This window comes from Paraburkholderia sp. BGA-UO-ETr-F12 (genome assembly GCF_059567945.1).
The window spans coordinates 287072-335418 of sequence record NZ_JCAQOZ010000051.1; the positions used below are offsets into that span (position 1 = coordinate 287072).

General features: G+C 61.8%; 37 protein-coding genes (1 of these 37 cut by a window edge). 26 read left to right on the plus strand and 11 right to left on the minus strand.

Annotation, left to right across the window (positions count from 1 at the left end; translation table 11 throughout):
- The 3 genes from xylG to AC57B6_RS23345 form a co-directional block, all read left to right on the plus strand.
- A protein-coding gene (gene xylG / locus AC57B6_RS23335; RefSeq protein WP_454808204.1) for a D-xylose ABC transporter ATP-binding protein crosses the window boundary here: on the plus strand, positions 1–163 show its end. It extends 1397 nt beyond the left edge of the window; the window shows 163 of its 1560 coding nt (coding positions 1398–1560); its start codon lies off the left edge, out of view; its stop codon occupies positions 161–163.
- Positions 160–1359 (plus strand): sugar ABC transporter permease, encoded by a 1200-nt coding sequence (locus tag AC57B6_RS23340; protein ID WP_028196210.1) that lies wholly within the window; start codon positions 160–162, stop codon positions 1357–1359. Before xylG ends, AC57B6_RS23340 begins: the two co-directional genes overlap by 4 nt.
- A 337-nt stretch (positions 1360–1696) precedes the next feature.
- Entirely contained in the window at positions 1697–3469 is a 1773-nt protein-coding gene (locus tag AC57B6_RS23345) for a tetratricopeptide repeat protein (protein WP_496422181.1), read from the plus strand.
- A 197-nt stretch (positions 3470–3666) separates the two neighbouring features.
- Here AC57B6_RS23345 and AC57B6_RS23350 read toward each other — a convergent pair whose 3' ends face one another.
- The 8 genes from AC57B6_RS23350 to AC57B6_RS23385 form a co-directional block, all read right to left on the minus strand.
- The gene (locus AC57B6_RS23350) at positions 3667–5190 is read right to left on the minus strand and encodes an efflux transporter outer membrane subunit (RefSeq protein ID WP_030102135.1); all 1524 of its coding nucleotides are present in this window, start codon (positions 5188–5190) and stop codon (positions 3667–3669) included.
- A complete protein-coding gene (locus AC57B6_RS23355; protein WP_496422182.1) occupies positions 5187–6200 on the minus strand; it encodes an efflux RND transporter periplasmic adaptor subunit in 1014 nt (337 codons plus the stop codon). The genes AC57B6_RS23350 and AC57B6_RS23355 overlap by 4 nt, the downstream gene beginning before the upstream one ends.
- Positions 6197–6406: a DUF1656 domain-containing protein gene (locus tag AC57B6_RS23360; protein ID WP_030102133.1), complete on the minus strand. Its 210-nt coding sequence runs from the start codon at positions 6404–6406 to the stop codon at positions 6197–6199. The genes AC57B6_RS23355 and AC57B6_RS23360 overlap by 4 nt, the downstream gene beginning before the upstream one ends.
- A 43-nt stretch (positions 6407–6449) precedes the next feature.
- Positions 6450–8552: an FUSC family protein gene (locus tag AC57B6_RS23365; protein ID WP_028196214.1), complete on the minus strand. Its 2103-nt coding sequence runs from the start codon at positions 8550–8552 to the stop codon at positions 6450–6452.
- 6 nt (positions 8553–8558) lie between these two features.
- The gene (locus AC57B6_RS23370) at positions 8559–9020 is read right to left on the minus strand and encodes a MarR family winged helix-turn-helix transcriptional regulator (RefSeq protein WP_030102131.1); all 462 of its coding nucleotides are present in this window, start codon (positions 9018–9020) and stop codon (positions 8559–8561) included.
- Positions 9021–9147: 127 nt separating this feature from the next.
- A complete protein-coding gene (locus AC57B6_RS23375) occupies positions 9148–10806 on the minus strand; it encodes an ATP-binding protein (protein ID WP_216751809.1) in 1659 nt (552 codons plus the stop codon).
- Between the two features lie 4 nt (positions 10807–10810).
- Positions 10811–12328, minus strand: a complete 1518-nt coding sequence (locus tag AC57B6_RS23380) for an ATPase domain-containing protein (protein ID WP_028196216.1) — start codon at positions 12326–12328, stop codon at positions 10811–10813.
- 151 nt (positions 12329–12479) lie between these two features.
- Positions 12480–13388: a LysR family transcriptional regulator gene (locus AC57B6_RS23385; protein WP_106352159.1), complete on the minus strand. Its 909-nt coding sequence runs from the start codon at positions 13386–13388 to the stop codon at positions 12480–12482.
- A 201-nt stretch (positions 13389–13589) separates the two neighbouring features.
- On the opposite strand from AC57B6_RS23385, the gene AC57B6_RS23390 reads away from it, so the two are divergent.
- The 5 genes from AC57B6_RS23390 (at position 13590) to AC57B6_RS23410 (ending at position 18771) form a co-directional block, all read left to right on the plus strand.
- Positions 13590–14645: a porin gene (locus AC57B6_RS23390; RefSeq protein WP_144192968.1), complete on the plus strand. Its 1056-nt coding sequence runs from the start codon at positions 13590–13592 to the stop codon at positions 14643–14645.
- A gap of 84 nt (positions 14646–14729) precedes the next feature.
- The gene (locus AC57B6_RS23395; RefSeq protein ID WP_496422183.1) at positions 14730–15806 is read left to right on the plus strand and encodes an alpha/beta hydrolase; all 1077 of its coding nucleotides are present in this window, start codon (positions 14730–14732) and stop codon (positions 15804–15806) included.
- The gene (locus AC57B6_RS23400) at positions 15803–17164 is read left to right on the plus strand and encodes an MFS transporter (protein ID WP_496422184.1); all 1362 of its coding nucleotides are present in this window, start codon (positions 15803–15805) and stop codon (positions 17162–17164) included. Before AC57B6_RS23395 ends, AC57B6_RS23400 begins: the two co-directional genes overlap by 4 nt.
- Before the next feature lie 42 nt (positions 17165–17206).
- Positions 17207–18223, plus strand: a complete 1017-nt coding sequence (locus tag AC57B6_RS23405) for an alpha/beta hydrolase (protein ID WP_496422185.1) — start codon at positions 17207–17209, stop codon at positions 18221–18223.
- A gap of 107 nt (positions 18224–18330) precedes the next feature.
- On the plus strand, positions 18331–18771 hold the full coding sequence (locus AC57B6_RS23410) for a hypothetical protein (protein WP_028196222.1): 441 nt from the start codon (positions 18331–18333) through the stop codon (positions 18769–18771).
- 61 nt (positions 18772–18832) lie between these two features.
- Here the strand turns inward: AC57B6_RS23410 and AC57B6_RS23415 are convergent, their stop codons facing one another.
- Positions 18833–19498 (minus strand): histidine phosphatase family protein, encoded by a 666-nt coding sequence (locus tag AC57B6_RS23415; RefSeq protein ID WP_496422186.1) that lies wholly within the window; start codon positions 19496–19498, stop codon positions 18833–18835.
- Positions 19499–19735: 237 nt separating this feature from the next.
- Here AC57B6_RS23415 and AC57B6_RS23420 point away from each other — a divergent pair, with 237 nt between their 5' ends.
- The 8 genes from AC57B6_RS23420 (at position 19736) to AC57B6_RS23455 (ending at position 27745) form a co-directional block, all read left to right on the plus strand.
- Positions 19736–19957, plus strand: a complete 222-nt coding sequence (locus tag AC57B6_RS23420; protein ID WP_028196224.1) for a CbtB domain-containing protein — start codon at positions 19736–19738, stop codon at positions 19955–19957.
- 11 nt (positions 19958–19968) lie between these two features.
- Positions 19969–20715 (plus strand): CbtA family protein, encoded by a 747-nt coding sequence (locus AC57B6_RS23425; RefSeq protein ID WP_030102122.1) that lies wholly within the window; start codon positions 19969–19971, stop codon positions 20713–20715.
- A gap of 224 nt (positions 20716–20939) precedes the next feature.
- The gene (locus AC57B6_RS23430) at positions 20940–22127 is read left to right on the plus strand and encodes an ABC transporter substrate-binding protein (protein WP_106352153.1); all 1188 of its coding nucleotides are present in this window, start codon (positions 20940–20942) and stop codon (positions 22125–22127) included.
- Positions 22128–22176: 49 nt separating this feature from the next.
- Positions 22177–22992, plus strand: coding sequence for a VOC family protein (locus AC57B6_RS23435; RefSeq protein WP_496422187.1), 816 nt, complete (start codon positions 22177–22179; stop codon positions 22990–22992).
- A 326-nt stretch (positions 22993–23318) separates the two neighbouring features.
- Positions 23319–25778 (plus strand): DUF6531 domain-containing protein, encoded by a 2460-nt coding sequence (locus AC57B6_RS23440; RefSeq protein ID WP_496422188.1) that lies wholly within the window; start codon positions 23319–23321, stop codon positions 25776–25778.
- Positions 25775–26290, plus strand: coding sequence for a hypothetical protein (locus AC57B6_RS23445; RefSeq protein WP_028196229.1), 516 nt, complete (start codon positions 25775–25777; stop codon positions 26288–26290). The genes AC57B6_RS23440 and AC57B6_RS23445 overlap by 4 nt, the downstream gene beginning before the upstream one ends.
- Positions 26291–26481: 191 nt before the next feature.
- Entirely contained in the window at positions 26482–26997 is a 516-nt protein-coding gene (locus tag AC57B6_RS23450; RefSeq protein WP_252889700.1) for a hypothetical protein, read from the plus strand.
- A 169-nt stretch (positions 26998–27166) separates the two neighbouring features.
- Positions 27167–27745 (plus strand): hypothetical protein, encoded by a 579-nt coding sequence (locus tag AC57B6_RS23455; protein ID WP_496422189.1) that lies wholly within the window; start codon positions 27167–27169, stop codon positions 27743–27745.
- A 222-nt stretch (positions 27746–27967) separates the two neighbouring features.
- Here AC57B6_RS23455 and AC57B6_RS23460 read toward each other — a convergent pair whose 3' ends face one another.
- Positions 27968–28780, minus strand: coding sequence for a 2OG-Fe(II) oxygenase (locus AC57B6_RS23460; RefSeq protein WP_496422190.1), 813 nt, complete (start codon positions 28778–28780; stop codon positions 27968–27970).
- Between the two features lie 179 nt (positions 28781–28959).
- Here AC57B6_RS23460 and AC57B6_RS23465 point away from each other — a divergent pair, with 179 nt between their 5' ends.
- The 10 genes from AC57B6_RS23465 (at position 28960) to AC57B6_RS23510 (ending at position 45444) form a co-directional block, all read left to right on the plus strand.
- Entirely contained in the window at positions 28960–29805 is an 846-nt protein-coding gene (locus AC57B6_RS23465) for an HTD2 family dehydratase (protein WP_030102116.1), read from the plus strand.
- Positions 29806–30039: 234 nt separating this feature from the next.
- Positions 30040–31539: an L-piperidine-6-carboxylate dehydrogenase gene (gene amaB, locus AC57B6_RS23470; RefSeq protein ID WP_106352148.1), complete on the plus strand. Its 1500-nt coding sequence runs from the start codon at positions 30040–30042 to the stop codon at positions 31537–31539.
- Between the two features lie 31 nt (positions 31540–31570).
- Entirely contained in the window at positions 31571–32743 is a 1173-nt protein-coding gene (locus AC57B6_RS23475) for an NAD(P)/FAD-dependent oxidoreductase (RefSeq protein WP_496422191.1), read from the plus strand.
- Positions 32744–32876: 133 nt separating this feature from the next.
- A complete protein-coding gene (locus AC57B6_RS23480; RefSeq protein WP_496422192.1) occupies positions 32877–34073 on the plus strand; it encodes an aminotransferase-like domain-containing protein in 1197 nt (398 codons plus the stop codon).
- A gap of 489 nt (positions 34074–34562) precedes the next feature.
- Positions 34563–36353: a DUF2138 domain-containing protein gene (locus tag AC57B6_RS23485; RefSeq protein WP_496422193.1), complete on the plus strand. Its 1791-nt coding sequence runs from the start codon at positions 34563–34565 to the stop codon at positions 36351–36353.
- Entirely contained in the window at positions 36354–37142 is a 789-nt protein-coding gene (locus tag AC57B6_RS23490) for a DUF1175 domain-containing protein (protein ID WP_496422194.1), read from the plus strand.
- On the plus strand, positions 37139–41923 hold the full coding sequence (locus AC57B6_RS23495; protein ID WP_496422195.1) for an alpha-2-macroglobulin family protein: 4785 nt from the start codon (positions 37139–37141) through the stop codon (positions 41921–41923). Before AC57B6_RS23490 ends, AC57B6_RS23495 begins: the two co-directional genes overlap by 4 nt.
- Positions 41924–41934: 11 nt before the next feature.
- Complete coding sequence (locus AC57B6_RS23500; protein WP_496422196.1) at positions 41935–43737, plus strand: DUF2300 domain-containing protein; 1803 nt, start codon at positions 41935–41937, stop codon at positions 43735–43737.
- A 107-nt stretch (positions 43738–43844) separates the two neighbouring features.
- Positions 43845–44624, plus strand: coding sequence for a YfaP family protein (locus tag AC57B6_RS23505; RefSeq protein WP_144192983.1), 780 nt, complete (start codon positions 43845–43847; stop codon positions 44622–44624).
- 22 nt (positions 44625–44646) lie between these two features.
- Positions 44647–45444: a YfaP family protein gene (locus AC57B6_RS23510; RefSeq protein ID WP_025647986.1), complete on the plus strand. Its 798-nt coding sequence runs from the start codon at positions 44647–44649 to the stop codon at positions 45442–45444.
- 68 nt (positions 45445–45512) lie between these two features.
- Here AC57B6_RS23510 and rpoD read toward each other — a convergent pair whose 3' ends face one another.
- Positions 45513–47510: an RNA polymerase sigma factor RpoD gene (rpoD, locus tag AC57B6_RS23515; RefSeq protein ID WP_025647988.1), complete on the minus strand. Its 1998-nt coding sequence runs from the start codon at positions 47508–47510 to the stop codon at positions 45513–45515.
- Between the last annotated feature and the right edge of the window lie 837 nt (positions 47511–48347).

Below are 48347 nucleotides of genomic sequence, written 5' to 3' on the forward strand. Positions count from 1 at the left end.
ATTGCCCGAAGTGCTCGGTATCAGCGATCGCGTGCTGGTGATCGGCGAAGGCGAATTGCGCGGCGACTTCGTCAACGACGGCCTCACGCAAGAGGACATTCTCAGCGCCGCGATTCGTCCTGTGCAGCGATCCACGAACCCAACCGCAGCGAGTGCCGCATGACTCCCGACGTTACTTCCCAACCTGCAGAAGGCGCCGCGCCACGTGGCGCGTTCGGTGGTACGCAACGCGTTCAGCAACTGTTCGCACGTTACAAGATTCTCGCGTTGCTGATTGCCGTGGCCGTGATCTGGATTTTCTTTTCCTTTCTGACACACGGCGCGTTCGTGACGCCGCGCAATCTGTCGAATCTGCTGCGGCAGATGTCGATTACCGGCATGCTCGCGTGCGGCATGGTGTTCGTGATCATCGCGGGCGAGATCGATCTGTCGGTCGGCTCCTTGCTGGGTCTGCTTGGCGGCGTCGCGGCCATTCTCGATGTGAACCGGCACTGGCCGATCGGCGTGACCGTGCCGCTGGTGATGCTGCTAGGTGTGCTCGTCGGCATGTTCAACGGCTGGTGGTCGACCTACCGGCGTGTGCCTTCGTTCATTGTCGGTCTGGGCGGCATGCTCGCGTATCGCGGCATTCTGCTCGGTGTCACGGGTGGCTCGACGATTGCACCCGTCTCAGACGGCTTCGTATTTATCGGCCAGGGATATCTGCCGCGTCTTGCGGGCGATACGCTGGCGGTTGTGCTGTTCGTGGTGCTGGCCTTTTTGACGGTGCGGCAACGAAGCAACCGTGAGCGGTATAAATTGCGCGTGGTGCCGATCTGGCAAGACGTCGTGAAGGTGGTCGGCGCGGGCGTGATTCTGGCCGCGTTTGTCGCCACGCTCGATCGTTACGGCGGAATTCCGGTGCCGGTGCTGCTGTTGCTCGCGTTGTTGGGAATTTTCACGTGGATCGCGACGCAGACCGTTTTCGGGCGGCGCATCTATGCAGTGGGTTCCAATCTGGAAGCAACCCGGCTCTCCGGTGTGAATACGAACCGTGTGAAGCTGGCGATCTTCGCGCTGATGGGGCTGATGTGCGCGTTCGCCGGCATCGTCAATACGGCGCGGCTGGCGGCGGGCTCGCCGTCGGCAGGATCGATGGGCGAACTCGATGCGATCGCCGCATGCTTTATCGGCGGAACGTCGATGCGCGGCGGTTCTGGAACGGTGTATGGCGCGCTGATCGGCGCGCTGGTGATGGCCAGCCTGGATAACGGCATGTCGATGCTCGACGTCGACGCTTACTGGCAGATGATCGTGAAAGGCAGCATTCTGGTGCTGGCTGTGTGGATCGATGTCGTGTCGGGGTCGAATCGGCGGTAAGGTATCCGTAGGATAGTCGCGAAAATAGCAAAGGCGTTTCGGAGTTCGAAGCCGTGGCCGATGGTCGATTCGCGGTGACAAAGCGGAAGCACATCGGCCGTCGTAGGCGTTGGCTGAGATCTCCAATAAAAAAATAGAAACGTCTGATTGCTCATACCGGTTGCACTGTTTAGGCTTCTTGCAACCGGCGATTGATGAACGCAATGCGCCGGCTGGTGGCGTCGGAAGGTTATGCATAACGTAAACGTCGACGGCAATCGACGAACGAACCTAACCTGCCCGAACTAGAACTTTGTCCACTCCTCGATCACGGGTCTCCCCAGACCTCGAAGCCTATATGGCACGTGGCGACGCGTACTTCGCCGGGAAGCGTCTGCCGGAAGCAATCGATGCCTATAAGGAAGTGCTGGCGCTGGAGCCGCAGCACGTGAATGCGCTCCATCGTGCAGGACTTGCATCTTTCCTCGACAACCAGATGGTGCAAGCTGGCGAATTTCTGAGCCGGGCATTGCTGGTGGCTCCGGAGCGCGCAGATATTTGGGAGCAACGTGGATTGCTTGCGGCTTTGGCGGAAGACTGGATAGCGGCTGAAGCGTTTTATCATCGCGCGCATAGTCTGACGGGCAGCACCGCCACTCTTCACCGGAATCTCGGTGATTGTCTACGATCGTCGTTGCGGCTCGCCGAGGCAAAGGCTCACTACATCAAGGCGCTTGAACTTGAACCGGGATTGCACCACGCCGCTCGCGCGCTGGCAGAGATCTGCACGGAGCTGGGGCAGTTCGCTGACGCCGCGAACTATTGGACTCGCGCATGGGCGCTCGATTCAACCAGCTTGGCCGATGGGCTCGCCTTGATTCTGGCGCTGTCGAAGATTGGCCGTCGTAGCGATATTGAGCCGGTGGTCGAAGCAATGCGCTGCGCGTTCGCATCGAATGCCGACGCCCTTAAAGAACTGTCGTACACGTTGAACTGCGCCCGCTGTTTCGGCGAGGCGATCAGCATAGCCAAACAGGGACTCGCCGCCGATCCGAAGAATGAGCAGTTGCATCTCAATGCGATGTACGGCTTTGACGCCCTCGTGGACCTTCCCGGATTGCGGTCGCAGTGTATCGAGGCGGTAAGGAATCTTCCGGACAATGCCTTGATGCAATACGTCCTGGCGACTTTGGAACTCAAGTTCGGTGAGTTCGAGCAGGGCTGGAAACGATGGAAATGGCACAAAAGAACGCCGTATTTCCGCGACTCGGTGCGCCCGGATTTCCCCGAATGGAATGGGGAGGCCGTTGCCGGCTGCAAGTTTCTCCTCGTCAAGGAACTGGGACTTGGAGATCAAATCCAGTTTCTTCGTATGGCGCATTGGCTGCATCGGCAAGGAGCCACCGTGGATGTGTGGGTTGACGCTCCGTTGAACGAGGTCGCTCGTAGCGCAAGCGGCGTTCATGCGGTATGGACCGAGCTGCCGCCAGGGCCTTACGACTACTTCTGCCACATGATGAGGATGCCGGAGTATATGAAGCTGGCTTTGCCGATGCTTCCTCTGGCCATGCCCTATATCGCCGCTACGCCAGAAAAAATTCATCGGTGGCAGGCGTATCTTTACGACGGCGCGCGGGACAAGTTGTGCGCGAAGAACCGGCGCGTCGGACTGGTATGGGCGGGCGATCCCAACCATCCGTTCGATCATCGGCGATCAGTCAAACTGGACACGCTAAGGCCCTTGCTCGGGCAGTCCGGCGTAACCTGGTATTCGGTGCAAAAAGGTTATCTTGAACGCGAGAGCGAGGATCTGGCGAACGAGTTCGACTTACACACGCTGGGCCCCGACATCAACGATTTTGCCGATACGCTGGCTATTCTTCAGACGCTCGACCTGCTCATTACGGTTGATACGTCAGTCGCTCATCTTGCCGGCGCGGCGGGACTTCCTGTCTGGGTACTGCTGCCTGCCCATTCGGATTGGCGGTGGATGCTCGATAGAGCGGACAGTCCATGGTATCCGTCGATGCGGTTATTCCGGCAACGCAAACTCGGCGAGTGGGGTCCAGTCGTTGAGGAGGTACGGCAGGCGTTGGGCGCCTGGTGCGATACGTCCGCAATCCAGGCGTGAGCCAATCCGGCTCAATTCGCCAACATCTCCACAACCGCAACCACCACCGTGAAAACGCCAATGCAGCCGCCCAACGTGGCTGCGCCTTGCATGAAGTTCGACATACGTGCCCCGTAACGAGTAGTTGAAGGCTTATATTTAACCTCAATTGAAAGGTAAAAGAAAGCTTGTCAAAAATAGCGATTTACCCGGATAGGTCAGGGTAGTGTCGGCGCGGCGGCCTTGGCCGGTACCACGGCACCCGGCGTTGCAGCGTCCGACCCGGCTCCCGGCACCGTACGCGCATCCGTTTCCCATCCGCCGCCGAGTGCGAGGAACAGGTTGACCTGATCGACCGCCACCTGACCTTCGGCTGCCGCCACCTGAGACCTCGTTGAAGTCAGTGTGCGCGTCGCATCCAGATCCGAAATGAACGACTCGCGTCCGGCGAGATACAGTCGATGCGTTTCATCCGCCGACTGGGCCGCCGACTTCAGCGCGGCACGCAACGCGTCGGCGCGGGTGGCGTCGGACGCATAGGTCGCGAGGCTGGTTTCGGTTTCGCGCAACGCGGTCAGCACGACGCCATCGAATTTCGCCAGCGCGACGTTGCTCGACGCTTCCGCTTCGCGCACGCGGCCGCGCGCGCCATTCGTCGGGAAGGTCCAACTGATCAGCGGACCGAACGCCCAGCGCGCCGTCGGCGAGGTGCCGAGGTCTTCCAGAACCCCCGTCAAACCTGCCGATGCGCCGATGCTCACACTCGGATACAACGCGCCCGTCGCGACGCCGATCCGCGCCGTCGAAGCGGCCAGTTGACGCTCGGCCTCGCGCACGTCCGGACGGCGTTTGAGCAGCGCGGCGCCGTCGCCGATCGGAATCGGCTGACGGATCTGCGGCAGCGTGTTGCAGGCGAGCACGGCCGGCGGCAGATCGGACGGTGCGCGCGCGAGCAGTGCGGCGAGCCGGTATTGGGCAATCTGGCGGCGCGCCGTGTAGCGGGGAATATCCGCTGCGAGCGTATCGACCTGGGTCTGGTTACGCGTCACATCGGGCTGATTGCCGCGGCCCGCGTCGCGCAATCGGCGCGACACGTCCGCGCGCTGCTTCTGCAGTGCCAGCGACTGCTGCGCGATCTTGAGTTCCTCGGCGGCCGAGCATTGGTCGACGTAAGAGCGCACCACATCCGCGACCACGCTGATCCGTGCGAGATCGCCGGCTGCCTGCACGGCTTCCGTGTCTGCCGACGCCGCTTCGACGCCGCGCCGCAGCTTGCCGAACAGGTCGATTTCGTACGAAATGCTGATGCCGATGTCGCCTTCATTCACGACCGGCAGCTTCTCGGTCAGCAGATACTGCTCGGCCGACTCCTGCGCGCGTTGGATGGCTGCCGAGGTCTTGCCGGAAAAGCCGCCTTGCGCTTGTGCTACGCCCAGCGCTTCACGCGACCGTGCGAGGTTCGCCGCGGCGACACGCAAGTCGGTATTCGATTTCAGCGCTTCGTCGACGAGGCTGTTCAGCACCGGATCGTCATAGAGCTTCCACCAGATAGCGGGGACGGTCTGCCGCGTGGTCAGCCTGGCATCGGCGCCCTCGATCGGCGCATTGGCAAGCGGGGCGTTGACCAGTGCCTGCTTCGGCAACGCGTAATTGGGGCCGACGTTCATGCAGCCACTGAGCGCGACGGCTAATGGCAGCAGCGGCAGCAGCGGTAATAAGGGCAGCGTGCGCGACGGCTTCATTGCGATGCGCCCGACGTGACGGCTGCGGACGCCGGTTGAGTAGCAGATGCAGCAGATGCAGCAGGCGTAGCGGACGCAGCAGGCGTAGCCGAAGCATCCACCGCACCCGAAGCGCCCGTAGCCGGGCGCCGCTTGCCGCTCAGCGACAGATCGAGCACCGACACCGTTGCCGTGCGTCCGGCGATCAGGCGGAAATCGGCGGGGACTTCGTCCAGCGCAACCCGCACGGGAATCCGTTGCGCGAGCCGCACCCAACTGAACGCCGGGTTCACGTTCGGCAGCAGGTTCGAGCCTTGCGTGCGGTCGCGATCCTCAATCCCCGCGACGATGCTTTGCACGTGACCGCGCAGCACGTTCGGCTCGCCCATTACCTGAATATCGACCGGCTGGCCGATGTCGATACCGCGCAGCTTGGTCTCTTCAAAGTAACCGTCGACGCGGAACGAATGCATATCCACGACCGACAGCACCGGCCGGCCCGCGGAGACGAATTCGCCGGCGCGCGGCGCGCGGTCGTTCAGATAGCCGTCGACCGGACTCACGATCGTGGTGCGTTGCAAATTCAGTTTGGCGGTGTCGATCGCGACGTTCGCATCGGCGAGTGCGGCCTCCGCCGTCTCGACCCGCGAGCGGCTTTCTTCGGCGACTTCCGCAGCAACGAGATTGCCGAGCTTGCGGTTACGGGCGTCTTCGCGGCGCGCCTGATCGAGGGTGGCGCGGCGCTGTTCCGCGGTGGCCTGCGCCTGGCGCAGCGCGAGCGCATAGCGGGCCTGGTCGATGATGAACAGCACCTGACCTTGCTTGACCAACTGGTTGTCGGCTACCTCGACCGATGAGATCAGCCCCGAGATATCCGGCGCGACCTGGATCACGTCGGCGCGCACGTGCCCGTCGCGGGTCCACGGTGCGAACATGTAATAGGCGACCAGTTTCCACAGCACGAAGGCCGCGACCACGACGACGATCAGGGTCAGCAGAATCTGACCGACGGAGAACCAGGTTTTTTTCACGTTATTAGTCTGTGCGAAACGACGACGACAAGGCCCAGCACCAGCACATAGATGCCGAGATCGAAGATGGAACGGTGCCAGACGAAGCGGTAAAAGCCGACGCGCGCCAGCACCGTGCGGATCGCCAGGTTGATCAGATAGGCGACGAACATCAGCACCAGCACGGCCGGCACGAACACGCCGAAGATATCGATTTCACCGATCATCGCGGGAGCTGGCCAGGGGTTGAATGGGGGCGGGACGGGCGCATTAGGCAGCGGCCTCCGGTTCGGGCGGCGTGGGTGTGATTAGCGTGGCCGGAAACAGCGAAAGACGCAAGCCGACCAGTGCGTGCAAGGCCTCGCGCAAATGGCGCGCCGAGGTTTGCGAGGTCGGGCTCGGCGCGCTGGCATTGGCGAGACCTTGTGCCGTGACGCGCGTCACCGCGGCGTCGATCAATGAGCGCAGACTCTCCGGTACCGGTTGGCGTACCCGTTGGTCCACGCACATTTCGAAGTACTGGCGCACGTCGTCGAGGACGAGATCGATCGCGCCTGGCGCTTCTCCGCCGAGCTTGCGGGTCAGGCGGCGCAGATCGAGCGCGTTGAAGGCAATCCGCAGATCGCGAAAGCTCTCGATCGACGGATGGCGATGGTCGTCCGTGGCCGCAAGGCGCGGGATCAACTGCATCAGGCGGTCGAGCATGCGCGCGGCGAGGTTGCGCGGGTCTTCGATGGGTCGGGTTGACGCCGTCAGCGCCACGTCGGCCCAGCTCGAGCGCAACAGCCGCGAGGCCGCGAGTTCGGCGCCGAACGGCCGAGTCACGCGGGTCCACAGGTAGGCATACAGCAAGCCTGCGAGGCCCGCGAGATTGCTGTTCAGGAAGATCAGGAAGTTGGCCGAGTAAGCGTCCTGAATGCTGATGAAGGTGGCGGTGTTGACGGCCACCAGCACCGTCACCATGTTGAACGCCGGACGCGGAATCAAGGTGCCCACCAGAATGAACGGCGCGGCGAACATAATGACCAGCATCGGGAAGTCGTGCACGTGCGGCAGCACGGCGAACAGATAGATGCCGGCGGCCACCACGCTGATCGCCGTGGCCACGAAGAACCTGAACACCATCGGCGCGGGTTCGTCGAGCGCGGCGAAGAAGCAGCAGGCGACCGCCGCCAGCGTCACGGCACTGGCGCCGTCCGCCCAGCCCGAACTGATCCACAGACTGCACGCAATGACCACTGCGGCGCCGGCTGACGCTGTCGAAAACAGCATGATGCCGCGATCGAAGAAGCGCTCGGTGCCCCCCAGCCGCCAATGCCGGAAACGTGGCCGCCATGAGCCTTCTTCGCGCGTGATGATGATGCGCAGCGAGCGGCAGTCCTGCCAGACGTCGATCACCTGTTTCATACGCCACAGCGCGTTCGACAGCAGCGCGCCGTCCCAGGCCGCGAGTGCGGCAGGCGGCGGTTGCATGGCGGCGATGCGCTCGCGCAACGCGTTGGCGGTCGCGTCGGGGTGATAGCCCCCGCTGGCGGCGGGCAGCGGCGTGTTGAACCATTTGATGACGTCGTTGAGCAGCGCTTCGAGACCCTCTGGCCAGGTTTGCCGCCCGCTGTTGTAGAGCGCGACCAGCGGATCGGCCAGCGCCGACATCATCGGCAGCAGCAACTGCATGCGCCCGCGCAACTCATGGGCGCGGGCGAGGATATCCGGCCGCGTGTGGTCGTAGGCAAGCTGGCTCAGGAGCAGTTCGAGACCGTTGATCGTGGCGGCGATCCGTTGGCGGGCTCCTGAAATCGCCGCGCCGGCGATGCGCCCGGACAGCGTTTCGGTCGCATAGAACGCGGCGTCGCGAAACCACGCATCGGTCCGCTCGATAATAGTCGGGGCGAGCCGGCTGGGAAACAGCGAACTGCCGACAATGCTCGCGCACACAATGCCAAGCGTGATCTCTTCGGTGCGGCTGATCGCCAGATCGAACACGCCGCCGGGATCCGTCACCGAAGGCAGCGCGATGATCGGCATGGTGTAGGCCGCCAGCATGAACACGTAACTGCGCGCGGTGCGGTCGGCCACCGCCAGATACAGCAGCGTGCCGGTCCACAACGCGACGATCACGCTGAATAGATACGGCGATTCGACGAACGGCGGTACCAGCAGCACGGCGGCCGACGCGCCGAGCGCGGTGCCGAGCGCACGATAGAGCGCTTTGGAGCGGGTCGCGCCGACAAACGGATTCGATACGATGTAGACGGTGGCCATCGCCCAGTACGGCCGTGGCAACTCGAGCGCGAGACCGATGTAGAGCGCGATCATCGCTGCGGCAAACGTTTTGACGGAGAACAGCCAGTCGCGGACGGAAGGGTAGACCATGAGCCGTTACTCGGAGTCTCTGGCGTTGTGCGGCGTGGTTGTGTCGGCCGTGAAAGCGGCCAGTACCCGCAAGGTCGCTTCGAGATCGCTGCGGGAAATACCTTTCAAAGCTTGCGCCCGCAACGTATTAAGCTCTTCTTCCATTTTCGCGGTGACGGCGCGGCCTTCGTCGGTGAGCACTACGGTCTTGGCGCGGCGGTCTTCGGGATCTTCGTCGCGGCGCATCAGGCCGGCCGCGCACAGTTGATCGAGCAGCCGCACGAGCGACGGCCCTTCAATACCGATGTGATCGGCCAGCGTGACCTGCCGCACCGCTTCGCCGAGACGACTGGCGGTCAGGAGCGGCGTGGCGCACGCTTCGGAAACGTTGAAGGCCGCGAGCACGCCGTGACTCGTGCGCCGCCATTTTCTGGCAGCGACGACCAGGGTGCTGCTGACGGTGCGGCGCAGGGCATCGAGATTCGACATGGCCGGTATTGTATGGCCAAAATATTCGTTAGCAAACTATTGAATTGGGGATTTTTGCGAAGGATGGATTCGTCAGCAGTTTGCAGGCGCGCTGTGACAACTTCTCGACAGGCGCGTGCGACCTCGTTCAGGCCGCGAGGCCAAGCCGCACGGTACGTGCCAGATCGTCGAGCCGGAATGGTTTTCGCAAGATCGTGCAGCGCTTGACCGCGAGGCCCGAAATATCCACGTCCGCGTAACCGGTTGCGAGAATCACGGGCAGATCTTCGCGCATCTTGCGCGCCTCGGCGATCACGTCGATGCCGTTCATGCCGGGCATCGCGAAATCGACCATCAGCAGGTCGGGATTGTCGTCCTTCAAACGGTTCAGGCCGGCCCGCCCATCCGCCGCTTCGGTCACGGTATAGCCGAGTCCCCTCAGACAATCGACCAGCATTGCGCGCACCTCGCTGTCGTCTTCGACCACCAGCACACGTTGTACGCCGACCGCGTTCTCTTCGACAGCGGATGCCGCTTCGATTGGCGGGGTTACGCGCTTGCGCAACGGCAACCAGATCTCCACCGTGGTGCCGACGCCTTCCTCGCTGAACAGGCGCGCGGAGCCGCCGGCTTGACGCGCGATTCCGTAGACCTGGCTCAAGCCGAGCCCCGTGCCCTTGCCGATAGGCTTGGTGGTGAAGAACGGATCGAACACCCGCGAGACAATGTCAGGCGGCATGCCCGAGCCGGTGTCGGTGACTTCGATCACGACATAGCGGCCGGGTTCGAGGGTTTCATCGGGAGCCGAGCGTTCCTTCACGTGGATGCTCAACTGGCCGCCGCCGGGCATCGCGTCGCGCGCATTGATCGCCAGATTGAGAATGGCTAGCTCGAGCTGATTGGCATCGGCCTCCGTCCACATCTCTTCGTAATCGGATTCGTTGACGTAATGGATGCCCGAACCGAGCGACACAGTGACGATGTCGCGCATGCCGTGCAGCAGCGCGACCACGTCCACCGCCTTCAGATCGAGATTGCTGTTGCGCGAGAACGTCAGCAACTGGCCCGTCAGTTTCGCGCCCCGCTCGGTCGCGCGTTTGACGGTGGCGGCCATTGCGCGAATGCGCTCGTCGCTGCCGGCCCGCGCGATCAGTTCCGAGTTGACCATGATGACGTTCAGCAGATTGTTGAAGTCATGCGCGATGCCGCCCGTGAGTTGTCCGAGCGCTTCCATCTTCTGTGACTGAACCAGCACCGCCTGTACTTTGGCGCGCTCGTGAATCTCCGTCATCAGCCGGTTGTTGGCCGAAGCGAGTTCTTGCGTGCGCGCGGCAATGCGGCTCTCGAGCGAATCGTTGAGTTGCACCAGGGCTTCTTGCGCCGCGATCAGTTCGGCCAGATGACGGCGCGACTCGTACTGCCGCGCGCGAGCCCGCAGCGATGACCCGACCGCGCGCCGCAGCGTTTCCGAGTTCAGCGGCCGCTCGAGCACCACCACGTTGCCGAGCCGCTCCAGCACTTCGAGACTGCGTGCCGACCGGCGCCCGACGTGATTGGCGGCGAGCAGAATAAACGGCAGGTCGGACCACGCCGGTTGCTGTTCGAGCCAATCGAACAGGCGCGACACATGACCGTCCGAGAGCGCCTCTTCGGCGATCAGAGCGCTGCCCGCGCCGGCCTCGAGCATTTCAGTGAGCGCATCGGCATCGCGGCAGGCGACGCATTCGCGTTCGTCCTTATGCAGGACCTCGGCAATCACATCGGCGTCGCGGCCAAACGGTGCAAGGATAAGAACGCGTTGCTCCATAGCGCTACAGCCCGGACGTATCGATCACGTGGTCCGCCGTACCGAGCAGGGCGGTGCTGCCGCGATAGGAGGGCAGACCGGACAGGACGCCTTCGAAGTCGCGCAGCGCTTCACCCACTTCCACGCCGCCTCTGCGCAGCCGGAACTGGCGGATCGAGCGCTCGTGCGCGTTTGCCCGGCTCTTCACTGCGGTCACCGCTGTCAACACTTCGCCCTGATGTTCGAAATAGCGGAACAGCACGACCACGTCGCTGAGATAGCTGATGTCGATGTCGTTCTGCACCTCGCCGATAATGCCGTGCTGGCCCAGCACCAGCATCGTGATGATGCCCTGCTGGTTCAGATAGCCGAGCAGTTCGTGCATCTGCAGCAGTAGATAGCGCTCGCCGGGCATCGCCTGGAGATAGGCATTCAGACTGTCGATTGCGACGTAGGTGCAGCCCTTTTCCTCGACCGATTTGCGCACGTCGCAGGCAAATTCGCCAGGCGAGATTTCTGCCGGATCGATCTGGCGCAATGTCAGCAGGCCGCTTTCCACAAAGGGATCGAGGTACATGCCGAGCGTCGAGCAGCGGATCGTCAGGGTGGTGAGGGTCTCGTCAAACACGTAGTAGACGCAACGCTCGCCACGCTCGAGCGCCGCGATCAGGCAAGACACCACCGTGGTGGTTTTTCCGACGCCGGACGGGCCGATCATCAGCGCATTGGTGCCCGGGATCAAACCGCCGCCGAGCAGTGCGTCGAGGCCCGGCGTTCCGGTGCTGAGCACTTCCGGATTGAATTCCGCATGATGCTCCGCCGCAACGAGACGGGGATAAACCTGAATGCCTCCGGTGTCGAGGGAGAAGTCGTGATAGCCCTCGCGAAACTTGATGCCGCGCATCTTGGCGATGCGCATGCGCCGCCGGTTGCCGCCATAGTCGTGCACGAGGTTGTCGAGGCTGATCACGCCGTGGGCGATGCTGTGCAACTGTAGATCGCCGGGGTCTGACGTGTTGTCGTCGAGTAGAAGCACCGTGCATTCGCGGGTGGCGAAATAGCGCTTGAGTGCCAGAATCTGCCGCCGATAGCGCAGGGGGTTCTGCGACAGCAGACGCAATTCGGAAAGGCTGTCGAGCACGATGCGCACAGGCTTGAGCGCGTCAACCTGTTCGATGACGTTGCGCACGGTCTCGCCGAGTTCGACCTCGGCCGGGTGCAGCACGGTTTGTTCGTAGCGCGGGTCGAGCCCCTCGTCGGACAGCAGTTCGAGGATGTCGAACCTGCTGATGTCCCAACCGTGGCTGTTGGCTACAGAGACCAGTTCGTCGCGGGTTTCGGACAGCGTGATGTATAGACCCGTCTGGCCTTCGCTGACCCCCTGGAGCAAAAATTGCAATGCGAGGGTAGTTTTTCCGGTGCCCGGGGCGCCTTCGACCAGATACATGCGGTGCGGGGTGAGGCCACCGCCTAGAACGTTGTCGATTCCCTCTATTCCGCAGGAAAGGCGGGCCGGTGCGGCGACAGCAGGTTTGTTGAGCATGGCGAGTAGGTTGGCGTCAGTTTGATGGACGGTGAACTCCTTGCCGGCACGGAGAATGCAATTTTTGTGCCCGCGATTATCGTTTGCCCGCATTGCTTGACGGCGCATGTGCTGGAGGCTTCTCGCGGCGCTCCCGCAAAGTCAAACGTGTTCACCCGTGAACGCGCGTCTTCACCAGTTCGATAAAGCGGGTCGCCGCGCTGTTACGCAGTTCCGCCGGGTAGGCAAGATGGAGCGGCGCGCTCAACTTCGCGGGATTCGCCAACGTGCAATACACCGTTCCCACCTGGTCGTAACGTTGCATCGACGCGGGCACCAGCGTGACGCCCAAGCCTGCGGCGACGAGATTGATGCCCGACACCATGCGCGGCACCTCGCGGGCAATCCGCGGCACGAACCCGGCTTGCCGGCAGGCCGCCAGAATGTCGGCATACATGCCGGGCGCCCCAGGCCGGCGGACCAGAATGAAGTCTTCATTCGCCAGCGCCTTCAATGACACTTGTGGCCGTTTCTTGCCCGCGCTCTTTAGCAATGGATGCCCAACGGGCAGCACCACCACCATCGGTTCGTCGAGCAATAACTCAAATGCCACGCCTTCGCGTGCGTCGACCGGCTTGCGGAGAAACGCAGCCTGAATCTGGCCCGCGGCCAGTCGCTCGATAATTTCTGCCGCGTTGAGTTCGGCAAGTTCCACGGCGACTTCCGGACACACCGCGCGAAAAGCCCGGATCGTTTCGGTCGTGAACGGATGGAACGCAGCCGAGCTGGTCAGTCCGATCGAAATCGTGCCGAGCTCGCCCCGCGCAATTCGTTGCGCCTTGTCCACCGACTGCTGCAGTTCCAACAGCAAGCGTTGTGCGTCTTCCGCGAAGGCCTGCCCTGCCGGTGTCAAGCTCACGCCGCGCGGCATGCGTACAAATAGTTCGAAGCCGATCTCTTCTTCCAGTGTCCGGATCTGCTGCGAGAGCGGCGGCTGTTGCATGGCCAGCCGCTCGGCGGCACGGGTGAACTGGCCTTCCTCGGCAACCGCCAGGAAGTAGCGCAAGTGGCGAAGCTCCATGGTGGTCCGTCTCCTCGGTCGCGTTCTACGTTCTGTTCATTGCCATATTTTATAAATATGGATGGTGCATAAAACAGGTATTTTACATTTACCACACCCGCTCCTACGATCTCGTCCATCGCATCGACCGATGCCCGCATTGCCCACGGCAAGCTGGCTCGAACGCATCGCGACATAAAACAACATCGACAGGAGACGGTAGTGAAAAAACAATGTGCGGTGGCCGCATTGGCCGTGGTGAGTTGCACGGGTGCGCATGCTCAGGCATCGGTCACGCTGTATGGGTTGATCGACACGAACATCGAATTCCTCAACCACGCGGGCGCCGCGGGCGGCTCGCTGGTTCGCGAAAATTCCGGTGGGCTGAGCAACTCGCGCTTCGGTTTTCGTGGGACTGAAGACCTGGGCGGCGGCAACAAGGCGTTCTTCATTCTCGAAGCGGGCTTCAACGGTAACGACGGCACCAATGCAAGCGCGGGCGTGCTGTTCAACCGGACCGCGGCGGTCGGGGTGTCGAACGATGCTTTCGGCGCATTGTCGGCGGGTTTGCAGTACACGGCGATGTACGACACGCTCATCAGGTACGACCCGATGGTGTTCGGCCAGCAGTACACATGGATGCCGACCACCGGTTCCGCGGACAGTTTTTCGTTCAAGGCGCGCGTGAACAACTCGGTCAAGTATGTGGGCCGCTTTGCCGGTCTGACGGCGACGGCGGATTACAGTTTTGGCGGCACGGCCGACTCGTTTCAAAGCAGTGCCGCCTATGGCGGCGCGCTCGATTACGACGCCGGCAGTTTCGCGGCGGCGCTCGCTTACGACTACCGGAACGGCGCGATCAATTCGACCGGCATGTGGACCAAGTCGCGTAACTGGAGCGCTTCGGCCCGCGAGCAGATCGGGGACGCAACCATCATGGGCGGCTATGAGCACTATCTGTATAACCCGACCAAGGGCAAGTCGGTGTCGTCGGCACTGTGGTTCGGCGGCGTCCGCTACCTTGTCCTGCCGTATTTTCGCGTGACGGCCGCCGCGTATTACCAGAGCAACAAGGCGGATAACGTGTCGAACTCGTTGATGGGCGTGCTTGGCGCGGACTATATTCTGTCGAAGCGAACCGATGTGTACGCAACCGTTGCCTATGCGGCCTCCACGCACTACGCGAATGACCGTTACACCCCTGTCGGTTTGACGAGCGACACCGCGTTCGGTCCGAACCAGACGGGCGTCACGCTCGGTATTCGCCACCGGTTCTGAGGTTTTGGGTCTTTGAGCCTTTCAACGACGGATTTGACGATGCACCGCGTTCAAGACAGTGCACTGTAATCAGGAGCAAGCTGTATGACATTCAATCTTTCACGACGTCTGACCATGAGGTGCATGGCAGCCGGTGCCGCCATGCTGGCCTCGCTCGCGCAACCGGCATTCTCGGCGAACCCCAACGGATCCCATCTAAAACCGGTGACGACGATCTCGGATACCCGGTTCACGATCGACACGCCGCAGGGGCAGGCTGAGTTTCCGCTGTATCTGTCGAAGGATTGGACTGTCGCGCAACCGCAGGTAACGCGTGCGGTGATCGTGGTTCACGGCAAATTGCGCAACGCGGATGTTTACTTCCGCACCGCACAGAAGGCACGCGACGCCGCACATGCGGATCCCGACAGCACGCTCCTGATCGCACCACAATTCCTCGCCACACTCGACCTGCGCGTGCATGACGAACCGGCCGATCTGCTGCGCTGGAAGGGCGACGCGTGGATGGGCGGCGAAGCGGCCCGAGCACCGCTGCCGATCAGTTCGTACACGGTGCTGGACGCTATTGTCACGCGCCTCGCGGATCGCAAGCTGTTTCCGAATCTGCAGCATGTGGTGATCGCAGGGCATTCGGGTGGCGGGCAAGTTGTGCAGCGCTATGCCGTGGCGGCGCGTAATATCGACGTGCTGAACCGAGAAGGCATCGACGTACGCTACGTCGTGGCGAATCCATCCACGTACGCCTATTTCGATGCGCAACGGCCGAATGCACAAGGTGTCGCCGCGCCGTTCGATGCCGCGCAATGTGCCGACTTCAATCAGTGGAAATACGGCATGGAGAATCGGCCGCCCTATCTCGACGACCGCTCGCCCGCGCAACTCGAAGCGGCTTATGCGTCGCGCCGGGTTGACTACCTGGTCGGCGGTGCGGACAACGATCCGCAGCAAAGCGCGCTCGATAAAAGCTGTGCCGCCGAAGCGCAAGGCCCGCAGCGCTTCGCGCGGGCGCAAGCGTATTACCGGTACATCGAGGCGCGTCATCCGGAAGGCCTGAAACAGAGCTTGCATATCGTGCCGGGCGTGGGTCACGACGGCGCGCGTATGCTGACGTCGGCGTGCGCATTGTCGGCGATGTTCGATACCCAAGGATGCGAGCAATGAGCGAGACGAGCCTGAATCAGCATGACGGTGCGCGGTCCGGCACGGAAGCGTCGAACGGCTTGAGCCCCTCGATGGTGCGTCGCGCGATCTTTGCCTCGATACTCGGCAACGGACTCGAGTGGTTCGATTTTCTGATCTATGGCTACTTCGCCAAGATCATTGCGCAAGTATTCTTCCCAGGCGGCAGTGGCTTCGTGTCGATCATGCTGACGCTCGCTACGTTCGCCGTCGGCTTTATCGTGCGGCCGATCGGTGGCATTCTGCTCGGCATCTATGCGGACCGCGCAGGGCGGCGCGAAGCGCTTTCGCTGCTGATCATTTCGATGGCGGCCAGCACGCTGTTGATGGGCCTCACGCCGGGCTATGCCAGCATCGGCGTCGCGGCGCCTCTGCTGGTGGTGTTCGCGCGGCTATTGCAGGGGCTCTCGGTGGGCGGCCAGTTCGCAACGGCCTCGGCGATGCTTGTCGAGTATGCGCCGCCGCATAAGAAGATGTTCTACGGCAGCTTCAACATGTCGGCACAGGCGTTTGCCTTGCTGCTTTCGTCCGGTGTCGGTTATCTGCTCACCACGCAACTGACGCATGAGCAACTGGTGGCGTGGGGCTGGCGCCTGCCGTTTCTGTTCGGCGCGCTGGCGGGACCGTTCGGCTTCTATATCCGGCATCGTGTGGCGGAGTCGCCGGAGTTCGAACGCCTGCTCGATCAGCGGGACAAGCCGCCGCGCGTGACCGTGCGTCAATTCTTCCGCGACAACGGTGACGCGGCGATCTGCGCGATGGGTGTGATCATCATCGGCGCGGCGACAAATTATGTATGGCATTCCTATCTGTCGGTCTATGTCGAGCGGCAATTGCATCTGCCGTTGTCTACGGCCCTGCTGGGTGCGTTCGTGTCGGGCGTGTTGAATCTGTTTCTCTTTCCGCTGTCGGGCAAGCTCGCCGATCGCTATGGCGCATACCGGCTGTTCTATCCGATCGTGATTGCATGGATGGTATGCGTGTATCCGCTGTATCACTTCGTTGTGACGAATCCGACGCCGGGGCATCTGTTCATCGCGCAGATGGTGGCGACGGTGTTCCTTGCCGCCATGTCCGGTTCGCACCCAGGCATGCTCGCGACGCTGTTTCCAGTGCGCAGCCGTTCGGCCGGCGTGGCGCTGTCGTACAACATTGCGGTGACGCTGTTCGGCGGTATGGCGCCGCTTACGATCACCGGTTTGACGCATCTGACCGGCAGCAGTTTGACGCCGGCCTTCTATCTGATTTTTGCCGGCTTCGTGTCGCTGGCGTTGGTGTATTTCACGCGCTCGGGACGTGAACCGGGCGGTGCAGCCGCGAAGTTCGCTGCGCCACGGTAGCCGCCACTCGTTAGACTTATTGGATTAACCAGAGCTTATTGCATGACCCAGCCTTCGATCACAGATGACGAACGCGCGCCGAATGAACATCCGGTCGCCGTCGTCGGCCGCCAGTATCTGCATGTTGAGACGCAAACGGGTAGCGGCACCGTGCCGGTATTCGCGAACGGCGACTGGCTTGTGTCCGCGCGTGACGTCAAGCGCGCGGTGATTCTGATTCATGGACGGCTGCGCAATGCGGACGCGTACTTCGACCTGGCGGAGCGCGCGTGTGCGCTAGCCGGTGGCGATACTGCCGATACGCTGCTGATCGTGCCGCAGTTCCTCGCGAGTGCGGACGTCGACGCGCATGGCTTGCCGCCGTCCGCGCTGCATTGGGAGTGGACTAGCTGGATGGGCGGCGGCAATGCCGAAGGTCCCGCGCCGATCAGTTCGTTCGATGTGCTCGACACCATCCTGCGGACGCTGGCGTCGCGCGAGCAGTTTGCGTCGCTCACCGAGGTGGTGATCGCGGGGCATTCGGGCGGTGGCCAGGTGGTGCAGCGCTATGCCGTCGTGACGCGAGGTGAGGCGCCGCTCGTCGCGCGGGGGATTGCGCTGCGCTATGTGGTCGCGAATCCTTCGTCGTATGTGTACTTCGATGCGATGCGGCCGAGCGCGTCCGGCGAATTCGCAGTGTTCGATGCGACCGCGTGTCCGTCGTTCAATCGCTGGAAGTATGGGCTTGAGGATTTGCCCGCCTATGCTTCTTCGTACAGCGGAAATCCTGATTCCGCTGGCGCGCTCGAATCGCTTTACGCGCGTCGTGATGTCACCGTGCTGCTCGGCGGCGCGGATTGTGATCCGCAGCATCCGGCTCTCGACCGCTCGTGCGCCGCGCAGGCGCAGGGTGCTCATCGGCTGGCGCGTGGACTGACTTACGCGCGCTATATGGCGTTGCGGCATCCCGAGAGCGCGGCGAAGCATCGTACGTTTGTGATCGACGGCATCGGGCATGACGCGAAGGGGATTTTTGCGTCGCCGCCCGGGCTGGCGGCGTTGTTTGGTATCGCTTCCTGACACCTTTCGGCGCGTTTTTCGGGCAGGAGGCGGGCGCTATTCGAAGCTTAATGGGCACGAACCGTGCTACCACGGTATAAGGCCACCTTTCGAAGGACTGCGCCGACATGAACAAGACCCGAATTCTCGCCACTGCAATTGCTGCTGTATCGCTGGGCGCATTGCTACCATGCAGCGCGAATGCCGACGATGCGCCTAGCCCATGTGCGTCGCTCAAACGGATCGTCGCGGCGGCGCCGGACGGCTTGGCCTCGCTGACACCGGACGACGGCAAGGGTGTCGCGCAACCCTACGGCGACGACGCGCAATGCTCGTCAGGCCACGGCAGTTACCAATGCACGTGGACGCCGCACCATGACGCCGGTTCGAGCGCGGATGCGCTGCAGTCCGTCGCGGCGGACATCGCATCGTGCCTGCCGGACGCGACACATGACCAGAACTCGCCCGGACGCCAGCACTTTTATCTAGGCACGCGGGCCAGACGGACCGATATCACGTTGACGCCAGCCGGTTCGAACAAGCTGAGGTTGGTGGTCTCGGGCAAGTGACCGGGCACGGGCGTTTCGATTCGATCGCCTGTGCACGGCGGACGTCGCGTCGCCGTTGCCGTTAGTGTGATGCCGGCCACCAGGTCCAGCCACGTCGCGAGCGTCGTAACTCGATCATCGAAAGCGGCGTGATTTCGATGCGTGAGAATATCGCCGGCGACGCTCCGAGCGCATGAATGATGGCGGCCCGGATTACCGCCGCATGCGTGACGGCAACGACGTTCTGCGCGTTTTGCGCGTTTTGCATATCGCGCGGCGCCTTGTTTGTTCCATCGCCTGGTGCACTGTCCTTTGCGTGGGTCACGCTCTTGCTCACTGTCTTGCTCAATGTATCGTCTAGCGAATCGAGCCATCGTCCTACCCGCTTCACGAGTTCGCTGAACGATTCGCCGCGATGCGCGGCGGCGTCGGGATCGTGCGTCCATGCGGCAAGCTCTAGTGGTGCTTCGACGGCAAGATCGGCAAGGCGGCGGCCGTGCCACACGCCATAGTCCATATCCGCCAGTCCCTCGTGCACTATTGCATCGAGGCCCAGGACCGATGCCGTATCACGCGCGCAAACAGCAGGGCTGACGAAGGTAGCCGCGTTGTCGGGAATCGACAACCGTGCCCGCGCGGCGCCCGCGTCGGCGAGGCCAGGGGCGTCGAGCGGATCGTCGGCGGGGAAGCGGGCCGCGCGCATTGCCGCAGTCGACGCGTGGCTGATCAATAGCAGCCGTATGTCCATTCGGTTGAGTTCCATAAAGGCCAGCTTAAGCGGGATGCGTGCGTGCATGCTCAGCGTTGCCGGACGGCAAAGTTTAACGCGTAGAATAGCGGCACTGCGAAGCACGGAAGCCGGTGAGAGCCCGGCGCGGTCGCGCCACTGTAATCGGCATTCACTATGCCGAAAGCCAGACCTGAGCTTCGTTTCATCCCTCTTCAATCGACTATCGGGGCGCGTTACCCCAAGGAGATGTTCACTATGTCCAACGCTGTTTTCGATTCCGCGACGCAACCGGTCGCCCAACCCACGCCGATTCCGCTGCGTGAACTGCTGCCCTGGATCGTGTTCGGCGGCTTGCTGCTGTTGCTCGCGATTTATTTCGTGGGCGCTGAGCAGGGCGCTACGTCGCTGGTCCCTGGCATGTACGTGCATGAGTTCGTGCACGATGGCCGCCATCTGCTCGGCTTTCCTTGCCACTAACGGAGTCGACCATGGTTGGTAAATTGTTGGTACGCGGGATGCTTGCAGGCATCGCCGCAGGGTTGCTCACGTTCGGCTTTGCCAGGCTTGTGGGCGAGCCGCAGGTCGATCAGGCGATCTCCTTTGAGGAAAAAGCCGACGCCGCCAAAGGCGAAGCACCCGAACCCGAACTGGTAAGCCGCGAAACACAAGCCGGCCTCGGATTGTTGACGGGCGTCGTGACGTATGGCGCAGCGTTTGGCGGGCTGTTCTCGCTGGTGTTCGCGTTTGCGTACGGCCGCGTCGGCGTGTTGAGTGCGCGCGCCTTGTCCGCATGGCTTGCGCTTGGTGCGTTTATCGCGCTGGTGATCGTGCCGAACATCAAGTACCCGGCGAATCCACCCTCGGTGGGCGACCCTGAGACGATCGGAATGCGGACAGGCCTGTTCTTCCTGATGATCGCGATTTCGCTCGCCGCACTGGTGTTTTCGCTGAAGGTACGCCGCCGCGCGGCGCTGAAGCTGGGCGCGTGGAATGGGTCGATCGTGGCGGGTGTGGTGTTTGTCGTGATCATTGCTGCCGTGCAACTGTCGATGCCGGTGATCGACGAAGTGCCGGCCGCCTTCCCGGCGGTGCTGCTGTGGAAATTCCGCGTCGCGGCGATCGGCATGCAGGTGATCATGTGGACGACCATCGGGCTGCTGTTCGGCGCGTTGGTTGAGCGAAGCAAACTGCTGGCTCCCGCAAACCGGGGCGTGGCGAAGTCCGCTTACCTTTGAGGTAGAAAGGCGGGACCGCTGGAGCGGTCTCGCCGACGTGCAGCGCAAGAGAAGCCAGATACATCAAGTACTTGGCGCGCTTGCCAGAATGTTATCCACAGGCTTGCGAACAATTTCTGTGGACAAGTTCCCCGGCAGCATAACGATATGCAAATCGCTTGGTTGCCCGGAGCCGGGGCACATCCGACACTCACTCCAATCTCACGCGAACCGAGCTTGGAGTCATGTTGAACACGTCAAACCAGCGCCCATCATGGGCCACTCACTTCACCACACTTCTGCTGCTCGCCGCCTCGGCAATCACGCTGGCGACGACGGCCGTGGCCGCGCCGCCCTCGGGCGATCCAATTCTGATAGGCGTGAGCGGGCCGTTGACCGGCCAGAACGCTCAGTACGGCGCGCAATGGAAGGCCGGCTTCGATCTTGCCCTCGACGAAATCAACAGCCACAACGGCATCAATGGCCGCCCGCTGAACTATGTATTCGAGGACAGCCAGAGCGACCCGCGCCAATCCATCACGATTGCGCAGAAGTTCGTCAACGATCCGCGCATCCTGATCGAACTCGGTGACTTTTCCAGTCCGGCGTCGATGGCCGCTTCACCGATTTACCAGCATGCCGGTCTGGTGCAACTCGGCTTTACCAACTCGCATCCTGACTTCACCAAAGGCGGCGACTACATCTGGAGTCCGTCGGTCAGTCAGGCTGACGCGCAACCGTTGCTCGCCGATCTCGCCGTTAAGACGCTCGGCCTCAAACGTGTCGCCGTGCTCTATCTGAACACCGACTGGGGGCGCACGAGCAAAGACGTGTTCGTCAAAGCCGCCAATGAGCGCGGCGCGCAGATCGTAGCGGCCGAAGGCTATCAGCCAACCGAGAAAGATTTTCGGGCGACCCTGGTGAGGGTGAGCGCTGCGAATCCGGATGGCATCGTGCTGATCTCGTACTACTCCGACGGCGCGCAGATAGCCCGTCAGGCGCGGACGAGCGGCATCAACTTGCCGATCGCCGCGGCCAGTTCCGTGTATTCGCCGAAGTTCCTCGAACTTGGCGGCGAGGCGGTTAACGGGGTAGCGACCAACACCAGCTTTTTCCCCGGCGAATCCGGGCCCGAGGTGCAAAGTTTCGTCAAACGTTTCGAAGCGAAATACCACCGTGAGCCGGACGCGTTCAACGCCTATGCGTATGACGCCGTCATCATCGCCGCCTACGCGCTGCGCGCCGGCGGCCCCGATCGCAAGGCGGTACGCGATGCGCTGCCGAAGCTGCACGACATTCCGAGTGTCGTGTTCGGCAAGGCCAATTTCGATCCGGCGACGCGACGCGTGATCGGCGTGAAAAATATCAACGTGGTAGTGAAGAACGACAAGTGGGCGTTGCTTGAGAGCAAGGCAACGGTTGCGCAGAAGTAGGTGCTCCCCGTCTGTCTAACCAGCCGATCATTCACGAAATTTTTTTGTCATGAGCCTTTCACTCGATCACATTGTGATTCGCGTCCACGACCTGACGCGGACCATTGAAGATTTCACGGCGCTCGGTTTCACCGTGCAACAAGGCGGCACGCATGCCGATGGCGTGACCCACAACGCGTTGATCGGCTTTGCCGACGGCAGTTACATCGAGCTGATCGCGTTCTTGCAGGCGGCGCCGCAGCGTCGCTGGTGGAATGTGGGGCAGCGTCACGGCGATGGCTTTGTCGACTACGCGTTATTGCCGTCGAGCGTGGGCGCCGTGATCGACGCGGCTCACGGACGCGGGTTGCAGTATGAGGGCCCGCAGGCGGGGGGACGTGTGCGTCCGGACGGCGCGCGGCTCGAGTGGCAGACTGGCCGGCCGCAGACCAGTGACTTGCCGTTCCTGTGTGGGGATATCACGCCGCGTGCTCTGCGCGTGGCGGAAGGCGCGGTGCGTGAACATGCAAACGGCGTGCGCGGAGTGGCGAGTTTGACGGTTGCGGTGGAGGATCTGAAGCTGAGCGTGCAGCGGTATGAGGCGTTGCTTGGTTCTGAGGCGGTGGGGGCGCGGCAGGTGGCTTTGCCGGGACTGGGGGCGGTGTCGGCGACGGTGTCGATTGGCGATACCTCGGTGGTGCTATTGAGCCCTGTGCACGCCGATGCCGCGAGCGTTACGGCCGAAGGTGCGGCCTTGCGCCGGCAACTCGCCACGCGTGGGGAAGGAGTGTTCGGGGTTGCACTGCGTGGTGACGGCAATGCGAAGGCGCGGGTGCTCGATCGTGATCACACGCATGGCGCGTGGTTCGAGATCGTGGCGGGCTGACTGACTGGGAATCGTCGATTGGTGCGCAGCGTCCAGGAACTGAAGTGCATCAAGCACTTGGCGCTGTTGTGGGGGTGTTATCCACAGCCTTGCGAACAAAAACTGGGGATAACTTATTCAGCGTCTAACGTTCCATGTTTTCCTCTGCAACGCGCTAGTGACTGACAGACTCTTGCGCCGCTTCCTACGCATTGCGCCGGGAGTCTGACGGCGTCGATTGGATGTGAATAGCGGAAACGTGTTTTTAGGAATTGTCGGATAGCGGGGACGGGATGCTCCTTATAGGGTGCTTGGGCTTCAAACAAGTACAACTAATAAGGATGACGATGAAAAATAAAAGAGTGACGGATAGCCCGTTGGGCGTGGCGGTTCGCCTGATGGCAGCCTTCATGTTGCTTATGGTCGCGTTTGGTGCCAACGCGGCTGATTGCAACGCGGTGTGGGCCGCAACCGGCGCAAAACCGGGCTCGCCCACCTGCCGGTGGGATGCATACGCCGGCGTGCCTGGCGGCATGCAGTACTACAACTGCATCAGTTTGCCGCTTATCGACGCGTGGTGCGCGACACCCACTGCCGAAGAGCCGGAAGCGAGCTGTCCCGTCGCTGACCCTGTATACCCAGGCAATGGCGCTGTCACCTTGACTGAAGCGGACTTTGTCAGTGGCGACGACATTCCGATGCTGTTCACGCGGACCTACCGATCCAGGTCACTGGGCAATTCCGCCACAGCTATGGGCCCGGTCTGGTTCCATAGCTGGCAACGCAACCTGGGACTCGCGAACGCCAACAACGGCAGCGCGTCCAAGGTGCTTGCGTATCGCGAGAACGGTGAACCCGTCACGTTCAACTGGTCAGCCGGCACGTGGCGCACAGCGGGTTTTACCGGCCTTGCGCTGGCACAGAATGGCTCCGGATGGACGCTTACTGATCTCAAGACCGACACCGTCGAATCGTACTCGGCTCAAGGCGTATTGCTTTCGGAGAGTACGAAGACAGGGTTTGTCCGAACGCTGACCTATGGCAGCTCAGGATTGCTGACCACGATCACGCAGCACGCCGCAGGCACGGACGCGAACAATGACGTCACGCTTCGCCTTGACTACGACGACAAGAACCGTCTTTCACGGCTGAACGACCCGTTGGGCCGCATGACGCAGTACGGGTACGACGCGAATGGCAATCTCGTCTCGGTCACCTGGCCTGATGGCTATGCGCACCGGTATGTCTACGACGACGCACGCTTCAAGAATTCGCTGACGGGCGAGGTTGACGAGGCGGGTAATCGCATTGCGACGTGGAGCTATGACGCGCAGGGTCGCGCCGTGGCGGTCAGCCACCCCAACGCCGCGCAAAACGCGCAGTTCGCCTATAACACGGGCTCCACCGTCATCACCGGCAGAAAAGGTGCGACCACGCTGAGCATGTCGTCGATTGGTGGGGTGCTGCGACCAACCGGAACCACATCCGCTGCGGGCAATAGCAACTCCGCATGGGATGCGTCGGGCAATCTGCTGAAGGATGTCGACGCGAATGGCGGCTCTACGGAGTACAGCTACGACGACACCGGACGGCCCGTTCGGGCGACGGTGAAGAACGCGTCGGGCACGTCGATCTCCACGATCCGCTACGCCGACACAACGAGTCTGCGTCCGTCGATGATTGCCTCGCCGAAGCTGATGCAATCCTTCGTATACGACGCGAACGGCAATACGACCGGCGTTAGTGAGACACCGACCGACGATCCGACGGGCGCCCGCGCCTTCGATGCAGGCAAAGCGGACGGCGTGACGACGGCATACGGGATGACCTACGACGCAATGAACCGGCTCGCGTTCGTTCAGCAGACGGCGAATGGGAAAGTCACAGGGCAGTGGAGAGTCACGCGCGACGCAACGGGAAATGCGTTTGCAATTATCACCTTGGGAAGTGACCAGGACGTGACGGAGATTCTCTCGCGAGATGCCGCTCATCGTGTTCTGTACGGCTATAACCCGACCGGTGACTTCTATCTTCGCTACGACCAACGCGCCCGCATTGAGCGTTTCAAATTCAATGAGTATGAGAGCCCGGCGAACGGTGGCATCCGGCGCGTGTTCAAGGTCAGGTTCGGCTATTCACCGGACGGCCGCGTCGTGTCACGAACCGGCACCGTTGCAAAGAACGGCAACGTTCTTGATCTCAATGACGGAACGGATATTCCGATCAGCAGCGATGAAATCAACCAGTGGATCGATAACTACAACTACGGCGACTCCCCGGTAGGGCCACCCGCCAATCTGCAAGGCGCGAGTCGGCTGCTGGGGGACAACTTTCTCGGAACGTCGACCGTGTGCAGTGGCTGCCATTTCTCGGCAGGGCTGATTGACGGTGGTCTACGCGTTCTTGTCTATCGGCTTCTGCAGAACCCGGTCGTTAGATATGGCATCGGCCAGGGGGCGAGGAAGGTCGCTGAAAACTGGGAGCGCATCAAGGAGATGTGCAAGCCCGCTGCTGAGACGGAGGTCGATGGGATTCCGCCGGGGCGGATCACATCCGAATACACTGATATCACAACGGGGGGGAGTGTTCGAAACATCCGAACCGACGTTGGCAAAGCGGAGTTTGAGGCAAATCTAGTAGAGAGCGGCTATGTGCAGTCTCTTAGCAAGGACGGCAGAGCGGATATCTTTTCAAAGGACGGAGCGCGTTACACCGTCAGAGAAGATTCAAACGCAGGGTATCCTACCGCCGAGTATGTACCCGCTGGCGCACCACGCGGCACAATTAAGATACGGCTTCCAAAATGAGTGAAATAGATTTTATTCGTGATTCCATGACCTTCTTGCCGCTTTGGGAGCGTGTGAATGCAGGTGTGAAAGAACTGGCCAATATTCCGTCTGCGGATCTGCTTTATTTTGATTCGATTGATATATCGACTCAAAAATTCTTCGATCTCATTCGAGCCATGCTGGCGTTCAAGGGAGCAAGGGACTTTGCCTCGCTAGTTCTCAAGCCGGACCCGTTCAGTTATTTTCATTATCATTTCGGAAAGTATCCTGGGTTTGTACATCGTGCTGAACACAGCGATGACGACTTCTTTGCGTCTTGGCAAAAGGACCCGGGAGACAGTCCAGCGGACTGCCTTTGGGCTAACTCAGAACGATATGCAGTCTTGCCGATCCCAGGAGATTGGTTCGTATATGCCGACAGAAAATGGGAGATGGGAGTGTTATCGGGCCCTCCGGATATTATTTCATTTGCCTCCAGCTTCTATCCATTTTTTCTCGATCCTGGAGAAAATTTCAAGATTGTTAGCTAACTTAAGCTGGTCACTGGTGCCCTGACAGATCCGCCTGACGTGATGACGTTCGCGAGGGAGTCTTTCGCGTTCTACGAGAATCCAGACCAGAGTTCCGGGTCGACCAGAACTCCGCTCAGGTTACTTTAAAGTTCGGCTAGCACGTCCGTGCCGTTTAAGACTTGTCTCTGCACAGTAAACTTCCGAAAACCATGAGCATGATCGACTTCATACACGAACGGCGCGAGTTCATGCCTCTTTGGGAACGTGCCACCGCAGGCGTCCGGATGCTTCGTGACAGATTGCCAACGGAGCTGCTCTATTTCGATACCATCGATCTCCAGACTCAAAAGTTCTTTGAACTTATTCAAACGCTGCTAGTTTTCAAGGGTGCAACTGACTTCGCTACTTTGGTCTTGAAGCCTGATCCGTTCAATTATTTTAATTTTCATTTTGGAAAATATCCGGGCTTCATCCATCAGGCAGGGAATACGGACGACGAATTCTTCGAATTTTTGTTGAAGGACCCAGGTGGTAGCCTTGCCGATTCCCTAGGAACCAACTCTGAACACTATGTTGTGATGCCGGTGCCGGGTGAGTGGATCGTCTTTGGTGACAGGTCATGGGGCACGGGGGTGCTGTACGGACCGCCGGATATCATGGAATGCGCAAGGAGCTTTTACCCATTCTTCCTCACACCTCCGAATGGCTTCCGGATTGAGCCTTAGTGTCAGGTTTATTGGCCATGCAAAGTTGAAACACGTTTTCGAGCGATACGGAAAGAGCGCAACTGACAGCGTCCTTTCCGTCTATCCGCCAAGTGCTCTGTTTCAGCGTGTGGATCGCCGCAGCCGCACCGTGAGCAGCAATCAACGCAGTTGATTCACGATGGGCACAGTGCGAACCACTTCCTTGCCTGATCGCATCGGCACGTCTCCAGATTTTGTTAGCTTCACGATGAGTAACATTGACTTTATCCACGACCGCGAAACTTTCACGTTGTTTTGGCAGCGGGCGCGTGAGTGCGCGGAAAAACTCGCGGTGATTCCAGCCTCGGACTTGCTCCACTTTGATTCGTCAAACATTGGCACGCAGATTTTTCGTGACCTTATCCGAGGTATCGCGAATTTCAAAGGAACGGGTGAATTCGCTGTAATCGTTTTGAATCCTGATCCGTTCAGCTACTTCCATTTCCATTTTGGGAAATATCCCGGATTCATCGTTAAGGCATACCACAGTGACGAGGACTTATTTGAAATACTCGCGCAGGACCCAGCAGACAGTCCAGCCGATGCGATCGGTTTCTATTCGGAGCAGTATGTTGTCTTGCCGGTTTCGAGTGAATGGTTCATATGCGCAGATCGGGCATGGGGTGGAGGTACGGGTTTCCTGACAGGTCCGCCTGATGTGATGACATTTACCAGGGAGTCTTTCGCGTTCTACGAAAATCCAGACCAGCGCGCCGGGCCGGCCTGAACGCGGTTCAGGTCGCTTTACAACTTCGGCTGGCGCCGGGGGCCATGCGAGCTGACAAGAGCACCTTGCAGAAAGGTATTCATATCAATACTTTGGCGCATTTGTGGAGGCGTTATCCACAGCCTTGCGAACAATTTCTGTGGACAAGTGCACAACAGCAACAGTCAATCCTCCAGCACCGCAGACAAACGCAACCCAAACCCATCGCCACGTTCAACCCAATCAAGTCGCGTCATGAAAAATCACCCCAAGCGTATGGCGATGACCTGAGCGCAAACGGCTCACGCCGTGCCGCAGATTCACGCGGTAGACGCCACGCGTGCCCTGCACCGGCCGGTGATGAACCGCAAACACCACAGCGTCGCCCTTGCCGAGCGGTACGACCTCTGTGCGCGACTGCATCCGCGGACGCTGCTCCGTCATCACGAATTCCCCACCCGTGAAATCCTTGCCTGGCTCGGACAGCAGAATCGCGACCTGAAGCGGGAAGACATGCTCGCCGTAGAGATCCTGATGCAGGCAGTTATAGTCGTCGGTAGCGTATTGAAGTATCAGCGGCGTCGGACGCATCTGGCCGGCCGCGTGGCAGCGCTCGATGAATTCGTCGTGCGCGGCTGGATAGCGCACATCGATACCCATCACCTCATTCCAACGATTCGCAACTGGCGCGAGGCGCGGATAGAGCGCGGCGCGCAGCTCCGCCACCGGATGCGGCAGCGGGTAAGCAAAGTACTTGTATTCACCACGACCGAAGCCATGCCGCGCCATCACAACACGGCTGCGATACAGGTCGTCGCGTGGATAGAGCGCGGCCAGCGCGTCGCATTCCTTTGCACTGAGCAGCTTGGGCAGCATCGCGCAGCCATAACCATTTAATTCTTCTTCGAGATCGAACCAGTCGAACGCGTCGACACGCTGTGCAAGCGGGCCGGTGGCGATGCCCGACCCCGGCGCGTCCGCGTGTTTCAGTTTCGGCTCGAATTCAAAATCGAGTTCTAACGCCGGCGAGCGCGGGTTCTTCGCGACCGTATTCATGGGCATTCTCCGTAAGACGATCCATCAGCGATAACCGAGTGTAAGCGCATGCCTAAGGCAACGCCCCCCGACTCTTGCTCTCCAATTCCCGTATCGTTATGAGCGTGCCTCACGAACTTGCCGCAAGGTTCGTAGTAAAACCCTATCTAACCTCACCCGCGTATTCGGAGACTTTGCCCATGTCTGCCTCCCCAGAGAAGCTCGACGACTGGCTCGACAAGGAGTCGGTGACTGAAGACGACATCACCGCGTTTCCGCTGATGGCAATGGCCGCGACCCTGGAGCGCGAAGAACGTGGCGATACGGTGCCACCGCTCTGGCACTGGCTGTACTTCTTGCCGGTCTCACCACTGTCCGAGGCTGGTCCTGACGGTCATCCGAAACGCGGCGGTTTTCTGCCGCCGGTGCCGCTGCCACGCCGCATGTGGGCCGGCGGACGCGTGACGTTCCACGCGCCGCTCAAAGTCGGCGAGCATGCGAAACGCACGTCGACCATCGCCAATATCGAAGACAAGACCGGCCGCTCGGGCCGTCTCGTGTTCGTGACGGCGCAGCATACGATCGAAGTCGATGGTGAACTGAGGCTCGAAGAAGAGCACGACATCGTCTACCGCGACGCGCCGCAAGAGGGCGCCCGCCCGCCGCAAGCGGCGCTGGCGCCGGAAGGCGAGACGTGGCGCCGCACCGTCGACGCGGACGCCGTGATGCTGTTCCGCTATTCCGCGCTGACCTTCAACAGCCATCGCATCCACTACGACTATCCGTATGTAACGGAGGTGGAGGGCTATCCCGGGCTGATCGTGCACGGTCCGTTGATCGCGACACTCCTCGTCGATCTGGTGCGCCGTGAACTACCGAGCGCAACGCTGCAAAGCTTCGCGTACAAGGCGGTGCGGCCTCTCTTCGCGGGCCAGTCGTTCGCCGTATGCGGCCGACCTTCTGCCGACGGCAAGACGGTCGACCTGTGGGCCAAAGACCATGAAGGCTATTTGGCCATGCGTGCTACGGCGGCGGTGGATGTGTAGAGGATATTTCCAATAAGAAACGAATCGCTGGGCGCCGGCACACCGCCGGCCGACCAGTAACCACGCCCCATCGGGCCTGCGCCCGCCAGCCTTCATAGGCCAAGATCAGCCATTTCAAGCCCGCTCAGACGCCCGGACAAGCCGCTCCGGGCAAATCCGCTTGCCGCCATAAAATCCCGCGTGTATAGTTTCCGAACTTACTTTTGTTTCGCATCGGAAATTAAAGGGATCCTCATGGACGCTTCCACCATCCTCGCCGACCTAGGCATCGCCCACGCGGCGCAAGCCGGCGACATCGCGGTTCACTCGCCGATTACCGGCGAACTCATCGGCCGTGTGGCCAGCAATACGGTGGCGGAAGTCGACGCGGCCCTCGCCCAGGCGAAAGAGGCCTACACAGCCTGGCGCAACGTCCCGGCGCCGCGCCGCGGTGAACTGGTGCGCCTGCTCGGCAACCGTCTGCGTGAAAAGAAGCAGGCGCTCGGCAGCATCATCACGCTCGAAACCGGCAAGATCCTGCAGGAAGGCTTGGGCGAGGTGCAGGAAATGATCGACATCTGCGACTTCGCGGTCGGCCTGTCGCGCCAGTTGTACGGTCTGACGATCGCCTCGGAACGCCCGGGCCATCGCATGGCCGAGACGTGGCATCCAATGGGCACATGCGTCGTTATCTCGGCGTTCAACTTCCCGGCGGCGGTATGGTCGTGGAATGCGGCGCTGGCGCTGGTGTGCGGCAACGCAGTGATCTGGAAGCCGTCGGAAAAGACGCCGTTGACCGCACTCGCCGTCAACCAGATTCTCAGCGAAGCACTGAAGGAATTCGGCGATGCGCCGGCCGGCCTGACCGCGCTGATCAACGGTGGCCGCGACGTGGGCGCGAAGCTGGTGGCGGACCCGCGTGCGTCGATTGTCAGCGCGACGGGCAGCACGGAAATGGGCCGCACGGTCGGTGTCGAAGTGGCGAAGCGCTTTGGCCGCTCGCTGCTCGAACTCGGTGGCAACAACGCGGGTATCGTCACGCAAACGGCGGATCACGAGCTCGCCATGCGTGGCATCCTGTTCTCGGCAGTGGGTACGGCGGGGCAGCGTTGCACGTCGCTGCGGCGCCTGTTCGTGCATGAGAGCGTGTACGACAAAACCATCGAGCGTCTGAAGCAGTTGTACAGCAAGGTGCCGATCGGCAACCCGCTCGAAAAGGGCACGCTGATGGGGCCGCTGATCGACAAGCAATCGTACGCTCGCATGCAGGAAGCGCTGCAGCAGGCCACGGCCGAAGGCGGCAAGGTGTTTGGCGGCGAGCGCGTCGAGGTGAAGGGCTATGAAGGCGGTTACTACGTGCGTCCGGCCATCGTCGAAATGCCCTCGCAAACGGCGGTGGTGCTCAAGGAAACCTTCGCCCCGATTCTCTACGTGCTGCGCTATTCGGATTTCGCCGATGCGGTCGAAGCGAACAATGCGGCGGTGCACGGATTGTCGTCGTGCGTGTTCACGACCGATCTGCGCGAAGCCGAACGCTTCCTGTCCGACTCGGGCAGCGACTGCGGTATCGCGAACGTGAACATCGGCCCGAGCGGTGCGGAAATCGGCGGCGCGTTCGGTGGCGAAAAGGAAACGGGCGGCGGTCGCGAGTCGGGTTCGGACGCGTGGAAGGCGTATATGCGCCGCGCGACCAACACGGTCAACTATTCGTCGGCGTTGCCGCTCGCTCAGGGCATCGATTTCAATATCGGCTGATAACGCGGCTGCGCTACTCGTGGAGTAAGACGTGAGTTCCAAAGTCGTGATCGTCGGCGGTGGGGTGATCGGCAGTTCGATTGCGTATTTTCTGCGGCTGGCCGATCCGTCGGTCAGTGTCACGGTGATCGAACGCGATCCGACTTACGCGCGTTCGTCGTCGGCACTATCGGCGGCGTCCATTCGCCAGCAGTTCTCCACGCCGCTTTCCATTCAGATGTCGCTGTTTGGCATCGAGTTTCTGCGCTCGATCGGCGAGCGGCTCGAGATCGACGGCGCGAAGCCGTCGATCGATCTGCATGAAGGCGGCTATCTGTTTCTCGCCACGGCCGCCGGCGAAGCGACGCTGCGAGAGAATCACGCGCTGCAAACGAGTTTAGGCGCCGATATCAGCCTGCTCGCTAAAGACGCGTTGCAAGCGCGCTTTCCCTGGCTCAACACCGAAGACCTCGTTGCCGGCTGTTACGGCGAAAGCGGTGAGGGCTGGTTCGACGGTTATGGCCTCGTCCAGGCGCTGCGCAAGAAAGCGCAGGCGCTCGGTGCACGCTATATCGCCGCCGACGTCGCCGCACTGCATCGCGACGGCCAGCATGTCACGCAGGTTCAAACCACCAATGGCGAGGCCTACCCCTGCGACTTCGTCGTGAATGCCGCGGGCGCATGGTCGCGCAAAGTGGCGCAGATGGCGGGCATCGACCTTCCGGTGTTCGCGCGGCGCCGCAGTATTTTCAATGTCCGATCCCCCGCGCGGCTCGACCATTGTCCTTTGCTGATCGATCCGAGCGGGGTGTATTTCCGGCCCGAGGGCACGTCGTTTATTTGCGGCACGTCGCCGTCGGCAGATAACGATCCCGACGATTTGCCGCTCGATGAGGTCGACCACGCACTCTTCGACGACGTGATCTGGCCGACGCTCGCGCATCGCGTGCCGCAATTCGAAGCGCTGCGGGTGCAGAACTGCTGGTCCGGCTACTACGAATACAACGTACTCGATCAGAACGCGATCATCGGCTTCCATCCGGATGTCGATAACTGCATTTTTGCCAATGGTTTTAGCGGGCACGGCTTGCAGCAGGGCCCGGCAACCGGCCGCGGCATTAGCGAATTGATTCTGCATGGCCGCTACACGACGCTCGATCTGAGCTCGCTGAGTTTCACCCGCGTGCTCGAAAACCGCCCGATCGTGGAGAAGAACGTGGTTTAAAGGGCAGGGCCGAGGGTGTTCGAGGTGATGCGAAAAACGCAATAGGTAGTGCGTAGATATCGTTTGCCGCCCATCCGGACGATGCCCACAATCGACGCCGATCTTCCTTCAAAAAGATAAACGGCCCGTCACCATGTTCACCTTCAATCCCGCATTCGAAGCGCCAACCGGTTCGCCGATCCGCGAGTTGTTCAAGTATCTGGCGCAGCCCGGCATGATTTCGTTTGCCGGCGGTTATCCGGCGAGCGATCTGTTCGACCGCGAAGGTCTCGATGCGGCCGCGGCGCGTGCGTCGCAGCAGCCTGCGCTGTGCCTGCAATACGGTCCGACGGATGGCCTCGCCATCCTCAAGGAGCAACTCGCCCATTTGATGACGCGGCGCGGTACGCCTTGCACCCCGCAGGAATTGCTCGTCACGACCGGTTCGCAGCAAGGCTTCGATCTGTTGCTGCGCGTGATGGTGGCGCCGGGCGACGTGGTGCTGGTCGAACAGCCGGCGTATCCGGCGACCTTGCAGGCGTTGAAGCTGCAAGCGGCCGACGTGGTAACCGTGCCGGTCAATCAGGACGGGCTCGATGTCGCCGCGCTCGCCGAAGTGCTCGAGGCGGGCACATTGGCGCGGCCGCCGAAGCTGCTCTACACCGTTCCGACCTTTGCGAATCCAACCGGCGCGACGTTGTCGCTCGAGCGTCGCATGGCGTTGTTGAAGCTGGCGGCGCGTCACCATTTCCTGATCGTCGAAGACGATCCCTATGGCGACCTGCGTTTCAGCGGCACGGCTTTGCCGTCGCTGCTGGCGTTGAGCGATCAGGTACCGGGTTCACGCGACTGGGTTGTGCATTTTTCGAGTCTTTCCAAAATCGTCGCACCGGGTTTGCGGGTCGGCTGGATGGTCGCGCATGCGGAAATCTTGCGCCGCTGTCTGGTCGCCAAGCAAACCGTCGATCTATGCAGCTCGCCGTGGACCCAGGCGATTGCCGCCGAATACCTGGCCAGCGGCGCGTTGGAGCGCCATTTGCCGCGGATCGTCGACGCCTACGCCGTGAAGTGCCGCACGCTGTGCGATGCGCTCGACCAGCAACTAGGCGATGCGATCGCGTTTCATCGTCCCGCTGGCGGCATGTTCGTGTGGGCGCGATTGACGGGTGGCCAGAATGCGTCCGACACGTTGCGGGCGTGTATCGAGCGCAACGTCATGTTCGTGCCGGGTGTTGCCTTCTATAAAGACAATATCGATCTGGCGGCACTGCGCCTGTCATTTGCCGCGCCCGGCATCGCCGAAATCGAAACCGGCGTGCAGAGAATGAAGCAGGCGCTCGCACTCGTTTGATGACGGCTAAGGCGACTAACGCGACTAACGCGGTATTGGTTGAAAAGCAGTAAGCACAATGCCTGAAATAACCCGGCGAGCACGCGATGCTCAGCCGGGTTTTTTATGTCGACGCTAAATATTCGCGATTTAGCATAGACCGGTCGATCCGGTAAAGCAGCCTTATGTCACGCGCGACCGGACGCCTCCCGCTGCCCCCGCTCAAGGCCGCAGGTCGATGTGCTGCGGCCGTTGTACGCCGTTAGCTTCTTTGCATGCCGTTTTAACTCAAACGATTGTTTCGATTGCGATGCGTCTTCTAATGGGTTAATCCCGCCGGCTCCGTATTTCCGTCAAACTCCTGAAACATGGCTGATTGTTAAATGGAGCGTGACACTGGTTTTTAACGATAAATATCGGTTATCATCGTTGGCCTTCGGCGAATGATTTCGATGAATTAATTCATCGGCGTCCACGTTAATACCGTCGCATCGAACCAGAAAAAATCAGATGAAGATGTCGCGTAAAAAGATTGCAATCCTGGTAGCCGGTCTTCTGGTCGTGGCCGGCGTGGTCATTCAGGCGGTGTGGCGTCCATTCGCGCATCGTAAAGTCGCCGAGAACAGCGAAATCGTGCTCGATATTCATCACCCGGATGCGGTGATCGACAGCGAAGCGCTCTCGCGTTTGCCGCGCGACATTCTGCGGGTGCCGCTGTTGCACGACGTGCTGACCCAGGACTTCGTCGACTATTACGAATCGAATGACACGCGGCTGTCCACGGAGGGCGCGCTGCGGCGGCTCGCATTCGAACATCAACTGGACTGGCGTGATGAACTGATCCGCCGCGTATTCGACGAACCGGCGCACGTGCTGCTATGGCGCTCGCCGGACGGCCGCCTCGGTTACTGGGTGATGTCGATACGCCGCAATGGTCTGGCGAAGCTGGTGCAAGGGTTCGGCAATGTTGCCGCGAGCGATTCGCAGTTGAGTCAGGTGGCCAGGCTTTCCGGTGACGTTCCGGTCTACGCGTTGAAGCTGGCGGTGGGCCGCACGATTCTCTTCGCAACGAAAGACGACCGCCTCGTGGTGATATCCGCCCCCGGCGTGCTGCTCGACCCGAAAGGCGGCTTGCTGGGCGAGCGGGCGGATGCTGTGTCAGAGATGCTTTCGTCCGGCCGCGACGATGCGGCGAGCACCTATCGACTCGACGCCTCCGGCGACGCGCCGAAGGGGCACCGGCTGGTGGTGTCGGCGAATTATTTGTCGTTTGGCTATCAGGCGTTGTTCTCCGGCATCGACGCGCTGCGTTTCGATTTCTCGACCAACGGCAATGCCGCGGCGAACTGGCAGACTTCCGCGCTGATCGAGCCGGGCAAGTTGCCCCAGGAGTGGAATAGCGCCGACTTGTGGCGCGCGTTGCCGGCTAATCCGGCGGCGTGCACGAGCTTGCCGGCCGACTGGAAAGAGGCTTCGGGCCTGTTGGGCAAGGTGGCCGACGTCGGCGCGCAGGGCGCTGCCGCGATCGGCGATCAGCTCACCGGTCCCGCGGCCGTCTGCTGGTACGCGAAGTCGGCGCTGGTCGCACCGGTGTTCGTCGCGCGCGTGAAGACACAGGACGCGGCGAGCAGCGCAGCGCTGAAGGCGTCGCTCGGCAAGACCTTTGGCGATGTGATCGGCGCGTACGAGGCGAAGGCTGCCCAATCCGGTGACGCCGGTTCGGGCTATCGCCGTCTGCCGGTCACGCAGCACGACCAGGGCGCGGGCGTCACGGTCTGGCAACGGCCGGTCAGTGCGCGCTCGGGTACGGCTTTGTCCAGCAAGGCGTCGTTCGCATCGCAATTGTCGGCGGAGCGTTATTTCCCGGTGACACTCGCTTTGGCGCACGGTTACCTGATCTTCTCCCCCGATTCACGTCTGGTCGACGACACGCTCGCCGTGCTCGACAAGCGCTATCCGGCGCTCGCGGACATGCTCGCGCCGCAACGTCTGCCGCGCACGATTCTGACGCTGACGCCTTCGTCCGCGGCCGCGTTGATCGAGCGCGAAGCGGGCGCGGCGCTGCCGGCGGATCAGGAGGCGGTGTTCCGCAATGCATCGCGCACGCATCTCGTGCCGAAGCTGCATGCGCTCGCCCACTACCCGCCGGTTTCGTTGACGCTGCCGCAGAACCTGCCGGGTTCGACGGGCTGGGTTCCGGTTGAGTGGTGGTTCGATCGAGCGCAGGCGGGTGCGGGTGGTGCTGCGGACGCCCGTGCGGCTGATGCGCCTGCTGATCAACCCGGCACTGAGGGCGATTGAATGCGCCGCCTTCACGTCGGTGACGTGGCATCCGCGACGGATGCGTGCGTAGTGGCGCAAGCGCCTGCCGCGCATGCAATCGCGCACGTGCACGGCTCGCGGGCCGCCGCGCGCCGTGCGTGGCTCGCACGCGTGGCGTCGGCGCTCGTCATGGCGAGCCTTTCGCCCTATGCAACCGCTCTCACCAGCAGCACCGCGTCGCCCGACCCCGACGCGCTTTCGCCGCAGCAATCCGCCGCGTTTCGCGCCTGGTTCACGCGTATCGTCGACCAGCAAATGCGCCGCGGTCCCACGCCGCGCTGGACTCAACGCGATTGCGCGGGGCTGGTGCGGTTTGCCGTCGGCGAAACACTCAAGCCGCATGACAGTAAATGGCTGCGCGCCAACGGCATGACCAGTCTCGCGGACGCCAGCAGCATGCCGCCCGAACTGCAACTGTCCGCATCGCAACGCACAATCGCCAATCGCTGGACCCGGGTCGACGGTTCCACCGGCGCGTACGCGTCGGCGATCGCGCTGATTCAACGCAACAGCCGGTTTGTTTCGAAGGACGTGAATCAGGCGCTGCCCGGCGACCTGCTGTTTTTCGACCAGGGCGACGACCAGCATCTGATGATCTGGTTGGATCGCTACATCGCTTATCACACAGGCACCGTTACGCCGACCGATACCGGTCTGCGCGCCGTGGCCGTCTCCGACCTGATGCAATGGAAAGATTCCCGCTGGCAGCCGCTCGACGGCAATCCGAATTTCGTTGGCGTGTTTCGTTTGGACTTTCTGACACCATGACCCGAATGCAATCCGTCACTGCGTCGCGCGCCTGGCTCGGCAACTTACAACGTCGCGCGGGCGTGGCGCTGGTCGCGCTTTTTGCGGCCATGACACTTGTCATCGCACCGGCGGCCCATGCCGACGACGATGCTTCGAGCACCGCCGCCGATACCAATATCGCCGCGAATCCGACGCTGCAAACAGCGCCGCCAAGCAACTTCGCTTCGCAGAAGGTCGATGGACAACCGTTCTTCCTGCTCTCGGATGCGAGCTTCGGCAGCGATCAGTTGGCACAGGTGCGGCTTGAGGCGCCCGGCCGCGAGTTTAAGGACGCATTGCAGGCGTACGGCGGCGCGGACATCGTCGTATATCGCGTGCCGAAGCCGTTGGACTTTCTGAAGGCGCAGAAGAATCTGCATCGTCTGAACGTCGCGCCGAATTATCAGGGCGAAGGTCTGGCGAATACGCTGGCTTACCTGTGGGACCGCTGGTTCACCGAAGCACGCCGCGCCTGGCAGCGCGTGCTCTCGTTCGCGACACGCAGCAAGGCGACCCAGGCCGAGCCGCAATTCAAGCTCGGTGAGGAGACCGGCAAGCAGACACAATTCCGTCAGAACTCGCAGTTCGCGCCGCTGAAAGGCTATGACATGGTCGCGCGCTTTCGCTATCCGATCTGGGACGCGAAGGTGATCGAGCCGCCGAAGGGCGTCAATCTCGAGGGCAGCAGCAGTAACTTTATTGAAGCAAGTTCGGGCAACGTAATGATTCCGGTCGGCAAGCTGCCGCCTGGGCTTTACATCGTCGAGGCGGTGATCGGCAACTATCGCGCGCATACCTTGCTGTTCGTGTCGGACACGGTCGCGGTCGTAAAAGCGGCGTCGAGCGGCATGCTAGTTTGGACCGCACGGCGAGATAACGGCAAGCCGGTGCCGAACACCGACGTGAGCTGGACCGATGGCGTCGGCGTGCTGCAAAGCGGCGCGACCGGTAACGACGGCGCGCTAATGCTGCAACACGTGAGCCCCGAGCGCAGCTACGTGCTCGGCACCGATCCGCAAGGCGGCGTGTTCGTCTCGGAGAATTTCTATTACGACAGCGAGATCTACAACACCAAGATCTACGCAGTGACCGACCGCCCGATGTACCGGCCGGGCGACGCGGTGCATGTGAAGTTCATCGGCCGCACGTTCCAGAACGCAACGCAATCCACCGCGCCTGCCGAGGCCGATATCAAGCTCGACGTGCTCGACCCGAACGGTTCGCCGGTGGCCAGCAGCAAGACGCATTTTGCTTCCGACACGGGGGCGGATGTGTCCTTCACGCTGCCCGCCGATGCCACCGCGGGCGGCTATACGCTGCGCTTCGACTACAACGGCGATGTCTACGGCAGCGCATTTCGCGTCGCCGAATATGTGAAGCCGCATTTCGACGTCAACCTGTCGATGGAGAAAGCCGACTATGCGACGGGCGAGCAACTGAAGGGCAAGATCCAGTTGCGCTATCCGGACGGCAAACCCGTGCGCGACAGCAAGGTGTCCGTCACGCTGCGGGCGCAGAAAGTGACGATCGTCGACGGTGAACTGCGCTATGCCGGATTGTTCCCGGTCAAACTGGAACAGCAGGAACTCACGACCGATAGCGACGGCAATGCGAGCCTCACGCTGCCCGCCGCCAAGGAACCAAGCCGTTATGCGTTGACGCTGTTCGCGCAGGACGGCGCTGCCTATAAGGTGCGTGTCACGCGTGAAGTGCTGATCGCGCGCGGCGCGACGCCTTATCGTCTGTCGACGGCCAAGTCTTTCTCGCAGCCGAAGGAAGCGGTCAATTTCGATCTGCAAGCGCTGGGTACGATCGATCCGGCGTCGCATGCGCCGGCCAAATGGGAATGGACGCGCCTCGAATCGCAGACACACGGCGAAGGCGTACTCAAAGGCGCGACGGCAGGCGGCAAGTTGTCGTTCCCGGTGCAATTCGATGAACCGGGCTCGTACACGCTGTCCGTCAAGGACGACACGGGCAATCTGCTCGCGGCCACGAGCCATTGGGTGGCGGGTGATGGTCTGAAGGCGATTCCGGGCAGCGTCGAGATCGTGTTCGATCGCGATAAGTACAGGATCGGCGATACCGCCGAAGCACTGATTACCTTCCCGATGCCGGTCAACGATGCACTCCTGACGCTCGAGCGCGACAACGTCGAACACCGTGCGTTGCTGACAGCGGGCGGCGACTGGTTGCAACTGCAACGCGTGGCGCCCTCGCAATGGAAGGCGCGTATCAAGGTCGGCGAAGAATTCGCACCGAACATGACGTTCTCGGTGCTGTACGTGCATGCCGGCGAATACGTGTTCCAGAACGCGGGCATCGTGGTCGCGCAACCGCAGATCGAACTGAACGTGAAGAGCGACAAGCCGGTGTACGGTCCGGGCGATACGGTCACGCTCAATTTCGACAGCACGCTGAACGGCAAACCGGAAGCAGCGAACCTGACGGTGAGCGTGGTCGATGAAATGGTCTACGTATTGCAGCCGGAAATCGCGCCGAATATCGTCGACTTTTTCTATCATCCGCGCCGTAACAACGTGCGGACCTCGTCGAGCCTGTCGTTCATTACGTACGACCTGGCGCGCTCGCCGTTGAAGGGCGCGCCGGGCGGCCCGCAGCGCGCGAACTACAACGAGCGCGGCGTGAAGGTGCTCGAACGGCCGCGTCGTGACGATCAGGACACGGCAGCGTGGGAAGGCACGCTGAAGACCGACGCGAACGGTCACGCGACCATGACGTTCAGGATGCCGGACTCGCTCGCCCGCTGGCGCGTTACCGTGCGCGCGGCGGCGCCGGACGGCATGGTCGGCCAACGCACCGCTTACGTGCGTTCGGATAAGGCGCTGTATCTCAAGTGGAGCGGACCGTCGCATTTCCGCGTCAACGATCAGCCGGCCATCGACATGATCGCCTTCAATCAGACCGACGCGGACGTGGACGCCGAGTGGGTGGTCAACGGCGGCGGACTCTCGTTGAACCAGAAGGTCACGCTCAAGCGCGGCGCCAACTATCTGCGTCTGCCTACAGGGGCGTTGAAGGCCGGTTTGGTTGACGCGAGCTTGCGTCGTGCGGGTAAGGATGTCGATCGCTTGCAGACCACTATCGTGCTCGACGCGAGCGGCTGGCTCGATCTGCATCAGAACACGGTGGCGCTCGACGGTTCGAACAAGCCACTCAATTTGCCGCCGGATGCACAGGACGTCAGCGTGCGTTTCATCGGTAGTGCAGCGAGCCAGTTCGCGCGCGTCGCCGACGATCTGATCAACTATCCGTACGGTTGCGCCGAGCAGACCTCGAGCCGCCTGATTCCTTTGGCGCTTGCTCACGATGCGATTGGCCGTGGCGACAATGCAAGCTCGACGCAGGGGCTCGAAGCGCTCTTGCGCAATCAGCGTCAACGTCTGGCGATGCTGGCGGGTGTCGGCGGCACGTTCGGCTGGTGGGGCGATACGACCGGCGGCAGTGCGCTGATTACCGCTTACGCGTACTACGCGGACTGGCTCGCGAGCCGCAGCCTCGGCATTACGCTGCCTGCCGACAACTGGCAGCACGCAATGGACGTCTATCGCGACGCCGGCGCCAAAGAGCCGCTGTTGCATCGCGCGCTGGCGCTGTGGTTCATGCAGCAGATGGGCCTGCCGGTCGCCACGCCGGTTTCGGGCGTCGCGGCGGATTTGACGAGCGATGCAGCGGCTACCGGCAAAGCGCCGTTGGCTAACGTCACCTATGGCGCGTCGGACAGCATCGTGTTCGCCCAGGCCGATTCGCCGCGCGGCAAGCAGATGGCGACGTTGCTGATCGCCAACCTGGCGCGCGGCTCGAATGCTCAGCTGCCCGATGGCTTCGAGGCCGCGGCGAGCGCCGCGCGTACGGCTCTCGCGAACGATCCTGCGCCGCTCGTGCAGAGCCTGCTTTACATGACCGGCGGCGACGGCGGCGCGGCGATCGATGCGTCGGCCTTGCTCGCGAAGAGCAGCGCCGATTACCCGACGCTCGATCGCGCGTTGACCTTGCTGTGGGTGCGTAAAGCGCTCGGCGGCGACACGGCGCAGGCTTCACTGCCGTCGCTGCAAGGCGCGGGCTGGACACGCGCGGTGACGTCGACCGGCACGCCCCTCTGGAAGTGGAATGGCGCGGCACTGCCCACCACGCTCGATGTGGGCGGCGCGCGCACCGATGTGAACGCACTGGTTTCGTTCCGCAGCCATACGAGCGAGGACAGTCGCCTGAACATCACGGTCGAACGCCGTTTCTACAAGCTCGAACCGCTCGAAGTGAAGGTCGATCCGAAGAAGGGAGACGCCGCGAGTCAAATGGGCCGCTCGGCATTTACCGCGCGTCTGGTGAAGTCAGGCGATGCGATCGACAGCAATGCGCTGTACGTCGACGAAGTGACGCTCACGCCGCGCTCGGGCAACGCGTACCACTACGGTTTGCTCGACGTGCCGCTGCCGCCGGGTGGCGATGTCGAGGCGACTAGCTGGGGCGTGTCGATCGACGGATTGCCGGGCGCAAAGGACGGCGCCAGCGGTCCGCAGCCGTTCGCGCGTGCTGCGTCGTATGAGATGGGTGAGCTGGCTTATCACCAGCCGGTGCCCTTGCTCGATCGTCCGGTGACGCTGCGGCAACTGGTTCGCTTCGCGTTGCCGGGCACGTTCGCGTTGCCGCCGGCTCGCTACTTCCGCATGTATCAGCCGGACGCCAAGGCGTTCGAAGGCGGCAAGAGCGATCGCGTGACAAGCCTGCGTATTCAGTAAGCGAGACCACCATGTTCTCCGCTCTTCGGCATTCGCGCGATCGTCTGGCAGTTACGCTGCGGGTTGCGCTCGTGGTGGGAGCGGGGTGCGTTTTTAGTGGTGCGAGTGCGGCTGCGGTCGCGGCTGCGGCGAGTACATTGCCGTCCGTGTCGCCGACCGCCTCCGCTGCGCAAATGCTGCGCTTTGCCTGGTTGCGCGACGGTCAATCGCAGCTTTGGCAATTCAACGCCGCTGCCGCCACGACTGCCGCCGCGGACGGTCTCACGCCGCAGTCCGCACGTCCGTTGCCGGCGACGCTGGAAACGCCGCTTGGCAGCGTGTGGAAGCTGTTCGTCTATGGTTATCTGGTCGATCGCAATATCGCCACGCCGGACTACGTCTGCAACGGCGGCGATCCTGAAGAAGTGTATTGCTGCATGACAGGCGGTCACGTCGACCGTGAACATGCGCTGGTGCAATCGTGCGGACGTTTTTTCGAACCCGCGCGCCTGCAACTCGATCCGGCCGATTGGCGCAAGTACTGGACGGCCGCGCATGCACCCGTCTGGCTGCGCGACCTCCACGCGATGACACCCACCCGTCGCGTGCCGGTGACCGAGCTGCTCGCCGCATTGCAGGCGATGCCGTCACGGCCACGCGAAGCGGCGTCAAGCACGCTGGTGTCGGTGCTGACCAGCGGACGCGGTGAGGGCACCGTGTCGCTCTACGGCAGCGTGTTGCGCGCCAAGACCTGGACCATGCCGGACCCGGCGCGGCCCGGTGCTTCGATCGGTGGTGCGGCAGGCTGGCTCGCCGATGGCACGCCGGTGTGGCTGGGCGGCGCCGGCGGCAGCGCACGGGCGCTGGCGGCCGCCGCGCCGCGCATCGCTCCGTTGTTCACGCAAATCGCCGTGCCCGACGACAACGCGTGCGTGCTGGTCGACTTCTTCAGCCGTTATCCGATTCGTGAGGTGCTCGGCGATAAAGGGCCGGCAGCGGTGCCCGAGGGTCCGTTGCGCGGCGATTTCCGGGTCGGCTTCGTCAACGGCAACTGGGCGCGGGTGGAAAGCCAGGGCGAACTGCGGCTCGATCGCGACGCTGCCGGTGCGCCGCAGATAGTGGGCCGCTTCGGCATGAACGACTACGTCGCGCGGGTGGTCGAGCGGGAAGGCGACACGAGCCAGCCGGAAGCGGCGAAGGCTTTGGCGGTGGCGGCGCGCTCCTACGTCGTGCAACATGGCAATCACGACCACGGCTGCTTCCGTATCGACGACAGCAGCAGCACGCAGCGCGTCCTGCCGCGCGTGCCGACCGCTGCGGCGCGCCGTGCAGCCGATCTGACCGACGCGCTGGTGCTCACCGGCGTGCCGGTTCAGTATCACCACGACAAGGCCGCCCCCGGTCAGATGAGCTGGCTTGCCGCGAAGGCGTCCGCGCAAACCGGTCTCACTTTCGACGCGATTCTGTCGCGCACCTGGCCGCAAGCAACCTTGACGTCGTTCGAGAGTCCGCTGTCCGGTGATTGCATCCAGGTGGCGGGGGCCCAGCAATGGTTGCAGCGCAACGCGCCGTTGTGGGCACGGCGCATGGACGGCGCAGCCGGTTACGAGACCCCCGATCTGCCCGCGGTGTGCGAGGTGCGTGAAGGACGGCCCTATGCGGACGCGCAGCGCAATCGCGTGTACGTATATCGTCTGCAGACCGAAGAGGACCGTATCGCGCTGACGCATGAATATATTCACCTCGCGTTCCAGCATCATCCGCGCGGCCTCGATGAAGCGTTTGTCGAACGTACCGCTCGCACGCTGATCCGTACGGACAATCCCATTCAATGAATACCCTCTCGCGCTCGCTTTCCGCTAAGTTCCGCGCGCTTCCTGTGATGCGCCACGTTCGAGTTCCCGCGACTGTTGCCTTGGTCTCGGCTGTGCTGGCGGCGAGTATGGCGACCAATGTGCAAGCTGCCGGCGCCGACGGTAATGGCGGTGCGCTCGCCGATCTCACCGGCGCATTCGGCGGTTGGCGCCACAGCGGATTGACGAACGAAGGCGAGCACTTCGTCGCGGCCTATCCCCGGCCGCCGGTCGACCGTGGTGCGCAACGCTACCGCACGCTGATCGAAGGGCGCCTGAAGCACATCGACAAACACGCGCGCAAGCCGCCCACATTGGTCGTCAACGGCAACCCGACGCCGCTCTATACCGACGACGAAGGCGCATTCGCGCGCCCGTGGGCATTCGGGGCGGGTTCGAACAGCATCGAATTGATTTCCGCCGACGGCAAACAGCACCAGCGTATGCAGTTCTACGAAGCCGATCACAGCAAGCCGCAGGCGAAATTGCGCGCGATCGTCACGTGGGACGACCCGAAAGCGCAGGTGGATTTGCACGTGATCACGCCGGGCGGCCTGCATGCGTTCTTCGCCAATCCCACGCTCGAAGACGGCAGCGGCTTCGACGTCGATTCGGTGGACGGTGCGGGGCCAGGCATATTTTCATCGGCGGCGCCCGAGCATGGTACGTGGCTGTTCTTTCTGAACTACTGGGGCAATTTCGATTCGACCGGCTACAACTTCGACGCCGCCGCGCACGAGCGCGACGTGATTACCGCGACGTTGACGCTGGTTTTCAATGAAAACACGCCGAACGAGCGGCGTGAAACAATGGTCGTGCCGCTGCGCAAGATCGGCGATCTGCAGCTCGTGAAAAGCGAGCGACTCTGAGGGCGGGATGGGAGCAGTGACGATGAAGGTCAAGACAACGGGTTGGGCGAAGGCTGGCTGGATGATGCTTGTCGTCGCCTGTTTGCAGGTTGCGACGGTAGCGCACGCGAGCGATATCGACTTCGGCGCGCCGTTGAACGGCTGGCGCAACACGAGCGGCGACACCGAGCGTTATACGCAGGACGTGCATTATCCGGCCGTGACGGTGACGACGCCGGAAGGCCAGTCGAAGTTCGCGCTGATCGAAGGGCAGATCCGTAACACGCCGAAGAAGAAGGGCACCACGGTGGGCACGCTGGTGGTGAACGGTACGCCGTTGCCGCAGCGTATCGAGGAAGACGGCAAGTTCTCGCGGCCTTACGCGTTTCCGTCCGGCAGCAATGGCGTTGAGCTGCGAGCGCCGGATGGTTCACGCAAGCGCGTGCAGTTTTACGACGCGTACAGCGGTAAAACCCAACCGAAATTGCGCGTGGTGCTCGCATGGGACACCGATGGCACCGACCTGGACTTGCATGTGGTCTCCCCGGACGGCGTGCACACCTGGTACGGCGACCGTGTTGCGCCGAATGGCGGCTCGCTCGACGTGGACGTGACGACCGGCTATGGGCCGGAGATCTACTCGTCGGCGGCGCCGTTGAAGGGCACCTATCTGGTGTACGTGAATTATTACGGCAATGGGAATAGCGGCAGCGATATGACCGTCGCGCAGGTGACGATCATCACGAACGAGAATACGCCCAATGAGAAGAGCGAAACGATTCGGGTGCCGATGCGTAAGCCAGGCGAGCTGACGCTCGTGAAGACGTTTGTGATGCCCTAGGCGAATGCTGGGCGATATGCACGGCATGCGCTTGCCGTGCATGGCGCACGACAAGCGCAACCGCTTGCTTAACGGTCGAGGAACGACTTCAGGCGATCTGCGCGGCTCGGATGCATCAGCTTACGCATGGCCTTGCTTTCGATCTGGCGAATCCGCTCGCGCGTGACGTCGAACTGCTTGCCGACTTCTTCGAGCGTGTGGTCCGACTTCGTGTTGATGCCGTAGCGCATGCGTAGCACCTTCGCTTCGCGCGGCGACAGCGAGTCGAGCGCGTCGTCGATGGCGGCGCGCAAGTCGGCCTGCATCGCTGCATCAGCCGGCGAAGATGCTGCCGAATCTTCGATCATGTCGCCGAGCGTGGCGTCGCCGTCGTCACCCACCGGCGTTTCCATCGACACCGGCTGCTTGGCGATCTTCAGAATGCCGCGCACTTTCTCTTCCGACAGTTCCATGCGCTCCGCCAGCACCGAAGGATGGGCTTCCTGACCGGTCTGTTGCAGGATCTCGCGCGAAATGCGGTTGAGCTTGTTGATCGTTTCGATCATGTGCACCGGCACGCGGATCGTGCGAGCCTGATCGGCGAGTGAACGCGTCACGGCCTGACGAACCCACCAGGTGGCATACGTCGAGAACTTCCAGCCACGGCGGTATTCGAACTTGTCCACGGCCTTCATCAAACCGATGTTGCCTTCCTGGATCAGATCGAGGAACAGCATGCCGCGGTTGACGTACTTCTTTGCGATCGAGATCACGAGACGCAGATTCGCCTCGATCATCTCGCTCTTGGCCTTGCGCATCTTCGACTCGGCGGCAACCATCTGACGGTTGATCTCTTTCAGATGCTTGAGCGGCAGCGAAACGGTTGCCTCGATGTCGATCAGCTTCTGCTGTTCCGACTGGATGGCCGGCAGATGACGCTCCAGCGCCGCGCCGAACGACGACGAGCCGCGTGCGGCACGCTCGGTCCAGCCGAGATCGGCTTCGTGACCCTTGAACGATTCGATGAACTGCTCGCGCGGCATGCCGCTCTTCGTCACGACGATTTGCATGATGTTGCGTTCGATCGCGCGAACCTGGGCGACCTGGCTTTGCACGTCGCCGCACAGGCGGTCGATCGTGCGAGCCGTAAAGCGAATCTTCGCGAGGTGCTGCTGGATCTCTTCGCGGGCGCGCAGGTAAGCCTTCGAGCTGACGTCGCCGCGCGTGTGCGAGGCGTTCATCTGATCGGACAGGATGCCGACCTGGGCGAAGATCTCGAGGCAATCGCTCGTGAGTTGCTTCAGACGTGCTTCGTCTGCTGCCGAGGAGTCGGCCGGGCCGGCGTCGTCGTCTTCTTCGTCATCGCTGTCGACATCGTCGGTCGCATCGGCGTCGACGTCCGCTGCGGCGTCCGCAGTGGTGTCTTCCGCAGCGGCGGTGTCTTCATTCAGACCGTCGACCAGTTCGTCGATCCGCAGTTCGCCGTCCGCGACCTGTTGGGCGCTCGCCAGAATGGCGGAGATCGCGAGCGGGCAAGCGGCAATCGCCTGCACCATTTCGTGCAGACCGTCTTCAATGCGCTTCGCAATCGCGATTTCGCCCGCGCGGGTCAGCAGCTCGGTTGCGCCCATTTCGCGCATATACATGCGCACGGGGTCGGTCGTACGGCCGAACTCGGAATCGACGGTCGACAACGCGACTTCGGTTTCCTCATCTGCCTGATCGTCCGACACCACGGCGGGGGCGTTCGAGTTGAGCAGCAGCGTTTCCGCATCCGGAGCCTGCTCGTAGACCTGCACGCCCATGTCGTTGAAGGCGCTGACGATGCTGTCGATCGCTGCGGTTTGCGCGAAGTTGTCGGGCAGGTGGTCGTTGATCTGCGCGTGGGTCAGGTAGCCTTGCTCCTTGCCCAGCTGGATCAGTGCGCGCATCTGGCGCTGACGCTCTTCAGCCTGTTGCGGCGGCAGTTCGGCCGCTACGGGGATCGCTTTGCCAGCGCCTTTGCCCTTGGCTGTACGGCCAGCGGGCGCTTTTGGGGTGTATCCGGCAGTTTCGTGTTGCGAATCTTCGCGATCAAAAGGGTTCACGTATTCTCCTCTAGAGGCTTCGCTATGAGACGCAAGACGCTACCGTCAGGCGTTTCGAGCATGGCTCAACATCACCTGAGTGACTCAACGCGGTTGTTTGGCTGTGCTCTGGGGAGCAAAAAAGATGAGCCCGCACTAAGCGGGCCGATAGAAATGTGCGAAATTCGCGCGGCTCGCATTATATACGACCTTGCGCCTTCGCGCTCATTGTGCGTACACCTTTTGTCATGCGCTCTTGCCGCAGGCCTGTTCGCGTGCCATTGGTCGCTGGGCGGATGCTCGTCATAGGCGGCGCGCCGACGGACAGCCTTCCTACTATAGATGAAGTCGCGCGCCCTCACATGGTGTCTACACATTTTGCTACCTCGCTATATATAGGGGCGCCGTGGAAGGATGCAAGTTCTGGCGTCGATTCGTACTTACCCAAAAGAAAATTCGCAGAAGGGGGTTGACGGCGGGGCAGTCGATCTCCATAATCTCGTTTCTCTGCTGCTGATGCAGCGACGCAGAACGAAGCGGTACCGGTGGTTGCGCAGGTGGGCAACGCGGTGCGGATTCGGTAGTGAATGCGGACTCGATCTTTAAAAATTAACAGCCGATAAGTGTGGGCGCTTGATGCGCGACGCGCGGTGGACTCCCCGGAGTCTGCCGGAAGCGAAAGTATCAAGTCTCACACGAGTATTAAAGGAAGGTTTTCCTGCTGGTGTGGATTCACACCGGCAGGTTAATCATTCGTCAGTACGTTGAGTGAGCGACCGGTTTCGAAAGAGACCGAAAAACAGTAACAGGTTTGAACTGAAGAGTTTGATCCTGGCTCAGATTGAACGCTGGCGGCAT

Coding starts and splice junctions, on each gene's coding strand:
- AC57B6_RS23370 (WP_030102131.1), bottom strand. CDS start 9,020: ATGTCGAATCTCGATGCCCTGCGCCGCACCGTCAGCAGCACCCTGGTC.
- AC57B6_RS23350 (WP_030102135.1), bottom strand. CDS start 5,190: ATGAAGCCGTCGCGCACGCTGCCCTTATTACCGCTGCTGCCGCTGCTG.
- AC57B6_RS23345 (WP_496422181.1), top strand. CDS start 1,697: ATGGCACGTGGCGACGCGTACTTCGCCGGGAAGCGTCTGCCGGAAGCA.
- AC57B6_RS23395 (WP_496422183.1), top strand. CDS start 14,730: ATGACATTCAATCTTTCACGACGTCTGACCATGAGGTGCATGGCAGCC.
- amaB (WP_106352148.1), top strand. CDS start 30,040: ATGGACGCTTCCACCATCCTCGCCGACCTAGGCATCGCCCACGCGGCG.
- AC57B6_RS23465 (WP_030102116.1), top strand. CDS start 28,960: ATGTCTGCCTCCCCAGAGAAGCTCGACGACTGGCTCGACAAGGAGTCG.
- AC57B6_RS23435 (WP_496422187.1), top strand. CDS start 22,177: ATGAGCCTTTCACTCGATCACATTGTGATTCGCGTCCACGACCTGACG.
- AC57B6_RS23365 (WP_028196214.1), bottom strand. CDS start 8,552: ATGGTCTACCCTTCCGTCCGCGACTGGCTGTTCTCCGTCAAAACGTTT.
- AC57B6_RS23505 (WP_144192983.1), top strand. CDS start 43,845: ATGGCGACCAATGTGCAAGCTGCCGGCGCCGACGGTAATGGCGGTGCG.
- AC57B6_RS23415 (WP_496422186.1), bottom strand. CDS start 19,498: ATGGACATACGGCTGCTATTGATCAGCCACGCGTCGACTGCGGCAATG.
- AC57B6_RS23485 (WP_496422193.1), top strand. CDS start 34,563: ATGAAGATGTCGCGTAAAAAGATTGCAATCCTGGTAGCCGGTCTTCTG.
- AC57B6_RS23460 (WP_496422190.1), bottom strand. CDS start 28,780: ATGAATACGGTCGCGAAGAACCCGCGCTCGCCGGCGTTAGAACTCGAT.
- AC57B6_RS23430 (WP_106352153.1), top strand. CDS start 20,940: ATGTTGAACACGTCAAACCAGCGCCCATCATGGGCCACTCACTTCACC.
- AC57B6_RS23440 (WP_496422188.1), top strand. CDS start 23,319: ATGAAAAATAAAAGAGTGACGGATAGCCCGTTGGGCGTGGCGGTTCGC.
- AC57B6_RS23510 (WP_025647986.1), top strand. CDS start 44,647: ATGAAGGTCAAGACAACGGGTTGGGCGAAGGCTGGCTGGATGATGCTT.
- AC57B6_RS23385 (WP_106352159.1), bottom strand. CDS start 13,388: ATGGAGCTTCGCCACTTGCGCTACTTCCTGGCGGTTGCCGAGGAAGGC.
- AC57B6_RS23400 (WP_496422184.1), top strand. CDS start 15,803: ATGAGCGAGACGAGCCTGAATCAGCATGACGGTGCGCGGTCCGGCACG.
- AC57B6_RS23425 (WP_030102122.1), top strand. CDS start 19,969: ATGGTTGGTAAATTGTTGGTACGCGGGATGCTTGCAGGCATCGCCGCA.
- AC57B6_RS23500 (WP_496422196.1), top strand. CDS start 41,935: ATGTTCTCCGCTCTTCGGCATTCGCGCGATCGTCTGGCAGTTACGCTG.
- AC57B6_RS23495 (WP_496422195.1), top strand. CDS start 37,139: ATGACCCGAATGCAATCCGTCACTGCGTCGCGCGCCTGGCTCGGCAAC.
- AC57B6_RS23360 (WP_030102133.1), bottom strand. CDS start 6,406: ATGATCGGTGAAATCGATATCTTCGGCGTGTTCGTGCCGGCCGTGCTG.
- AC57B6_RS23420 (WP_028196224.1), top strand. CDS start 19,736: ATGTCCAACGCTGTTTTCGATTCCGCGACGCAACCGGTCGCCCAACCC.
- AC57B6_RS23375 (WP_216751809.1), bottom strand. CDS start 10,806: ATGGAGCAACGCGTTCTTATCCTTGCACCGTTTGGCCGCGACGCCGAT.
- AC57B6_RS23380 (WP_028196216.1), bottom strand. CDS start 12,328: ATGCTCAACAAACCTGCTGTCGCCGCACCGGCCCGCCTTTCCTGCGGA.
- AC57B6_RS23445 (WP_028196229.1), top strand. CDS start 25,775: ATGAGTGAAATAGATTTTATTCGTGATTCCATGACCTTCTTGCCGCTT.
- AC57B6_RS23410 (WP_028196222.1), top strand. CDS start 18,331: ATGAACAAGACCCGAATTCTCGCCACTGCAATTGCTGCTGTATCGCTG.
- AC57B6_RS23450 (WP_252889700.1), top strand. CDS start 26,482: ATGAGCATGATCGACTTCATACACGAACGGCGCGAGTTCATGCCTCTT.
- AC57B6_RS23480 (WP_496422192.1), top strand. CDS start 32,877: ATGTTCACCTTCAATCCCGCATTCGAAGCGCCAACCGGTTCGCCGATC.
- AC57B6_RS23340 (WP_028196210.1), top strand. CDS start 160: ATGACTCCCGACGTTACTTCCCAACCTGCAGAAGGCGCCGCGCCACGT.
- AC57B6_RS23490 (WP_496422194.1), top strand. CDS start 36,354: ATGCGCCGCCTTCACGTCGGTGACGTGGCATCCGCGACGGATGCGTGC.
- AC57B6_RS23405 (WP_496422185.1), top strand. CDS start 17,207: ATGACCCAGCCTTCGATCACAGATGACGAACGCGCGCCGAATGAACAT.